General features: G+C 63.2%; 53 protein-coding genes and 1 pseudogene (2 of these 54 only partly in view). 32 read left to right on the top strand and 22 right to left on the bottom strand.

The features are described 5' to 3' along the window. The 6 genes and pseudogenes from V1277_RS06895 to V1277_RS06870 form a co-directional block, all read right to left on the bottom strand. Positions 1-788 (bottom strand): annotated as a pseudogene (locus tag V1277_RS06895) (M48 family metallopeptidase); it reaches 380 nt to the left of the window's first position. A gap of 222 nt (positions 789-1,010) precedes the next feature. After that, a complete protein-coding gene (locus V1277_RS06890) occupies positions 1,011-1,571 on the bottom strand; it encodes a LemA family protein (RefSeq protein WP_334373606.1) in 561 nt (186 codons plus the stop codon). Between the two features lie 271 nt (positions 1,572-1,842). Continuing rightward, the gene (locus tag V1277_RS06885; protein ID WP_334415549.1) at positions 1,843-2,820 is read right to left on the bottom strand and encodes a small ribosomal subunit Rsm22 family protein; all 978 of its coding nucleotides are present in this window, start codon (positions 2,818-2,820) and stop codon (positions 1,843-1,845) included. 108 nt (positions 2,821-2,928) lie between these two features. Next, positions 2,929-6,393: a chromosome segregation protein SMC gene (gene smc / locus V1277_RS06880; protein ID WP_334415548.1), complete on the bottom strand. Its 3,465-nt coding sequence runs from the start codon at positions 6,391-6,393 to the stop codon at positions 2,929-2,931. A gap of 227 nt (positions 6,394-6,620) precedes the next feature. Then, positions 6,621-7,277, bottom strand: a complete 657-nt coding sequence (locus V1277_RS06875; protein WP_334415547.1) for a DsbA family protein — start codon at positions 7,275-7,277, stop codon at positions 6,621-6,623. Between the two features lie 117 nt (positions 7,278-7,394). Next, positions 7,395-7,874, bottom strand: coding sequence for a DUF721 domain-containing protein (locus V1277_RS06870; RefSeq protein WP_334373610.1), 480 nt, complete (start codon positions 7,872-7,874; stop codon positions 7,395-7,397). A gap of 171 nt (positions 7,875-8,045) precedes the next feature. Between V1277_RS06870 and mutY the strand changes: the two genes are divergently transcribed. Continuing rightward, entirely contained in the window at positions 8,046-9,143 is a 1,098-nt protein-coding gene (gene mutY / locus V1277_RS06865; protein ID WP_334415546.1) for an A/G-specific adenine glycosylase, read from the top strand. 16 nt (positions 9,144-9,159) lie between these two features. Here mutY and V1277_RS06860 read toward each other — a convergent pair whose 3' ends face one another. Next, positions 9,160-10,074 carry a sulfite exporter TauE/SafE family protein gene (locus V1277_RS06860; RefSeq protein ID WP_334415545.1) on the bottom strand — a complete coding sequence of 305 codons (915 nt, stop codon included), beginning with the start codon at positions 10,072-10,074 and terminating at the stop codon, positions 9,160-9,162. Positions 10,075-10,381: 307 nt separating this feature from the next. Here V1277_RS06860 and V1277_RS06855 point away from each other — a divergent pair, with 307 nt between their 5' ends. Together V1277_RS06855 and V1277_RS06850 are read left to right on the top strand one after the other, a co-directional pair. Beyond that, positions 10,382-11,854, top strand: a complete 1,473-nt coding sequence (locus V1277_RS06855) for a tetratricopeptide repeat protein (protein WP_334415544.1) — start codon at positions 10,382-10,384, stop codon at positions 11,852-11,854. Positions 11,855-11,976: 122 nt separating this feature from the next. Beyond that, on the top strand, positions 11,977-12,429 hold the full coding sequence (locus V1277_RS06850; protein WP_334415543.1) for a PaaI family thioesterase: 453 nt from the start codon (positions 11,977-11,979) through the stop codon (positions 12,427-12,429). Here the strand turns inward: V1277_RS06850 and V1277_RS06845 are convergent. Together V1277_RS06845 and V1277_RS06840 are read right to left on the bottom strand one after the other, a co-directional pair. Beyond that, positions 12,398-13,684, bottom strand: coding sequence for a flavin-dependent oxidoreductase (locus tag V1277_RS06845; RefSeq protein ID WP_334415542.1), 1,287 nt, complete (start codon positions 13,682-13,684; stop codon positions 12,398-12,400). The genes V1277_RS06850 and V1277_RS06845 overlap by 32 nt on opposite strands. 94 nt (positions 13,685-13,778) lie before the next feature. After that, on the bottom strand, positions 13,779-14,153 hold the full coding sequence (locus V1277_RS06840) for a nuclear transport factor 2 family protein (protein ID WP_334415541.1): 375 nt from the start codon (positions 14,151-14,153) through the stop codon (positions 13,779-13,781). A 114-nt stretch (positions 14,154-14,267) separates the two neighbouring features. Between V1277_RS06840 and V1277_RS06835 the strand changes: the two genes are divergently transcribed. The 4 genes from V1277_RS06835 (at position 14,268) to V1277_RS06820 (ending at position 17,732) form a co-directional block, all read left to right on the top strand. Further along, on the top strand, positions 14,268-15,131 hold the full coding sequence (locus V1277_RS06835; RefSeq protein WP_334415540.1) for a helix-turn-helix domain-containing protein: 864 nt from the start codon (positions 14,268-14,270) through the stop codon (positions 15,129-15,131). After that, entirely contained in the window at positions 15,112-15,588 is a 477-nt protein-coding gene (locus tag V1277_RS06830; protein ID WP_334415539.1) for a nuclear transport factor 2 family protein, read from the top strand. Before V1277_RS06835 ends, V1277_RS06830 begins: the two co-directional genes overlap by 20 nt. A gap of 81 nt (positions 15,589-15,669) precedes the next feature. After that, positions 15,670-16,287 carry a glutathione S-transferase family protein gene (locus V1277_RS06825; protein WP_334415538.1) on the top strand — a complete coding sequence of 206 codons (618 nt, stop codon included), beginning with the start codon at positions 15,670-15,672 and terminating at the stop codon, positions 16,285-16,287. 173 nt (positions 16,288-16,460) lie between these two features. Then, positions 16,461-17,732, top strand: coding sequence for an IS701 family transposase (locus V1277_RS06820; RefSeq protein ID WP_334415441.1), 1,272 nt, complete (start codon positions 16,461-16,463; stop codon positions 17,730-17,732). Positions 17,733-17,885: 153 nt separating this feature from the next. Here V1277_RS06820 and V1277_RS06815 read toward each other — a convergent pair whose 3' ends face one another. Next, complete coding sequence (locus tag V1277_RS06815; RefSeq protein ID WP_334415537.1) at positions 17,886-18,806, bottom strand: LysR family transcriptional regulator; 921 nt, start codon at positions 18,804-18,806, stop codon at positions 17,886-17,888. Positions 18,807-18,895: 89 nt separating this feature from the next. Here V1277_RS06815 and V1277_RS06810 point away from each other — a divergent pair, with 89 nt between their 5' ends. Continuing rightward, positions 18,896-19,330, top strand: coding sequence for a nuclear transport factor 2 family protein (locus V1277_RS06810; RefSeq protein ID WP_334415536.1), 435 nt, complete (start codon positions 18,896-18,898; stop codon positions 19,328-19,330). 190 nt (positions 19,331-19,520) lie between these two features. Here the strand turns inward: V1277_RS06810 and V1277_RS06805 are convergent, their stop codons facing one another. The 3 genes from V1277_RS06805 to V1277_RS06795 form a co-directional block, all read right to left on the bottom strand. Further along, positions 19,521-20,207 (bottom strand): glutathione S-transferase family protein, encoded by a 687-nt coding sequence (locus tag V1277_RS06805; RefSeq protein ID WP_334415535.1) that lies wholly within the window; start codon positions 20,205-20,207, stop codon positions 19,521-19,523. Between the two features lie 136 nt (positions 20,208-20,343). Continuing rightward, positions 20,344-20,670 carry a hypothetical protein gene (locus V1277_RS06800; RefSeq protein WP_334415534.1) on the bottom strand — a complete coding sequence of 109 codons (327 nt, stop codon included), beginning with the start codon at positions 20,668-20,670 and terminating at the stop codon, positions 20,344-20,346. A 244-nt stretch (positions 20,671-20,914) separates the two neighbouring features. Continuing rightward, positions 20,915-22,048, bottom strand: coding sequence for a site-specific DNA-methyltransferase (locus tag V1277_RS06795; RefSeq protein WP_334373623.1), 1,134 nt, complete (start codon positions 22,046-22,048; stop codon positions 20,915-20,917). Positions 22,049-22,326: 278 nt separating this feature from the next. Between V1277_RS06795 and ypfJ the strand changes: the two genes are divergently transcribed. Further along, the gene (gene ypfJ / locus V1277_RS06790) at positions 22,327-23,262 is read left to right on the top strand and encodes a KPN_02809 family neutral zinc metallopeptidase (protein WP_334373624.1); all 936 of its coding nucleotides are present in this window, start codon (positions 22,327-22,329) and stop codon (positions 23,260-23,262) included. A 163-nt stretch (positions 23,263-23,425) separates the two neighbouring features. Beyond that, positions 23,426-23,989, top strand: a complete 564-nt coding sequence (gene moaB, locus V1277_RS06785) for a molybdenum cofactor biosynthesis protein B (RefSeq protein WP_334415533.1) — start codon at positions 23,426-23,428, stop codon at positions 23,987-23,989. Between the two features lie 126 nt (positions 23,990-24,115). Here the strand turns inward: moaB and V1277_RS06780 are convergent, their stop codons facing one another. Next, positions 24,116-25,036, bottom strand: a complete 921-nt coding sequence (locus tag V1277_RS06780; RefSeq protein ID WP_334415532.1) for a bifunctional helix-turn-helix transcriptional regulator/GNAT family N-acetyltransferase — start codon at positions 25,034-25,036, stop codon at positions 24,116-24,118. A 155-nt stretch (positions 25,037-25,191) separates the two neighbouring features. Next, positions 25,192-25,764: a glycosyl transferase gene (locus tag V1277_RS06775; RefSeq protein WP_334415531.1), complete on the bottom strand. Its 573-nt coding sequence runs from the start codon at positions 25,762-25,764 to the stop codon at positions 25,192-25,194. A gap of 190 nt (positions 25,765-25,954) precedes the next feature. Between V1277_RS06775 and V1277_RS06770 the strand changes: the two genes are divergently transcribed. From V1277_RS06770 to V1277_RS06750, 5 genes are all read left to right on the top strand, one after another. Then, positions 25,955-27,115: a PA0069 family radical SAM protein gene (locus tag V1277_RS06770; RefSeq protein WP_334415530.1), complete on the top strand. Its 1,161-nt coding sequence runs from the start codon at positions 25,955-25,957 to the stop codon at positions 27,113-27,115. Between the two features lie 48 nt (positions 27,116-27,163). Then, the gene (locus V1277_RS06765; RefSeq protein WP_334415529.1) at positions 27,164-27,613 is read left to right on the top strand and encodes a VOC family protein; all 450 of its coding nucleotides are present in this window, start codon (positions 27,164-27,166) and stop codon (positions 27,611-27,613) included. Positions 27,614-27,673: 60 nt separating this feature from the next. Then, positions 27,674-28,249: a GNAT family N-acetyltransferase gene (locus V1277_RS06760; RefSeq protein WP_334415528.1), complete on the top strand. Its 576-nt coding sequence runs from the start codon at positions 27,674-27,676 to the stop codon at positions 28,247-28,249. A 60-nt stretch (positions 28,250-28,309) separates the two neighbouring features. Further along, positions 28,310-29,101 carry a ribonuclease HII gene (locus tag V1277_RS06755; RefSeq protein ID WP_334415527.1) on the top strand — a complete coding sequence of 264 codons (792 nt, stop codon included), beginning with the start codon at positions 28,310-28,312 and terminating at the stop codon, positions 29,099-29,101. 77 nt (positions 29,102-29,178) lie between these two features. Continuing rightward, the gene (locus V1277_RS06750) at positions 29,179-30,684 is read left to right on the top strand and encodes a glycosyltransferase family 39 protein (RefSeq protein ID WP_334415526.1); all 1,506 of its coding nucleotides are present in this window, start codon (positions 29,179-29,181) and stop codon (positions 30,682-30,684) included. Positions 30,685-30,812: 128 nt separating this feature from the next. Here the strand turns inward: V1277_RS06750 and V1277_RS06745 are convergent, their stop codons facing one another. Next, complete coding sequence (locus V1277_RS06745) at positions 30,813-31,634, bottom strand: uracil-DNA glycosylase (RefSeq protein ID WP_334420299.1); 822 nt, start codon at positions 31,632-31,634, stop codon at positions 30,813-30,815. Positions 31,635-31,767: 133 nt separating this feature from the next. Between V1277_RS06745 and V1277_RS06740 the strand changes: the two genes are divergently transcribed. The 3 genes from V1277_RS06740 (at position 31,768) to V1277_RS06730 (ending at position 36,384) form a co-directional block, all read left to right on the top strand. After that, positions 31,768-33,426 (top strand): electron transfer flavoprotein-ubiquinone oxidoreductase, encoded by a 1,659-nt coding sequence (locus V1277_RS06740; RefSeq protein ID WP_334415525.1) that lies wholly within the window; start codon positions 31,768-31,770, stop codon positions 33,424-33,426. Between the two features lie 264 nt (positions 33,427-33,690). Then, a complete protein-coding gene (locus V1277_RS06735; RefSeq protein ID WP_334415524.1) occupies positions 33,691-35,472 on the top strand; it encodes a tetratricopeptide repeat protein in 1,782 nt (593 codons plus the stop codon). Positions 35,473-35,499: 27 nt separating this feature from the next. Further along, the gene (locus V1277_RS06730; protein WP_334415523.1) at positions 35,500-36,384 is read left to right on the top strand and encodes a 4-(cytidine 5'-diphospho)-2-C-methyl-D-erythritol kinase; all 885 of its coding nucleotides are present in this window, start codon (positions 35,500-35,502) and stop codon (positions 36,382-36,384) included. Positions 36,385-36,510: 126 nt separating this feature from the next. Here V1277_RS06730 and V1277_RS06725 read toward each other — a convergent pair whose 3' ends face one another. Together V1277_RS06725 and V1277_RS06720 are read right to left on the bottom strand one after the other, a co-directional pair. Next, positions 36,511-37,140, bottom strand: coding sequence for a LysE family translocator (locus V1277_RS06725; protein ID WP_334415522.1), 630 nt, complete (start codon positions 37,138-37,140; stop codon positions 36,511-36,513). 104 nt (positions 37,141-37,244) lie between these two features. Continuing rightward, positions 37,245-38,255 carry a polyprenyl synthetase family protein gene (locus tag V1277_RS06720; RefSeq protein ID WP_334415521.1) on the bottom strand — a complete coding sequence of 337 codons (1,011 nt, stop codon included), beginning with the start codon at positions 38,253-38,255 and terminating at the stop codon, positions 37,245-37,247. A 133-nt stretch (positions 38,256-38,388) separates the two neighbouring features. Here V1277_RS06720 and V1277_RS06715 point away from each other — a divergent pair, with 133 nt between their 5' ends. The 7 genes from V1277_RS06715 to V1277_RS06685 all read left to right on the top strand — a co-directional run bounded on the left by V1277_RS06715 (position 38,389) and on the right by V1277_RS06685 (position 44,777). Next, positions 38,389-38,616 (top strand): putative signal transducing protein, encoded by a 228-nt coding sequence (locus tag V1277_RS06715; protein WP_334373640.1) that lies wholly within the window; start codon positions 38,389-38,391, stop codon positions 38,614-38,616. Continuing rightward, positions 38,609-39,370: a tRNA1(Val) (adenine(37)-N6)-methyltransferase gene (locus tag V1277_RS06710; protein WP_334415520.1), complete on the top strand. Its 762-nt coding sequence runs from the start codon at positions 38,609-38,611 to the stop codon at positions 39,368-39,370. Before V1277_RS06715 ends, V1277_RS06710 begins: the two co-directional genes overlap by 8 nt. 249 nt (positions 39,371-39,619) lie before the next feature. Then, complete coding sequence (locus tag V1277_RS06705) at positions 39,620-40,525, top strand: S49 family peptidase (RefSeq protein ID WP_334415519.1); 906 nt, start codon at positions 39,620-39,622, stop codon at positions 40,523-40,525. A gap of 208 nt (positions 40,526-40,733) precedes the next feature. Beyond that, on the top strand, positions 40,734-40,925 hold the full coding sequence (locus tag V1277_RS06700; RefSeq protein ID WP_028346932.1) for a hypothetical protein: 192 nt from the start codon (positions 40,734-40,736) through the stop codon (positions 40,923-40,925). A gap of 211 nt (positions 40,926-41,136) precedes the next feature. Then, complete coding sequence (locus V1277_RS06695; protein WP_334415518.1) at positions 41,137-42,072, top strand: glycine--tRNA ligase subunit alpha; 936 nt, start codon at positions 41,137-41,139, stop codon at positions 42,070-42,072. Further along, positions 42,072-44,171, top strand: coding sequence for a glycine--tRNA ligase subunit beta (gene glyS, locus V1277_RS06690; protein WP_334415517.1), 2,100 nt, complete (start codon positions 42,072-42,074; stop codon positions 44,169-44,171). Before V1277_RS06695 ends, glyS begins: the two co-directional genes overlap by 1 nt. A 3-nt stretch (positions 44,172-44,174) precedes the next feature. Beyond that, positions 44,175-44,777, top strand: a complete 603-nt coding sequence (locus V1277_RS06685) for a class I SAM-dependent methyltransferase (RefSeq protein WP_028346929.1) — start codon at positions 44,175-44,177, stop codon at positions 44,775-44,777. Between the two features lie 219 nt (positions 44,778-44,996). Here the strand turns inward: V1277_RS06685 and V1277_RS06680 are convergent, their stop codons facing one another. Both V1277_RS06680 and V1277_RS06675 read right to left on the bottom strand, forming a co-directional pair. After that, positions 44,997-46,268 (bottom strand): IS701 family transposase, encoded by a 1,272-nt coding sequence (locus V1277_RS06680; RefSeq protein ID WP_334415441.1) that lies wholly within the window; start codon positions 46,266-46,268, stop codon positions 44,997-44,999. Positions 46,269-46,488: 220 nt separating this feature from the next. Beyond that, entirely contained in the window at positions 46,489-46,845 is a 357-nt protein-coding gene (locus V1277_RS06675) for a DUF1236 domain-containing protein (protein ID WP_334415516.1), read from the bottom strand. Positions 46,846-47,085: 240 nt separating this feature from the next. Between V1277_RS06675 and V1277_RS06670 the strand changes: the two genes are divergently transcribed. Both V1277_RS06670 and ppdK read left to right on the top strand, forming a co-directional pair. Next, complete coding sequence (locus V1277_RS06670; protein WP_082637306.1) at positions 47,086-47,241, top strand: DUF3096 domain-containing protein; 156 nt, start codon at positions 47,086-47,088, stop codon at positions 47,239-47,241. Positions 47,242-47,333: 92 nt separating this feature from the next. Continuing rightward, a complete protein-coding gene (gene ppdK / locus V1277_RS06665) occupies positions 47,334-50,204 on the top strand; it encodes a pyruvate, phosphate dikinase (RefSeq protein ID WP_334415515.1) in 2,871 nt (956 codons plus the stop codon). Here ppdK and V1277_RS06660 read toward each other — a convergent pair. Then, positions 50,195-50,572 (bottom strand): hypothetical protein, encoded by a 378-nt coding sequence (locus tag V1277_RS06660; RefSeq protein ID WP_334415514.1) that lies wholly within the window; start codon positions 50,570-50,572, stop codon positions 50,195-50,197. The two genes, ppdK and V1277_RS06660, sit on opposite strands and share 10 nt — an antisense overlap. A 149-nt stretch (positions 50,573-50,721) precedes the next feature. Between V1277_RS06660 and V1277_RS06655 the strand changes: the two genes are divergently transcribed. The 5 genes from V1277_RS06655 (at position 50,722) to V1277_RS06635 (ending at position 55,854) form a co-directional block, all read left to right on the top strand. Beyond that, the gene (locus V1277_RS06655; protein ID WP_334415513.1) at positions 50,722-52,149 is read left to right on the top strand and encodes a cell wall hydrolase; all 1,428 of its coding nucleotides are present in this window, start codon (positions 50,722-50,724) and stop codon (positions 52,147-52,149) included. A 212-nt stretch (positions 52,150-52,361) separates the two neighbouring features. Then, positions 52,362-53,612, top strand: coding sequence for an MFS transporter (locus V1277_RS06650; RefSeq protein ID WP_334415512.1), 1,251 nt, complete (start codon positions 52,362-52,364; stop codon positions 53,610-53,612). A 44-nt stretch (positions 53,613-53,656) separates the two neighbouring features. Then, a complete protein-coding gene (acuI, locus tag V1277_RS06645) occupies positions 53,657-54,643 on the top strand; it encodes an acrylyl-CoA reductase (NADPH) (RefSeq protein WP_334415511.1) in 987 nt (328 codons plus the stop codon). 110 nt (positions 54,644-54,753) lie between these two features. Continuing rightward, on the top strand, positions 54,754-55,371 hold the full coding sequence (locus tag V1277_RS06640; protein WP_334415510.1) for a hypothetical protein: 618 nt from the start codon (positions 54,754-54,756) through the stop codon (positions 55,369-55,371). Positions 55,372-55,620: 249 nt separating this feature from the next. Beyond that, a complete protein-coding gene (locus tag V1277_RS06635) occupies positions 55,621-55,854 on the top strand; it encodes a DUF6894 family protein (RefSeq protein WP_334377060.1) in 234 nt (77 codons plus the stop codon). An 11-nt stretch (positions 55,855-55,865) separates the two neighbouring features. Here the strand turns inward: V1277_RS06635 and V1277_RS06630 are convergent, their stop codons facing one another. Then, positions 55,866-56,710, bottom strand: the final stretch of a protein-coding gene (locus V1277_RS06630) for a DUF2339 domain-containing protein (RefSeq protein WP_334415509.1). Its footprint extends 1,858 nt past the window's final position; the window shows 845 of its 2,703 coding nt (coding positions 1,859-2,703); its start codon lies off the right edge, out of view; it ends in the stop codon at positions 55,866-55,868.

The following is a 56,710-nucleotide window of genomic DNA, read 5'->3' as shown; positions in this document are numbered from 1 at the left end:
GAGCCGGCGTCGGCCAACAGTTCGCGCGACCGCGACAGCGCCAGCTTGACGACTTGCGACAACAGCCAGGCCAGCAGGATCAGCACGACCGCGATAATGATCGCCATGACGGCGCCGCCGCCGCCCTTGCCGCGGTCGGACGACGATGAAGAGGACGACCAGTCGCTGCCGGTGGAGTTCCACGACAGGTTGGTAAACGTTCGAAAGAACAGTTCGCCGAAAAAGCCCACCACGCCGGCGATGATCATGGCGATCACCATCAACTGCACGTCGCCATTGCGGATATGTGTGAGCTCGTGGCCGAGCACGGCCTCGATCTCCTGGTCGTTGAGCGCCTGCAGAAGGCCCGACGTCACCGTGATGGAATATTGCCGCCGGTTGAGCCCGGTGGCGAAGGCGTTCAGCGCTGGGCTCTCCATTACCTTCAGCTTCGGCATCGTGATGCCGCGCGAGATGCAGAGGTTTTCCAGGAGATTATAGAGCCGCGGCTGCTGCTGCCGCGTCACGCTCTCGCCGCCGGTCACGGCGTCGATCATGTTCTGGTGGAAGAAATAGGCGATCACGATCCACAGCGCGGCGATGATTGTCGCATAGGGGAAGGCTGCGATCAGGTCGCGCGAGGCGCGCGTCAGATAATAGTTGAGTGAAGCACCGCTGTTGAGCACCACTTCCGCAACCAGCGCGCCGGCGAAGACCAGCACGTAGATCAGCAGAAACAGCCCGGCGAGCAGCAGCATCGAACGAAACTTGTTCGATGCGATATGCGTGTAGAGACCGTACGCGGCCATGATAGGGCTATCCCTCGTCATTCCGGGGCACGCCCGCCAAGTCGGCTGTTGCCGATTTGGCCACTGATATTGCCGAACTCGGGTAAACCCGAGTTCGGGTGGCGTGAACCCGGAATCCAGAGGTTTGTGCATCGATCGAGATTCTCAGGTGCGCAATTGCGCACCTTAGTTCACGCCGTTGGCGTGCCCCGGAATGACGGAGAGGGCGAGGCACCATATCGATCAGAACTTCACGGTCGGCGCGACCTCGACTTCGGTGCGGCTGGCGCCGAGATCGAAGAATTCCTTGCGGGTGAAGCCGAACATGCCGGCAAACAGCGCTGCCGGAAGCTGCTGGATGCCGGTGTTGTATTCCTGGACCGCGTTGTTGAAGAAGCGGCGGCTCGCCGCGATCTTGTTTTCGAGGTCGGACAGTTCGCTGGCGAGTTGCTGGAAGTTGGCGTTGGCCTTGAGGTCCGGATAGGCTTCCGACAGCGCGATCAGGCGGCCGAGCGCGCCGGAGAGCTGGTTCTCGGCAGCGGATACCTGCGCCGGTCCTTGCGCCGACATCGCGGAATTGCGCGCCTTGATGACATCGTCGAGCGTGCCGCGCTCATGGGATGCGTAGCCCTTCACGGTCTCGACCAGGTTCGGCACCAGATCGTGGCGCTGCTTGAGCTGGACGTCGATGTCGGCAAAGGCCTGGCCGACGCGCTGGCTGAGCGCGACCAGGCGGTTATACGCAGCGAAGGCAAACAGCACGATAATGACGATGACGCCGAGAACGATCCAGCCGGTCGACATGCAGACAACTCCTGTGGGACGAAAAGACGAGGGAAACTAGACGAAAAACCGGGCGTGCGGCACCCGCGATTTGGGGCATGGCGTTAGTCGGAAGTGGGGCGGGATAAGTTCATTTGCCCGTGTCCCGGACGCGGTGCAGCGTCCCTTGACGATGCACCGCAGAGCCGGGACCTATCGCGCCCGACCGCAAGTTGGGCCCCGGCTCTGCAGCGCATCACGCCGCAAGCGCGGCGCGCTGCGCAGCATCCGGGGCAAGAGACCGATGTCCAGATCAGCTTTCTTCCTTCACCGCATCGCCCCATCGCCAGCGGCGGGCGCTGGCATAGTCCGCCTTGGCGCGGCGAGGTACTTTCGCGAAGCAGAGATCTTCCGGCGTGCAAAGTTTCGCCGTTACCTCGACCTTAGTTACGAGAGGTTGCGCCAGTACCCGCGACGGGCGTTGTTCCACCGCCGCGCGCGTCAACGCGACATAAGAGAATTTCTCATCCTCGTACGGCAGCTCTGCGCCCTTGACCTGCTTGTGCGCGCGTGAGCGTTGCAGGCGCTGGGTGAAATGGCACCAGTCCGGTGCTTGTAGCGGGCATTGACTGTCGTGCGGGCAGGGGGCGGCGACATGTGCGCCCAGCGCGATCAGGTGCGCGCGCAGCGCAATGATCCGGGCATAGCCGGCGGGCGAGCCGGGTTCGACCACGAGCAGCGTGTCGTAGGTCTTCCGCCACAACAGTTCGGCGAGCGCGCGTTGCTCGGCTTCGCCGATTTCGCCGATCATGTAGCTCGCCACGACAAGGTCTGCCGTATCCGCTTTGGCAAGCGCGGCGCGGGCCTCGCCGAGCTGGTAGCCGATGTCGCGCAGCCGCGTGCCGTTGCGCACCAGATCCAGCGCCAGCGCACGCAACGCGGCGTTGGCATCCAGCAGCGTGAATTCCGTCAGCGACGGGAATGCTTCGGCCGCTGCCCATGTGGCCGTGCCCGGCCCGGCGCCGACGTCGAGCAGGGTCTTTGGAGCGAAGTCGGGTCTGTTCTGGACGAGTGCGTTCAGGCTGGCCGTGACCGCGGCATAGGTCGCGGGCATCCGCGCCAGCGCATAGGCGAGGGCATCGGCCTCGGAGCGGATGGCGCCGGAGTTGCCGCCGCAGCGATAGGTCTTCGAGATTGAGGCGGCGCGGCCGGCGGCGTCGCTGCGGGAAAAGCCGCGCAGCTTGCCGTCGAGCGCGGCTTTCAGTTCGGCAGGGAGGTCGGGTGAGGTCATGATCTACCGTCATCCGATGTCATTCCGGGGCGGTCCGCAGGACCGAACCCGGAATCTCGAGATTCCGGGTTCGTCGCTACGCGTCGCCCCGGAATGACCGAACAACAATCACGCCACGTTCTGATCCAGAATCTTGACCGCGTCGTCGAGGCCGACAGAGACCAGTTGCGAGACGCCGCGTTCGGCCATGGTGACGCCGAACAGCCGGTTCATCCGCGCCATCGTGATCGGATTATGCGTGATGATGATGAAGCGGGTTTCCGTCGACGAGGTCATCTCGTGCAGCAGGTTGCAGAACCGCTCCACATTGTGGTCGTCGAGCGGCGCGTCGACTTCGTCCAGCACGCAGATCGGCGACGGGTTGGTGAGGAACACCGCGAAGATCAGCGCCAGCGCCGTCAGCGCCTGCTCGCCACCCGAAAGCAGCGACAGCGTCTGCGGCTTCTTGCCGGGCGGTTTGGCGACGATTTCGAGGCCGGCCTCCAGTGGATCGTCGCTCTCGATCAAATGAAGCGCGGCTTCGCCGCCGCCGAACAATTCGACGAACAGCCGCTTGAAGTGCTCGTTGACGGTCTCGAACGAGGTCAACAGCCGCTCGCGGGCTTCCTTGTTGAGGCTCTGGATGCCCTGGCGCAGCCGCTTGATGGCTTCGACCAGATCGTCGCGTTCGGTGGTCAACGCCGTGTGCTGGGTCTCGACCTCGCGCAATTCCTCCTCGGCGCGCAGATTGACGGCGCCAAGACGCTCGCGGTCGCGGCGCAGCTTTTCGAGGCTTTCCTCGATTTCGGAAAGCGGCGGCAATTCCGCGCCGGGCTCGATCTCGGCGAGCGCCGCGACCGCGTGCGGCTCGACTTCGAGCATGTCGTGGATTTCGCGCTCGATGTCGGAAAGCCGGCGCTTGGTGCCCTCCATGCGTTCCTCGGCGCGGGCGCAGGCCTCGCGGGAAGAGGAGAGCGCTTCGAGCGACGCCTTGGCCGCGCGATCGGTCTCCGCCATCAGGCTTTCGGCGGCGGCCAATGCGTCGGCGGCGACGCGGCGGGCGCCTTCGGCGGATTCGATTTCGTTGATCAGCGCGCGGCGCTTTTCGGCAAACACGGCCGGTGCATTTTCAAGATCGGCGCGCTCGGCCGTCACTTCGGTGATGCGCGCTTCGACGGTGGCGACCTGTGAGGCCGAGCTCTGCTTGCGGTTCTGCCATTCGGTGCGTTCGGCCGTGATCGCCTGCACGCGCTTGTCGGCCAATTCCGCTTCGCGCGCCAGCGCCTGGGCTTCGGCCCGCACCTGCGCGGCAAAGCGGCGGTGTCCGTCGATCTCGGTGCGAACGGCGCCAAGCTTCGCTTCCGTCTCATCCGTCGGCGGCAGTTCGGTCAGCGCGGCAGTGGCGCTCTCATGAGCGGCCTCAGCCTCGCTGCGGTCGGCGGCAAGACGGGTATGGGCCTCGGTCAGCGCGGATTTGCGCGCGGCGTGGCGATTGATCTCGCGCTCGGTCGCGGCATGGCGTTCGCGCGCCGCATCGGCCTCGCGCTGCGCGGCCCGCCAGGCCTCGCGGGCGGCGGTTTCGGCGGCGGATGCCGCCTTCAGTTCCGCCTCGGCGTCTTCCAGGGCCTGCCGCTTGGCAGCAGCATCGGCGCGGGCCTGTTCCAGCTCGTGTTCGATATCGACCAGGCGGGCGCGTTCGGCCAGACGCCGAGCGGCACCGGTCGGTGCATGCGCGGCGGCGACAAAGCCGTCCCAGCGCCAGACGTCGCCTTCCAGCGACACCAGCCGCTGGCCGGTCTTCAATTGCGAAACGAACTCCGCGCCGCGCTCCTTCGGCACGACGCCGATTTGCGCGAGACGGCGCGCCAGTTCGGCCGGCGCCTCGACATGTGCAGCCAACGCCTCCACGCCGTCCGGCAGGGCCGGATCGTCGAAGCTTGCACCGGCATTGGTCCAGCGCATCGGCGCCGAGGGATCGACCGGCGCGTCGAGATCGTCGCCGAGGACGGCGCCAAGCGCTTTCTCATAGCCCTTGGCGACGGTGACACCGTCGATGATCGGCGGCCACAGATTCTTGGTCTCGACATTGACCAGTTTTGAAATCGTGCGCGCTTCCGTCTCGAGCCGCTGCACGCGCTTTTCGGCCTCGGTGAGCGGGGCGCGGGAAGCTTCGAGCTTCTGCCGTGCAGCGATGTGGCCGGTCTCGTTGGCTTGCGCTGCCGCTTCGGATACGGCCAGCGTTTCCTGCGCGGTCTCCATGGCGGCGGCGAGCGCGTCGAGGTCGCCGAGATTGCCGGTCTCGTCGTTGAGCTTTTGCTCATCGGCCGCGACGCTGGCGAGTTCCTGGTCGAGCCGGGCCAGCCGGTCGCGATGGGTGCGCACGCCGGCCTCTAACTGCTTGCGCTTGGCGGTGAGGTCGGCGAGCGCCGTGGTCAGCTCGCCGAACATGCGCTCGGCCGCGGCCAGTGTCGCTTCCGCTTCCGACACGCGCTCGTCGACGCCGGAGCGCTTTTCGACGCGTGACTTGATCTCTTCCTTCAGCTCGGCGTCCTCGGCGTCGAGGCGCTGCAGCGCGATCTCGGCATCGGATGTCTGCTGCTGTTCGCGCGCGATGTCGGCGGCGAACTGATTCAGCCGCCGGTCGAGCTCGGCGACACGCTCCTTGGCGCGCTCTTCCTCGCGGTCGAGTTGTTCGCGGGCGTTGGTGAGGCGCTGCAGTCCCGCCGCGGCGCGGGCTTCGCCTTCGCGCAAGGCCGGCAATTCGGAAGCGCGGATCGCCTGGATACGCGCCGCTTCGGCCTGCTCGCGGGTGCGCTCGGCCATCTCGCGCACATTGACGTCGTGCGTATGCGCGGCTTCCGCGACGTCGGTATTGGCCTCGAGCCAGCGCAGGTGGAACAGCGTGGCCTCAGCCTTGCGCACCTTGGCCGCAACTTCGCGGAACCGGATCGCCTGCCGCGCCTGCTTCTTCAGCCCGTCGATCTGGCCGGAGAGTTGCCCGATGACGTCCTCGACGCGGGTGAGGTTGGTTTCGGCAGCCCTCAGCCGCAGCTCAGCCTCGTGGCGGCGGGCGTGGAGGCCCGCGACGCCGGCGGCGTCTTCCAGCACGCGGCGGCGCTGCTCGGGCTTGGCCTGAATGATCTCGCCGATCTTGCCCTGGTGAACCAGCGCCGGCGACCGCGCGCCGGTGGCGGCGTCGGCAAACAGGATCTGCACGTCGCGGGCGCGGACGTCGCGGCCGTTGATGCGATAGACCGAACCTGCCTCGCGCTCGATGCGGCGGGAGATTTCCAGCACCTGGCTGTCATTGACGGCGGCCGGCGCCGTGCGATCGGCATTGTCGATCGTCATCGTCACTTCGGCGTGGTTGCGCGCCGGACGGTTGCCGGAACCGGCAAAGATCACCGCATCCATGTCGGCGGCGCGCAGCGATTTGTGCGAGGTTTCGCCCATCGCCCAGCGCAAGGCTTCGACCAAATTGGATTTGCCGCAGCCGTTCGGTCCGACCACGCCGGTGAGGCCGGGTTCGATCATGAAATCAGTGGGTTCGACGAACGACTTGAAACCGTGGAGGCGGAGGCGCGTAAGTTTCATGAACACAAATCTCTGTTGGCGGGGCGCGAATCTCCCTGCCGTGACAATACCATAGAAGGCAATGTCAGTGTGGATGAGCCGCCCGTTGCGGCTCTTATCGCCCGCGACAATGGCGAGGCCGGGGCCGGAGAGCAACGCCCCCGCGGGGCTTTTCCCAAGGGATTTGAGGCGCTTGTGTGGCGCCTTTTGCTGGACTCAATCAGCGCGAATGAATCCGATCGCGCGAATCAGCTCTTCAGCATCGCATTGATGCGCTTTGCGAACTCCTCGAAGCTCTGCTCGCCCTTGATCATCTCGCCATTGATGAAGAAGGTCGGCGTCGACTGCACCTTCAGGACCTCGGCGGCATATTTCTGGTCGGCGGCGATCTTGTCGAGCAGCGCCTGATCCTTCAGGCAATCCTCGACCTGCGTTTGCGTAAGGCCGGCCTGCTTGCCGATCCGGGTCAGCGTCTCCGTGGTATTCTTCACCACCCAGTCGTTCTGCTGCTTGAACAGAAGGTCGATGACGGCGAAATATCTCGGCGCGTCGTCCTTGGCGATGCAACGGGCCAGCATCGATCCGGCAGCGGCCTTGATGTCGAGCGGGAATTCGCGGAACACGTAGCGTATCTTGCCGCTGTCGATGAATTCCGACTTGATCTTCGGGAACACTTTTTCGGCGAACGCCGCGCAATGCGGGCAAGTCATCGAGGCGTATTCGGTGATGGTCACGGTTGCGTTAGCGGGCCCGAGCGCCATGTCGGGCAGCGACTGCGGCTTGGCGACGTCAGCGGGGCTCTGCGCCATCGCATCGGTGATCAGCCGCAGCGGCGAGAAGCCGGCGAGCAGGCCAAGCCCGGTCAGCGAGAGAGCGGCGGCGAAGGCGCGGCGCGTGATCATCAAAGTCTGCTCCCGAATGGCGCGTTCACGCCCGAAAGAACTGCGAAAAAGAAGCCTTCGCTAGCTTGAAACGCCAGTTGTGGCAATGGCGGGTTGTGGCGGTCGCGCCGCGCTGCGGGCTCAATTTCGCTTGATCGAGGCGCCGAGCCGGGCCAGCGCGGCGCGCAGTTCCTCATCCTCCACGGCGGACAGGGTTTCGGCCACCTTCGCCACCAATTTCGGGTCGGGCGCGCGGGGCGGCGCGGGGCGATTTCGCCGCGACAGCGGCGCCTGCCGCAGCGCCAGCCGGCCGACCGCGCTCCAGCCGAAAAAGCGGTTGACCCGTTGCAGAATCACATCGGAGGAATGCTGGATCTCCAGCGCCATCGGGCCCTCCACCCGCAGCACCAGGGTTGCCGGTTCCTGCGGCTGCCCCTCCACCGGCCGCGGCCATTGCATCTTGAGCGGCTCGGAATGGGCGGCGATCTCGGGTCCGGCGATCTCAGCCCAGCGCGTCACCAGTTCGCGCGCGGCAAATCCCTGCTTGGCATAGGCGTCGGAAAAGACGTCGCTGAGCAGGACGGAGAGGGGCTTCGCCGAGATCGGGCCGGGTTTGGACATGGGGTTCTATAACACAGCGCCAATTGCGGTAGAAATCACCAGTGCAACCTCGTCATGGCCGGGCTTGACCCGGCCGTCCACGTATCGAATCAACGCAAGAAAGACGTGGATGCCCGGGACAAGCCCGGGCATGACGTGGAGAGATTTGCGTTACGGCACTAAAGTAGGTGGATGACGTCTTCCGCGGCCGCAAAAATCAAACGACAGCCAGTACCTGCCGAAAGCGCCTCCCGCCCCGCGCTGCTGCTCGACTGGTACGACCGTCATCGCCGTCGGTTGCCGTGGCGGGCGGCAGTAGGCGAGCGGGCCGATCCGTATCGGGTCTGGCTGTCGGAAATCATGCTGCAGCAGACCGGCGTCAAAACGGTCGGGCCCTATTTCGAGAAATTTCTGGCGCGCTGGCCCGATGTCGCTGCGCTCGGCCGCGCCTCGCTGGATGACGTGCTGCGGATGTGGGCCGGGCTCGGCTACTATTCGCGCGCGCGCAATCTGCATGCCTGCGCGGTCGTCGTGCTGCGCGACCATGGCGGGATATTTCCCGATACCGAGGAAGGCCTGCGCCAATTGCCCGGGATCGGGCCTTACACGGCAAAGGCGGTCGCAGCAATCGCGTTCGATATCCGAACCATGCCGGTCGACGGCAATATCGAGCGCGTGGTGTCGCGGCTTTACGCGGTCGAGGAGCCATTGCCGCAGGCGAAGCCACGCGTCCAGGAATTGGCATCGACACTATTGGGGGAATCCCGTGCGGGCGACAGCGCGCAGGCGCTGATGGATCTGGGCTCCTCGATCTGCACGCCAAAGAAGCCCGCTTGTGCGCTGTGCCCGCTGAATGATGATTGCGCGGCCCGCCTGCGCGGCGATCAGGAGACGTTTCCGCGCAAGGCGCCGAAGAAGTCGGGAGATCTGCGCCGTGGCGCGGCCTTCGTGGTCACACGTGGCGACGAGCTTCTGGTGCGCACGCGGCCGGAAAAAGGCCTGCTCGGCGGTATGACCGAAGTGCCGGGTTCGGAATGGCTGGCCGCGCAGGATGACAAGGCGGCGCTGAAGCAGGCGCCGGCGATCAAGGCCATCTCGCGATGGCATCGCAAGGCAGGCGTGGTCACCCACGTGTTCACGCATTTTCCGCTCGAACTCGTGATCTACACGGCCATAGTGCCGCCGCACACGCGCGCGCCGGAAGGCATGCGCTGGGTGCCGGTCGCGACCCTTGCCGACGAGGCGTTTCCCAACGTGATGCGTAAGGCCATCGCACACGCCCTGGGCTGAGCCAGCGCGTGCGGACCTATGGACCGGATGCAATTGCCATAAGGATTGTGCGCAGGCTTAAGAGTACTACAACGGAGCCGACCAGAAGCATCAGGACTTTATCCGGGATGTGTTTGGTCGCAAGCGCTGCGAACGGCGCCGCGATGACTCCCCCGATGATGAGACCGGCGATGATAGGCCACAGGCTCAGGCCAACGGTGAGGAAGAAAGTCGTCGATATGGTCAAAGTGACGAAAAACTCGGCCAAGCTGACTGAGCCGATGGCGTAGCGCGGCGTCGCGCCTTGGCCAAGGAGTGTCGAGGTCACGATCGGGCCCCATCCTCCTCCGCCAATGGCGTCGAGGATGCCACCGAACAAACCCAGAGGGCCGACTGCGCGCGGCGTAGGTGCCTCAATGGGGCGAGCCCGTAGCGCCTTCCAGACGATAAACGCGCCAAGCAGAAGAAGGTAAGCGCTGATGAAAGGCTTCAAGGCTTCGCCGGGGAGTTCGGAGAGTGCATAGGCGCCGATTGCCCCACCAATCATTCCCGGAATGGCAATACGCAGGAGCAGTTTGCGGTCAACATTGCCAAAGCGCCAATGGGCGAGACCCGAGGCGCCGGTGGTGAATGTCTCCGCCGCATGCACGCACGCGCTTGCGGTGGCGGGAGGCACGCCCAGGCTGAGGAGCACGGAGGTAGCCGTTACGCCGTAGGCCATGCCGATCGCACCGTCGATCATTTGCGCGACGAAGCCAATGATGACGTAAAGAAGTACGTCGTCCCACATGGGAACCCCCGATCGACTTATCCGCCGGTTACGAACGCCAGCAGCGCGCACGGCGTCCACACTATCGACCTCATATTCCTTAACAAGCCAAGGCGTCCCCAATTTCATCGACAACACACACTGCTGTTCCGCAAGATCGGGCGAATGGATGCCGCGCTTCATTGCACGCCTGTTGTCCTGATAGATTGAGCGGCTTCGAGTCATGCGAAGGGTACGCGGTACGCGTCGGTTAACGTCCGATGATGACCAAAACCAGAAGCTGAAAGGTTTCTTCCGCGCACGCGTTCAGAAGCTCCGAGTGACGCGATAAACAGGTATGCGTTCGAACTCGTCGAGAGACCCTGATCGTCACGTCTGCAGGTCCTCGTAGCTAAATTTTGTGATTTAGATCACAAGACTTGGCTAATCGCCTCGATAATTTGATGCTTAAATGCTGGTTCCGATCAGGGCTCGGTAATGGGGCTTTCGTATGCTTCGCGCACTATTGTTTTGTTTCGCAATCCTTTTCATCGCTGACCCAGCAGCCGCAAACGACGCGAACCGTGCCATTGCCGGCTTCACCGAAGCGATACGGCGAGATCCCAAGCATGCGCATGCGTATTATAACAGGGGCAACGCCCACAGCGAGAAAGGCGACATGGACCGTGCCATTGCCGACTACACCGCGGCGATACGGCTGGATCCCACCTATGCCAACGCGTACTACAACCGGGGCAACGCCTATAGCAACAAGGGCGATACGGACCGTGCCATTGCCGACTACACCGAGGTGATACGGCTGGATCCCAAATATGCGAACGCGCACTACAACCGGGGGAACGCCCACAGTAACAAAGGTGACACGGATCGTGCCATTGCCGACTACACCGAGGTGATACGACTGGATCCCAAATATGCGAACGCGTACTTCAACCGGGGGAACGCCTACGGCAACAAAGGCGATACGAACCGTGCCATTGCCGACTACACTGAGGCGATACGCCTGGACCCCACGTATGCGAATGCGTACCTCAATCGTGGGCTGGCCTATGAGAAGCTCGCAGATTTCGCCAAAGCGCGGTCTGACTTCAATACGACGCTCGGATTGGGACAAAAGGCCTCAAAATGGGCGCAGGACAGGGCGCGAGGGCGGCTTGCCGCGTTGCCTTCAGCGCAACCTGCAACGGCGTTGCCCGAGAAAACCAACGTCGCTACAGCAATTGTTACGTCCACTGCACCGGTGTCGAACAACGATCGTCGCATCGCCCTTGTCATTGGCAACTCCGCCTATGAAAACGTCGCCGCATTACCGAACCCTGTGCGCGACGCAGACCTTGTCGCCGACGTCTTGAAACGCACCGGGTTTGAAACAGTTACTTCGCTAACCGATCTCCGAAAAGATGCCTTGGTCAGCGCCCTGCGCGATTTCGCAGCCCGTGCAGAAACGGCGGACTGGGCAGTCGTGTATTACGCCGGGCATGGCATGGAGGTCGGCGGAATCAACTATCTCATTCCGACCGACGCCAGGATTGCTGCGGATCGCGATATTGGATTTGAAGCCGTACCGCTTGAACAGGTTCTGAATGCAGCAGAGCGCGCCAGGAAACTACGCCTCGTCATTCTCGATGCCTGCCGCGACAATCCATTCGCCAATCAAATGAAGCGTACGCTAACAGTTGCGTCCCGCTCGGTATCGCGAGGTCTGGCCGCTGTGGAGCCGGAGGCGGGAACGTTGGTGGTTTATGCCGCCAAGGATGGCGAGACCGCGCTCGACGGTGACGGGACCAACAGTCCGTTCGCGTCCGCCTTCGTCAAAAATCTTCCAACACCCGGCCTCGAAGTCCGCAGGCTCTTCGATTTCGTTCGCGACGACGTCATGGAAGCGACCGGTCGCAAGCAAAAGCCTTTCAGCTACGGCTCGATTTCCGGAAGGCAGGACTTTTACTTCGTGGCCGGCAAATAACTTCCTTACGAAATGCAACGCGGATCTGATCGCTACCACTCGTGTGGCACCGCGACGCGCGCGACTGCTGACACCATGCTGGCAGCAGGGCTGCGTTAGGAAGGAGCCTCACGGAGGTTCCCATGATCGCGACCGCTCTCGATAATCTCACCGCGCCGCCGTCTTCCAAATTGCTCGGTTGGCATCTGCTCGACGCGCGGCCGAAGGAGGGCTGGATCCGGATCGGCTTCGACGGCAAGCCGGATTTCTGCAATCCGGCCGGCTTCGTGCAGGGCGGCATCCTCTCAGCGATGCTTGACGACACGATGGGACCGGCCGTCTTTGCCATGACCGAGGGCAGGCTCTATACGGCAACCATCACCATGACGGTGAATTTTCTGGCGCCGGCGAGGCCAGGGCCGATCACGGGTGAGGCGAAAGTCACCCAGCTCGGCAAGACCGTCGCCTTTGTCGAGGGACGGCTGACGGCCGAGGACGGCACCGTGCTGGCGACGGCCTCGACCAGCGCTCGGCTGGTCGAGACGGCGAAGGCGATTGCCTCGGCTAGATCGCAGCCCGCGGCGCTTCCCGCATAATCTGAACGATCGGCGGCTTGGCGTTGAGGCCTTCGACCTGGAAGCCGGCGACGCGCTTATAGTTGGCGGCGATGTCTTCCAGCTCTTGCAGCGAGAGCACGTCGGTCACGACGTTGTAGCCATCAGGCGCGCGTTCTTCGACCATCTGCATCACCTGCTCGGGGCCGTTACGGCGGTTGAGCATCACGAGGTCGGTCGTGGCGGGGCGGCGCTCGGCCTCATACGCTGACAACGCGGCATTGGTCGGGCCCTTCGCGAGGATCTCGCGGGCGATGACGCGCGCGTCCAGAATTGCCTGCGACGCACCGTTGGAGCCGATCGGGTACATCGGATGCGCGGCATCGCCCATCAGTGTGACCGGGCCGAATGTCCATTGCGGGATCGGATCGCGATCGACCAGCGGATATTCGTAGGCGTGCGGGCAGTGTTCGATCAGGCCCGGCACGTCGAGCCAGTCGAACTTCCAGTCCTTGAACCAGGGCAGAAACTCTTCGAGTTTTGCGGTGCGGTTGTAGTCCTCGCGCCGCCACTGATAGGTCGGCGGCATGTGCCGCTCGGCCACCCAGTTGATCCGGAACTTGCCGGCGCTGTCGGCCTGCTTCGAAATCGGATAGCAGACGAATTTCAGGATCTCGTGGCCGGCCATGATCATGGTGCGGCCGGACAGAAAGGCGTCGCTGTCGGTGATGCCGCGCCACAGGATGCGTCCATTCCAGATCGGCGGGCCTTCGTTGGGATAGAGCTTTTCCCGAACCGCCGAATGGATGCCGTCGGCCGCGACCAACAGCGCGCCATCGTGAGCGCCCTTCGATTTGCCGGTCGCCTTGTCGATGAATTCAGCGCGGACGCCATTCTCCGTTTCGGACCAGCCGGAGAGATGATGGCTGGTCAGGATGTTCTCTCTTCCCAGCCGCTCGATGGCGGCATCGAGTAAGATCTGCTGCAGCGTGCCGCGATGGATCGAAAACTGCGGCCATTTGTAACCGGCCTCGATGCCGCGCGGCTCGCTCCAGATCGGCTTGCCGTGCTTGGAAAAATACGCAAGCTCCTTGGTGCGGACCGCGGCCGCATCAAGCGCATCATGCAGGCCGAGCTCGATCAGCTCGCGCACCGCATGCGGCAGCACGTTGATGCCGACGCCGAGCGGTCGCAGTTCGGGCACGCTTTCGAAAATTTTGGCTGATACGCCGATCTGATGCAGGCTGAGCGCCAGCGTCAGCCCGCCGATGCCGCCGCCCGCGATGAGAACAGTCATGGTACGCCCCTGTTGCTTTCCGGGCGTCATGGCATGAGGGGCGGCAGGGGGCAACTGCGAAGGCCCGTCGGATGTCCCTCGCAGCCCCTGAGGTTTACGGCAGAGGAGGGGGCGGCCCGAAGAACCCGACGATCTTGACCAGCCGGCCATCGGGGCCAATTTCGCCGAAGTCGATTGAAATATCGCCGCAGGTTCCGTCCGCGCGCACCAGTCGCCAAAGGAAGCGAACCATGTTGTGATGGATATCGATGCCGCTCATGAACTCCAGCCGCGCGCCGGGCCGGCTGGCCAGCGCCTCACCGATCCTCGTCGCCAGCGCGTCACGTCCGGCCAGGGAGACGTTCGGATCGACATAGATGCCACTGTCGTTCCAGCATTGCTCGAGCAAGGCGCCTCTCGCCGTATCGTCCGGCTCGTTCCACGCCGCCATATACTGCGTCAGCACTTTCTCGATTGCGTTCTTGTCCATCGATGCTTCCCTCGAACTTCGGTCTCTAATGGGCTCACTCTGCAAGCAATTGCCGGGCTGGTCACTTACATCCAAGGTAATTGCCGTTCTGAAGCGATGGTCTAGATTGCCAGTATGAGTGCTCCAGAGACTAACGCGCACGAAATCCCGGCTGGGCATTTCAGCAGCCTGTTGAAGCATTGGCGAAGCGTTCGCCGGCTGACCCAGATCGAACTGGCGGCCGATGCAAACGTGTCCGCCCGGCATCTGTGCTTTCTAGAGACCGGCCGCTCGCAGCCGAGCCGCGAGATGGTGCAGTTGCTCGGCAGCGCGCTCGACCTGCCGCTCGAGGAGCGCAATGCCCTGCACGTCGCCGCGGGTTTCGTGCCGCCTTTCGGCGACAAAGGGCTGGCGGCCGAAAATCTGCAGCCGGTGCGGCAGGCGCTGGACTTCATTCTGCGACAGCAGGAGCCCTATCCGGGTATCGTGATCGACGGGCACTGGGACGTTCGCATCCGCAATCAGGCCTCAGCGCGCCTGCTCAAGCCATTTCGCGATTCATACGAGATGGAAAACTCCCTTGCGGACAATGCCATGCACGTCGTTTTTCATCCGAAGGGCCTGCGGCAGTTCATGGTGAACTGGGACGAGTTCGCGCGGCAGTTGATCCAGATCCTGCATCGCGACGTCGCGCAAGGCAGCCGGGCCGCGGCGCAACTGCTTGATGAAATCATGGCCTATCCCGGCCTGTCGGAGGCCGAATGGCGGCTGCCGCGTCATCCGCAGGCGGCATCACCGGTCATGACGATGCAGCTCGCCAAGGGCGAATATCGCCTGGCCTTCTTTTCTACGTTTACGACGCTGGCAATGCCGACGGACGCGGCGCTGCAACAGATCAAGATCGAATGCTTCTTCCCGGCTGATAATGCCACCGCCGAGAAGGCGCGCCAGATGGCCCTTCAAACTCCGGGAGATCGAGATGCAACATGCCCTGCGTGATCATCAATCGACTGCTGTGATGGACGAACTGCGTGCGTTGAACGCCCGCTTCATCCACAACTTCGTCACCTGCGACGTGCCTTCGCACGACGCCATTCTGCATCCCTGCTTCATCAATATCTGGCCGACAGGCCAGCGATGGGATCGTGCGACCTATCTCAAATATTGGGCGACGGCCTTTGACCCCAAGGTCATCGTCTATTGGGACGTCCGCGATGAGCTCATCACGGTGGTCGGAGATGTCGCGCTCGTGCGTTCCACCAACAAGCACACCCGCCGCCGCGATGGCAATGAAGTGACCGGCATGACCACGTACACCGACACATATCTGTTCGAGAATGGCGCGTGGAAATGCATTCAGGCCCAGCTCACGGCGGTGGCGCCCGAGCATTATCCGGCTGACGATACGATCGTCAGCGTTTATGTCGAGGGCAAGCTTCAGGCGCGGGCGAGTTGAACCACAAAGGAAGCTCCACCCACTGGGGATAGACGGCGGACGGACGTGCGGTTAACCTCGGCCAACCTCGTGAGGATCAGCATGTTCAAGCTCTACTACGCCCCCGGTACCTGCGCACTCGCATCGCATATCGCCCTCGAAGAGGCCGGCGCCGCCTACACGGCAGAGCGGCTCGACTTCAAGAACAGCCAGCAGACCACCCCGCAATATCTTGCCATCAACCCGAAGGGCCGCGTGCCCGCGCTGGTGACGGACCGCGGCACCCTGACCGAGACACCCGCGATCCTCGCCTACATTGCGCAGAGCTTTCCGCAGGCGAAGCTGGTGCCCGCTGATCCCTTCGCGTTCGCGGAGGCGCAGTCCTTCAACAGCTATCTCTGCTCCACGCTGCACGTGTCGCATGCCCACAAGATGCGTGGCTATCGCTGGGCGGCCGAGGAGTCCTCGCTTGCCGATATGAAGCGCAAGGTGCCGGAGACCATGGCCGCCGGCTTTGCGCTGATCGAGCGCGACATGGTGAGGGGGCCGTGGGTGATGGGCGAGCAGTACACGATCTGCGACCCCTATCTGTATACCATCGCCGGCTGGCTGGAGGGCGATGGCGTCGATCTATCCAAGCTGCCGAAGGTCGTCGCGCATCGCAAGCGGATGGAAGAGCGGCCAGCGGTGCAGACGGTGCTGGCGGAGGAGAAGGCATGATTTCGTAGGGTGGGCAAAGGCGCTCTTGCGCCGTGCCCACCATGTATCCTCAAATTCCACGTGAATGGTGGGCACGTCGCTGCGCTCCTTTGCCCTACTGAGTCAGAGGGTCGCGGGCGATCGACTAGAAGAATCAGATAATTGCGAGATTCAAGCTCAGCGTGGAGGCTAAGATGAATCTCGATATCCGGTTTGCGTCCTATGTTGAGGAACTTGCGAGCGCGATGGGTCAGGCGGATCGGGCTCGACCGCTGCGCGACTACTGCACCGGGCTGATCCTGCCGGGCGAGCGCAAGAGCGTAGAGCCGATGGCGGCGCGGACCGATCCAGCGCGTGTCTCTGCGCAACACCAGTCGTTGCTGCACTTTGTCGGTGCTGGCGGTTGGTCGGACGAGAAGGTGCTGGCCAAGATCAGCGAACTGGTGGTTCCGGCAATCACGAAGCACGGGCCGATCGAGGCCTGGATCATCGATGACACCGGCATCCCGAAGAAGGGCCGACATTCGGTTGGGGTGAAGCCGCAGTATTGCGGGCAGCTTGGCAAGGAAGCCAATTGCCAAGTGGCAGTGTCGCTGTCGATTGCGAACCACTTTGCCAGCTTGCCGGTCGGGTATCGGCTCTATTTGCCGAAAGAGTGGGCCGAGGATCGCGCGCGTCGGGATCGGGCCGGGGTGCCTGAGGACATCCGCTTCAAGACCAAACAGCAGATTGCGCTCGAGTTGATCCAACGGGCGCACGCGGCAGGCCTTCCGCTGGGAGTGCTGTTGATGGACCTCGACTACGGCCGTGACTCGCGATTGCGCACGAGCGTGTCTGCCCTGGGATTGAGCTATGTGGCGGGCATTCAGCCGAACGTGTTGATGTGGGCGCCTGGCACCGGTCCGAAGCGGCCCGACAAATCGCTCAACAATAACGGCCGACGCAATGAGCCCGATCTGATCTCGGCCCAAGAAGTGGTGCGTGCTCTACCTGAGCACGCCTGGCGCACGATCCGCTGGCGCGAAGGCTCGGCCGATTGGCTGTCCTCGCGCTTTGCACGGGTGCGCGTACGCGTCGGCTACAATGGTGCAATCCCCGGGCAGGTCGCAGAGGAGTGGCTGCTGATCGAGTGGCCGGAGGGCGAAACAAAGCTCAGCAAATACAAATACTGGCTCTCCACACTGCCGGCAGAGATCAGCTTCCGCCAGCTCGTCGATATCACCAAGATGCGCTGGCGGATCGAGCGCGACTATCAGGAACTCAAGCAGGAGGTCGGGCTTGGGCACTACGAAGGGCGCGGATGGCGTGGCTTCCATCATCACGCAACGCTCTGCATCGCGGCCTATGGGTTCCTGGTCTCCGAGCGAGCCGCGATTCCCCCCTCAGGACCTCGTTCCCCCGCGCTGCTCTCGACGCCTGCATTACCCGACGGTTATCGACCCCGCGGATCCGCCCTTGCGGCCTGAACGCCACATTCCAAACTCGATCGCGACCATGCGTGCACGCTTGATCAAAGCGCTTACAAAGTGGCTCCCGCGATGCCCCTGTTGCGGAGCCCGTGCCGCTCGATATGTCAGAAAGCGCTCGTGACGCAGTAGGATTTGCCCGCCCTACGCAGGCTACGCACCCTTTTTCGCGCGCTCCATCTCACGGCCGATGCCGAGCATGATGTTGCGCAGCCAAATTGAGCCGGGGTCCATCTGGGCGCGGGTCGGATAGAACATGTACTGCTCGTCGATCCCGGGATCGAGCGGCGGCGCGACGGCCGAAAGCGACAATTGCTTCGACAGCGCACCGATCAGCCGGCGCGGCACGAAGGCGACGAGATCGGTGCGCGCGGCGACGTGCAGCGCCTCGAGATAGCCGGGCACGACCAGCGCGATCCGCCGCTCGATGCCCTTGGGGCGCAACCACATGTCGATCAGGTCCTCACTCTGGCCGCGGATCACGACCGCGACATGGCGCGCGTCGAGAAAGTTTTCGATCCGCTTCAGCCGCGCGCCGGCGGGATGGCCGCGCCGGACGGCAAGCGCGTCGCTATCGGTGTAGAGCCGTTGCCGATGAAATCCGGTGAAGGCGTTGCCGATCGAGATCACGAGATCGATGGTGCGGGCGAACTCCGCGGTGAAGATTGCCGGTCCCCGCCACGGCACCACGTCGATCCGGACGTTGGGCGCTATCTTCGTGATCTTCTCCATCAAGGGCGGCATCAGAAGCTCGACCGCCAGGTCCGGCATCATCAGGCGAAACTGGCGCTCGCTTCGTGCGGCGTCGAACTCGTCGGCGATGAACAGCGAGCGCACCTGGTCGAGCGCCTGCGCCAGCGGCGCGCGCAGGGCTTGCGCCCGCGGCGTCAATTCCATGCGCGCGCCGGTTCGAACCAGCAGTGGATCGCCGATCAGGTCGCGCAGCCGCTGCAGCGCGTGGCTCGCCGCCGGCTGCGACAGCCCGATCCGCATCGCGGCGCGGCTGACGCTGGTTTCCCTCAAGAGCGCGTCAAGCGCCACCAGTAGATTGAGGTCAAGCGAATTCAAATTCATGGAATGAATATATATCATATTCTCTATTGATTGGAAGAATGCCGCGCGGCGCGCGATGATCTCGACATCGGATCAAAGGAGAAGACGCCATGAGCGCAGCAGCGAACAAGAAACTGGTGCAGCAGGTCTATACGGATTCCGCCAACCGGAGCGGGACGACATTTCTCGATAACCTTGCCGAAGACGCAACCTGGATCGTTACAGGTCAGTATTCGTGGTCGCACGAATTCAGGGGGCGCGATGCGATCAATAACGGCCTGATGGGCCATTTGCGCTCACGCCTCGCTACCGCACGCCCGCGCACGGTGGCCTTCAACTTCATCGCGGAAGGCGATTACGTTGTCGTCGAAGCGCGGGGCGACAACGTCACCAAGGACGGCGTCCGCTACGACAATCAATATTGCATGGTCTGGCGCATCGAGGACGGCAAGATCAAGGAGATCAAGGAATACTGCGACTCCGCGCTGGTCGAGCGTGTGCTCGGGCCGTTCCCGGCAGAGCGGAAGTTGGCGGCCGCGGTTTGAGGCAAAGAGTAGTCTGGCGCGGAGAATGTCTCGGACGCGCCGATAGTTTGTAGGGTGGGCAAAGCGAAGCGTGCCCACCATGTCAGCCCGAGCAAGGATGGTGGGCACGGCGCAAGCGCGCCTTTGCCCACCCTACGAAAGACACAAAAACGGCGCCCGCGAGGGCGCCGTTCCATCTGTTGTGCTACGCTCAAGCGGCCTTCACCGACAGGTGCTTGAACATGTTGCTGCGGGCCTCGTCGTCCATCTCGGCCTTGAACTTGAAATTATCCTTCAGCGCGATCGCCTTGGCCGCTGCCGGACGTGCCGAGATCTCGTCGACCAGCCGTTTGACGTTGGGATACTTTGCGGCCGCTTCTTCGCCGAGAACGAAGGGCATCATGCGTGCCCAGCCCCACACATCCATGTCTACGATGGTGTAGGTGTCGCCGACCATGTAGCGACGCTTGGCCAGATGATCGTTGAGAATGCCGAAATGTCGCTGCGCCTCGAACTGGTAGCGGTTGTGGGCGTAGTCGATCTTCTCCGGCGCAAAATGCTTGAAGTGGACGGCCTGGCCGGAGAACGGCCCGACGCCGGTGGCGACGAACATCAGCCATGACAGCAGTTCACCGCGGTTGGCTGGCGTGTTCGCGGGCAGAAACTTGCCGGTCTTTTCCGCGAGATAGAGCAGGATGGCGTTGCTGTCGAACACGGTGACGCCGTCGTCGTCGATGGCGGGCACCTTGGCATTCGGATTGATGGCGAGATATTCCGGCTTGAACTGGTCGCCCTTGCGGGTGTCGACGGCGACCGGCTCAAAGGCGATGCCGGCTTCCTCCAGGAAGAGAGCGACCTTGGTCGGATTGGGCGATCCGTTGAAATAGTATTTGAGCATTTGGAATTCTCCCCATTGCTTTCTTGCAGCAAGGCTTGTTGCGGACTTTGGCCACGGCGGCAATGCCACCGGGTGGCACGTCCATGCTCAAATTTCTCCGGGATGCGCAAGCGACGAATTCGTGAAAAGCGGACGCTTACGATATGAACAGGCCGACGATACCGGCGACCGCAAGGACAGCGCCGGAAGCAATCATCGTCGTGGCAAAGCGGACTTCCGAATGCAGAGCGGTACGTTGTCCCGCGCGTTCTGATCCTCGTGCATAGCCGTGGACGATGATCTGCTCGCTGAAAGTGCCGCTGGCGTCGAGAATGTCGGTCAGACCTGCGCAGGCGACCAGAATGCCGAGGATGATCAGCCCAGCCGGACCCAGCAGGCTCAGCAGCAGCATCGGGAATAGGCCGATCAGGAAGATCGGCAGCAGCGGCAGCACAATGAAGGACTCGGAGCCTCGTGTGCGCATAGGAGTATCTCTAAATAGGAAAATGAATGCAGCTCGTATACCTTCAAATAAGGGCGAAAAGGCGCAACGCTACCTGCAAGCATGGCACGGCTGCCATGCCGGCCCATCACGCCGGCTGCGCAGGAGGTGGGCAAGCCGAATTTTGAGCCATGTCGGCCCGCAGACCGTACGCACGTTGTGGTGCTTTGGCCCGGCCATGCCATGGGCCGAGCCCCCGGGGGCGCCTCTGTGGTGAGGTGAACCCTTAACCCGCCGCCATTTCGGAGCGGATTTCGGCGCGCAGCTCGTCGATCAGCCTGAGGCCGTTCTTGGTCTCGACATGCCAGAAGGTCCAGCCGTTGCAGGCGCCGGAGCCCTGGGCGACCGCGCCGATGCGGTGGATCGAGCCGACCTTGTCACCGAGCATGATGGCGCCGTCGGCGCGGACCAGCGCGCCGTGGCGCTTCTTGGAGTCGACCAGTTTGGTGCCGGGCGGAATCATGCCGCGCTCGATCAGTTCGGAGAATGCCACGCGCGGGGCGTCGCGCGCCGTCATGAACGGCGCCAGCGTCGCCTCGGGCAGCGGTTCGATCGCTGCGATGCGTTCTTCGGCTGCAGCCGCATAGGTCTTATCGCGCTCGAAGCCGATGTAACGGCGGCCGAGACGTTTTGCCACGGCGCCTGTCGTGCCGGTGCCGTTGAAAGGGTCGATCACGAGATCGCCGGGCTTTGACGACGACAGCAGCACGCGCGCCAGCAAGCCCTCGGGCTTCTGGGTCGGGTGCACCTTCTTGCCGTCGGCGCCCTTGAGGCGCTCCTCGCCGGTGCAAAGCGGGATCAGCCAGTCGGAACGCGCCTGCACGTCCTCGTTGGCGGCCTTCAGTGCCTCATAGTTGAACGTATAGCCCTTGGCCTTCTCGTCACGCGCGGCCCAGATCATGGTCTCATGGGCGTTGGTGAAGCGGCGGCCGCGGAAATTCGGCATCGGGTTGGTCTTGCGCCAGACGATGTCGTTGAGAACCCAGAAGCCGAGGTCCTGCATGATCGCACCGACGCGGAAAATGTTGTGGTAGGAGCCGATCACCCACAGCGTCGCCGACGGTTTCATGACGCGGCGGCAAGCGAGCAGCCAGGCGCGGGTGAAATCATCGTAAGCGGCGAAGGATGAAAACTTGTCCCAGTCGTCGTTGACGGCATCGACATGGGATTCATCGGGGCGTTTCAGATCGCCCTTGAGCTGCAGGTTGTACGGGGGATCTGCGAACACCAGATCGACCGAACCGGCCGGAAGCTTCGACATCTCGGCGACGCAATCGCCGACGACGATACGCACGCTTGAATCAAACTCAAATTTAGTGCGGGGCGCCCTTGCAGACGCCCCGCGACGCGACACAACCATGACTCAACTACTCTGACTCAGGCGACGCTGTCGGCGACGCGGGACTAAACAACCGACTGGCGATACATTGACCCTGCAAAGTAAAAATCGACTTAACCAAGAAAGTTATCGACGCAGAATGCGAAGAGAGATCATCGGCAACATTACCAGCAGAGATTGCGGCGGCTCGCGCACTAGGCAATTTTTGCCGGGCGGGCTATTGATTAACGGAATGGAAATTTTACGTGATTGCCGCGTTGAATATTCGGGCCGACAGCCGGGGATGAGGAAATAGCGCCATGCGTTACGATGATTTCCGCCGCAGCGACGACATCGAAGACCGTCGCGACCAGGGCGGCGGCGGAATGGGTGGCGGCGGCGGCTTTGGCCTGCCGATGGGCGGCGGCGGGCTCGGCATCGGCACCATCATCGTGCTCGGCCTCGTCGGCTACGCCTTCGGCATCGATCCACGCATCCTGATCGGCGGCGCCGAAATCCTGACCGGCGGCGGTCAGGCGCCGACCTACCAGACCGATCGCCGGTCGGGACCGGCCAAGACCGGTGCGCCGAAGGATGAAGTCGGCAGCATGATCGCCGGCATCCTCGGAGAGATCGACGACCGCTGGAGCGAGATATTCCAGTCCAGCGGCCAGAATTACACCGGCCCGCGCATCGTGCTGTTTCGCAATGCCACCAATGGCGGACGCTGCGGCATGGCGCAGTCGGCGATGGGGCCGTTCTACTGCCCGCCGGACAAGCAGATCTTCCTCGACACCAGTTTCTTCCGCGAAGTAGAGACGCGCTTCCGCGGCTGTTCGGGCAGTGCCTGCAAGTTCACGGCCGCCTACATTATCGCGCATGAAGCGGGACACCACATCCAAAACCTGCTCGGCATCCTGCCGCGCGTGCAGCGGTTGCAGCAGCAGGCCGGCAGCAAGGCGGAAGCCAATGCGCTGCAGGTCAAGGTCGAACTGCAGGCGGATTGTCTTTCCGGCGTCTGGGTCAATCGCGAAGAGAAGAAGCGTCCGGGCTTCATCGAGCCCGGCGATATCGATGCGGCTCTGAAGACGGCAACCGCGATCGGCGACGACACGCTGCAGCGGCAGTCGACGGGCAGGGTGGTGCCCGACAGCTTCACCCACGGCTCGGCAGCGCAGCGCAAGCAGTGGTTCATGACCGGCTACCAGAAGGGCACGGTGCAGGCCTGCAACACGTTTGCGGCGGGAGCGTTGTGATGGTCTCGTGCCCCGGATGCTGCGCAGCGCGTCCGGGATCGCGCCTCGCGCGACTCCGGCGGTGCGCTGCTGATCCGGGGCCCATGTCAGTCGGAAAAGAATAGGTCCCGGCTCTGCGGCGCGTCGCTACGCGCCGCAGAGCCGGGACACGGAGAAAGCGCAAATGTCCTCCATCGACGAAACCAAACAATTCGTGCCGCTCAACATCGCGGTGTTGACGATCTCGGATACCCGCTCGCTGGCGGACGATAAATCCGGCACCACGCTGGCCGACCGGCTGACGGCCGCCGGCCATCATCTTGCCGCGCGCGAGATCATCGTCGACGACGTCGACGCGATCCGCGTCGTCATCAAGCGCTGGATCGCCGATCCTGGTGTCGATGCGATCATCACCACCGGCGGCACCGGCTTCACCGGCCGCGACGTGACGCCGGAGGCGGTCGAGCCGCTGTTCGAAAAGCGGATGGATGGTTTTTCCATCGCCTTCCACATGCTGAGCCATGCCAAGATCGGCACGTCGACGGTGCAGAGCCGTGCCACCGCCGGCGTGGCGGGGGCGACTTTCATCTTCTGCCTGCCGGGATCGCCGGGCGCTTGCCGCGATGCATGGGATGGCATCCTCGCCGCCCAGCTCGACTACCGCACGCGCCCGTGCAATTTCGTCGAGATCATGCCGCGGCTGGACGAGCATTTGCGGCGGCCTAAAGCCCAAGGCGCTTCAGCCTGACCAGCAACGCCCATAACGCACGCCACATGTTGTGCCAGGCCTCGACGCGCAATTGACGTGCGCGCTTGACATGGAAGTCGATGAGTTCTGGCGTCACGCGCCGCGGACAATCGCGACGCGCGGGCTTCACAGGTCCAGCTCCCAGGTTTCGCCGACGAGATCGACGCCAAAGCTATGGTGCGGCTCTTCCTTGACGCGACGGAAGCCCGCAGCTTGATAGATGCCTCGCGCGGCAACAAGGATGCTTTGCGTCCACAGCGTCATTTTCTTGTAGCCTTTCTCGCGCGCTGCGCGGACGCATTGCTCGACGAGCGCGCGGCCGACGCCGAGGCCGCGCGCCTTTTTCTCCACTAGCAACAGCCGCAGCTTTGCGACGTCATCACTGCCCTTCACCAGAAAGATCGAGCCGAGCGGCTCGCCGCCTGCTTCCGCAATCCAGCAATGCTCCCGCGAAGCGTCATAGGTCTTGATGAATTGCGCGCAGATCTCGGCGACCAGTGCCTCGTAGCTGATGTCCCAGCCATACTCCTCGGCATAGGCCTTTGCCTGGCTCGAGATCACCCAGCCGATGTCGCCGGGTCGATGGCTGCGCAAGAGAAAAGCGGCTGGCTTCTCCGTGGGCCGTTCCAGTGCCCGCTCGATCGTCGTCATCGCCTGCACGACAGCGGCGCGCTGACTGTCTTCGAGCGAAGCGAGCAGGCTTCCGACCTCCTCGCGCGAGCGGCGCTCGAGCTCGGCAGAGGCGGCGCGGCCTTTGGCGGTCAGCGAGAGTTCATTGACGCGGCCGTCGTCCTTTGACGGCTTTCGCGTCACGATCTGGCGGCGCTGCAGCGCCTGCAAGGTCCGGCTCAGGAAGCCGGGATCGAGCCCGAGGTCGCGGGTGAGGTCGGTGGCGGTGCAGGCCGGGCGATGCGCGATCTCGTAGATGATGCGCGCTTCCTGCAGCGTGAAGGGGCTGTGTAGCAGCTTCGGCTCGATGATCCCGAGCTTGCGCGTATAGAAACGGTTGAAGGCGCGAACGGCCGCGACTTCTTGGTCGGAATTCATCTGGGACCTCGGGCACCTCTCGATATTTGCCATTGTCAAAGAGATATTTGATTTTGGCAAGTATATTTTCATCAGGGAGGCGCCCGGCTCGTGCCGCTTCTACTTTGCATGGGGTTGTTTTCGATATTTTGTGTCCGGGCCTGCGGTGTATCGCTTTAGGCGACGACCGTGATCCGGCTGCGCAACTGGGTGCGCGCGGAGCGGCCGAGTTGGCGCAGCAGCCGCGTCTCGGAGCGGCGGGCGTCCGGCCGGTAGCCGCCAAGCCGCTCATAATGATCGCGGGCGATCAGGAGCCCCTGTTCCGCCGATGGCCCGGCGAGCATGCGGGCGACGAATTTGAAGCCGTCGCGCAGCCGCGTCTCGGCATAGGGCGAGCGGGCATAGCGAAATACTCCGGCACGCGGCCGTCCGCTGTTCGATACGTTCTGGATGAACTGCGTGGTCTCTTCGATCCAGCCGCTGTCGAGCACCGCGCCGGCATGCAGGAACATCAGCCATGGCGAGCGGGCCGCCCGCGCGCCGGCGGCCAATGCCGCGGCGCGTGTCCCTTCAAACCTCAGAAAGCGGCAACCGGCCACGTCTGCCACCCGTTCGATCACGCCATTGCCGGCCCGGTCGACCAGCAGCACCTCGCGGATGACGCCGGCTGCGGCTCCCGGCACCAGCGCCGCTAGCGTGGCGACGGCGGGCTGTTCTATTCCTTCGGTCGGGATGATCACGCTCAACATGAGTGAGGTTTTCGATGGCTCAAACGGTGAAAAACGCTGCACAGTTATCATCTTGTCATAATCAAAACAGCCATTTGCATGCAGATTTTTGCAGCATCGGGCGCTGGCTCCGTCGCCGATGTCTGCGCTTCCTGTGAGTTGTTGCCGAAGATGTTCTTGATTTGTTCCCGGTGCGTGCTATGTTCGCTTCATGAGCCGAGCATCCTCTCATGCCCTCAAGCACCCGCCGGTCACGGCGCCCTCCGAGCCGGCGGGTGCGACACCTTTTCCCGACATCGCGGTCGCCATCGAACGCCAGCGGCGGCGAGGCCGCGGCGCGCAGTCCAACGACAGCGGCCGGTTCGAAGCCGAGGCGCGGGTCGCCTTCGACGATGGCTGGCAGAGTCTGGACGACCTGCCGCCGTTCAAGACCACGGTATCGCTCGATACCTCGCGCAAGGTCATTACCCGCAACGACTCGCCCGACATCGGTTTCGACCGCTCGATCAATCCGTACCGCGGCTGCGAGCACGGTTGCGTCTACTGCTTCGCGCGGCCGACCCACGCCTTTCTCGGCCTGTCGCCCGGGCTCGATTTCGAATCCAAATTGCTCGCCAAGCCGGACGCGCCGGAATTGCTCGAGAAGGAGCTGGCGGCACCCGGCTACGAGCCGCGAATGATCGCGATCGGCACCAACACCGATCCCTATCAGCCGATCGAGCGCGAGCACAAAATCATGCGCGGCATTCTCGAAGTCCTCGATCGGGCCGGTCATCCAGTCGGCATCGTCACCAAATCGGCGCTGGTGACGCGCGACATCGATATTCTGCAGCGAATGGCGAAGCGCAATTTGGCAAAGGTCGCGATTTCCGTGACCACGCTCGATCCCAAGCTCGCCCGCACGATGGAGCCGCGCGCCTCGACGCCGCCGAAGCGGTTGGAAGCGCTGCGGCAATTGTCGCAGGCCGGCATCCCCGCCACCGTGATGGTCGCACCCGTTATTCCCGCGCTGAACGATTCCGAGATCGAACGCATTCTCGATGCCGCGGCTCACGCCGGCGTCAAGGAAGCGAGCTACGTGCTGCTGCGGCTGCCGCTCGAGGTTCGCGACCTCTTTCGCGAATGGCTGATGGCGAATTATCCCGACCGTTACCGTCACGTCTTCACCCTGATCCGCGACATGCGTGGCGGGCGCGACTACGACTCGCAATGGGGTACGCGGATGAAGGGCACCGGCCCGATGGCCTGGATGATCGGGCGGCGGTTCGAAATCGCCTGCGAGAAGCTCGGCCTCAACAAGCGGCGTTCGAAACTGACGACCGATCATTTCGTCAAGCCGAAGCGGAACGGACAGCAGTTGAGTTTGTTCTGATCGTCATTGCGACCGTTGGCTCCTCGCAATGACGGGGAGGAGACTCACATGAGTACAAGCAAGCCAGTCCCCCGGTTCACGGTCATCACGCTCGGCGTCAGCGACATGCGCGCCAGCATCGCCTTTTATGAGGCGCTCGGCTTTGCCCGAAAAATGCACGCAACCGGTGAGGCCGTCGCTTTCTTCGACACCGGCGGCACGGTAATCGCGCTGTTCCCGTGGGATCAACTCGCAGGCGATGCCAAGCTGCCGGATCAGCCGCGGCCGAAATCCTTTCGCGGCACGACGCTCGCCTGGAATTGCAGCTCGACCAAGGAGGTGGACGCTGCGCTCGATTTCGCCGTCTCCTGCGGCGCGTCGCTGTTGAAGCCCGCGCACAAGACCGAATATGGCGGCTATTCCGGCTATTTCGGCGATCCCGACAATCACGTTTGGGAAGTCGTGGTGGCGCCCGGCATCGAGGTCGGCGAGGACCGGCAGGTGCATCTGCCGGATTAAACGCGCGACGTTGCGGCAGCGCCACTTCTCTCTGCCGGTGAATTGCCGTATTGCGGTTTGATGCACCAGCAGCCCGCGCCAGCGTCGGAAGAGCAGCCGCTCGTCATTCTGACAACGCCGCGCCTGATTCTGCGCGCTGCGGCTGAAAAGGACATACCGGTCCTGCAGGATCTGATTCTTGGCGATAGCGATGTGATGCGCTTTGCATTTGCCGGAGCGCCGATGGCAAGGGACGCTGCCGAGGATTTCATTCGGCGATTCTTCACCTTCGGTGGCAGCCCCACGGGGATGGCGGTTCTGGCCGAAAAGCCTGCGGGTGAAATCATCGGCTTTGCCGGCTTGTCCCCATGCGACGCGTTGGGAACTGACGATTTTGAGATTGGCTTCGTCCTTGCGCGCCGGGCATGGGGCAGGGGGATCGCAACCGAAATCGGGAGGGCGCAGCTCGCCTTCGGGTTCGACCACCTCAAATGCAGCAGATTACTTGGACTGGTCGATCCGAAAAATGCGCCATCCATTCATGCCCTCGAGAAGCTCGGAATGCGTCACCGGCAGACGATTGCAGAGCCCAAGCGCGGCAGCCGGAGCGTTTATGTGATTGAGGCCGGGGAGTGGCGACGAGGTCACGCTGAATAATGGGAATTGTGCCGGGTTCCCGGTTGCGCGCCGCCGCGCGCTGGCGCACGAATCCCGGCCATGATTCGGGACAAGTCCACCAAGAAATCTGACGGGAAATCAGCCAGGAAAGCCGGCAAGGAAGAGGCCGAGCTGCTCAAGGGCGTGATCACGCTTGCCCCGCCGAGCTTTCGCCGCGAGCGGGCGCTGATCAAGCGCGGCGTCTGGCCCGTCGCCGGCTGCGACGAGGCCGGGCGCGGTCCGCTGGCGGGTCCGGTGGTAGCGGCCGCGGTCATCCTCGATCCCAAGCGAATCCCCAAAGGCATCGACGATTCCAAGCGGCTGACGCCCGAACGCCGCGAGGAACTGTTCGAGGAGATCTGCGCCACCTCGTCCTTTTCGGTCGCCTTTGCCTCGCCCGCGCGGATCGACCGCGACAATATCTTGCGCGCTTCGCTCTGGGCGCTGGCGCGCTCCGTGCGCGCGCTGCCCGAAATGCCGAAGCATGTGTTCGTCGACGGCCGCGACAGGATCGATGCGCCCTGCGACTGTGACGCCGTGATCGGCGGCGACGGCATCGTCATGTCGATTGCAGCGGCCTCGATCATCGCCAAGGTGACGCGCGACCGCCTGATGAGCGCATTGGCGCTGGATTGCCCGGGCTACGGCTTCGAGACCCACAAGGGCTACGCGGTGCCGGAACACCGCGAGGCGCTGGACCGGCTCGGCCCGAGCATCCATCACCGCCGGTTTTTTGCACCCGTCATTGCCGCGCGGCTGAAACATTTCCCCGAGATAGTTGAAGAGTCGGTCGAACCCGACCTCTTCACCGTGGATGAAGAGATTACTTCCGATATCTCGGTCACGATCTGAGATCGGTTGCCTCGACGGCTCCTGCGCTCTATCAACCGTCGGGGGCAGGGCTGCCCGGCCCGGCATTCGGACGTTTCATGCGCTTCACCTCGCTCGTTGTCGAACTGATCCGCGCCCGGCCGCGGCTGGTGGTCTGGCTCGTTGTGTTGGTCCAGGCCGCAATTTGGCTAATCCTGCCGATGCTGCTGTACCGCAGCCCGCCTGGTGATCTTGCGACCGTGCTGGCCTTCGGCCGGGAATACCAGGTCGGAACATGGCTCGGTCCGCCGTTGGCGCTCTGGCTCGCCGACATCGCGTTTCGCGCCGCCGGCAACCATATGTTCGGCGTCTATCTTTTGGCGCAGGTCTGCGCCGTCGTCACTTTCTGGATCTACTATCAACTGGGCCGCGCGATTGTCGGCGGGCAGCAGGCGGTGCTCGCGGTGCTGCTGTCGATGACGGTGGTGGCCTTCAGCTCGCCCGGCGTCGAGTTCGGCCCGCTGGTGCTGGCGCGCCCGCTATGGGCGCTGCTTTTGCTGCACTCCTGGCAATTGATCGGCCAGAACCGGCGCAACGCCTGGTTCGCCTGGTCGATCGAGGCCGGGCTTTTGCTGCTGACGACGCCGGCCGCGCTCGGATTGCTGCTGCTGCTCGCCGGATTTGCCGTTGCCACCGCGCGGGGGCGGCGCGTGCTGATGTCGCTCGATCCGCTCTATGCGCTGCTCGTGATCGCCGTCCTGGTCTTGCCCTATCTGATCTGGTTGCTCCGCGCCGATGCGCTCGCGATGCCGCCGTGGCCCGCGATCTCCGATCTTGGCGGGCGCATCCTGCAATGGGGCTGGCTGCTCGTTGGCCTCGTGCTCGCAATGTCTGCTATCGTGCTGCTGGCGATCCTCAACTCCGGCCGGTTCGCCCGCCATGCCGGGGAGGCGCCGATCATCTACCGGCCGCCGGTCGATCCGCTGGCGCGCGACTTCGTCTATTTCTTTGCGCTTGCGCCGGCGCTGCTCGGAAGCCTGATCGCGGGCATCTTCAACCTCGATCATGTCGTCGGCGGGGAGGGCGTCACCTTGTTGATGTCGGGGCTCGCCGTAATCGTTGCCAGCGGCGATCTGATCCATCTGCGGCGCCAGCGCCTGTTGCGGACGGCATGGGCGGCGGCGGTCGTCGCGCCTGCCTTGGTGACGATTGCGGCCACGCTGTTTTTGCCGTGGACCGCGAACGAAGTGCCGACCTCGCTGCCGGCAAAGGCGATCGCGCATTTCTTCGGCGACAGCTTCGAGCGCCGGACCAACCAGCGCCTGCGCGCGGTGGCCGGCGATCCGCAATTGGCAAGCTTCATCGCCATGAGCAGCGGACGTCCGCATCTGTTGCTTGATGCCACGCCGGAGCGAACCCCATGGCTGTCGGTCGCGAAATTCAACGAGACCGGCGGCGTTGTGATCTGGCGCGCCTCCGACACCTCGGGCGCGCCACCGCCCGATATCGCGCAACGCTTTCCCGGCCTGGTGCCGGAAGTGCCGCGCGCGTTCGAATGGATGGTGAACGGCCGTCAGCCATTGCTGCGGATCGGCTGGGCGATCGTGCGGCCGAAGGCGCCGTAGCGTTTCTGCGGTGCATCGCCGAGGCGCCGCGCCGGATCTGTAGGGTGGGCAAAAGCGAAGCGTGCCCAACATCACGAGCACGGACAGGATGGTGGGCACGGCGCGTTCGCGCCTTTACCCACCCTGTCCTACGAAGCCTGCAGCGCCTTTGCGATCGCGCGCAGGTCCTGCCAGGACATCCGCTTGTAGGACGGAGAGCGCAACAAATAGGCCGGGTGGAACGTCGCCATGGCGCGGATGGTGCGGGTGCCGGTGTCGTAGTCGAACCATCTGCCGCGGGTCTTCATGATGCCATCGCGGGTCGACAGCAGCGTTTGCGTCGAAGGGTTGCCGAGCGTCACCAGTATGTCGGGGTTCACGAGTTCGATCTGCCGCTGGATGAACGGCAGGCAGATTTGCGTCTCCTGCGGCGTTGGCGTTCGGTTGCCGGGCGGCCGCCAGGGAATCACGTTGGCGATGTAGGCCTTGCTGCGATCTAGTCCGATTGCCGCGATCATCCGGTCCAGCAACTTGCCGGAACGTCCGACGAAGGGCAGGCCCTCGATGTCTTCGTCGCGTCCGGGTGCTTCGCCGACGAACATGATGCGCGCCTGCGGGTTGCCGTCAGCAAACACCAGCCGCGTCGCGGTGTTTCGGAGCGCGCAGCCCTCGAAAGTCTCCAGGAGGGCACGCAGCGCTTCCAGCGTCGGCGCCGTTCGCGCCGCTTCGCGCGCGAGAGCGATGGCGGCTTCCGGCGCGGGCGCTATTTCGCTGCGCGGAACTGCCGGCATCGCGGCGGGCATTTCCCTGACGGGGCTGGGTGGCGCAGTCTCACGGACAGCGATGGAGGCAGCAGGGGTGTCGGCCTCGGTCAGCCGATCGACTGGTTCCTCCATCAACGCGCAATCGACCCCGGCCTCCAGATAAAAAGCCAGCAATTGCCTGACATTAGGTGTGGGTTCGGGGATCAAATCCATGATGCCAATCTAATATGGATCGAGCCGGCGTGAAACGCCTCGCATTGCATTTCCATGGTTGTCCTCCCCGCAAAAATCGGAAACAACGAGCCTTTAGAGCCGTTCTCAATTGGGCTGAGATCAGATCATGAGTGCAGAAGAACTTCCTCCCCGCGAATCCATGGAATTCGACGTCGTGATCGTCGGCGCCGGGCCGTCTGGCCTCGCTGCGGCGATCCGGCTGAAGCAGCTCAATGCCGATCTCAGCATCGTCGTGGTGGAGAAGGGTTCCGAAGTCGGCGCGCACATCCTGTCGGGCGCGGTGATCGATCCGGTGTCGCTCGACAAGCTGATTCCGGATTGGCGTGAGGACGCCGATTGCCCGCTCAAAACCCAGGTCAAGGACGACCGCTTCTACTGGACCACCGCGACCAGCGCGATCCGGCTGCCAAACTTCGCAATGCCGCCGCTGATGAACAATCATCACTGCTATATCGGCTCGCTCGGCAATGTCTGCCGCTGGCTGGCGCCGAGGGCCGAGGCGCTCGGCGTCGAAATCTATCCCGGCTTTGCCGCGGCCGAGGTGCTGTATGACGATAACGGTGCAGTGCGTGGCATCGCCACCGGCGACATGGGCATCGCCAGGGACGGCAGCCACAAGGATTCCTACACCCGCGGCATGGAACTGCTCGGCAAATACACCCTGTTCGCCGAAGGTGCGCGCGGCAGCCTGAGCAAAGAACTGATCGCGAAATTCTCGCTCGACGCGAAAAGCGAGCCGCCGAAATTCGGCATCGGGTTGAAGGAAGTCTGGGAGATCGATCCCGCCAAGCACCAGAAGGGCCTGATCCAGCATTCGTTCGGCTGGCCGCTCAACAATAAAACCGGCGGCGGCTCGTTCCTCTATCATTACGACGACAACAAGGTAGCGGTCGGTTTCGTCGTGCATCTCAATTACGACGATCCGTATCTCTCGCCATTCGACGAATTCCAGCGCTTCAAGACGCATCCCGCCATCCGCCCCGTGTTCGAAGGCGGCAAGCGTATCTCCTACGGCGCGCGCGCCATCACCGAGGGCGGCTATCAGTCGGTGCCGCGGCTGAGTTTCCCGGGCGGCGCGCTGATCGGCTGCGCGGCGGGCTTCGTCAACGTGCCGCGCATCAAGGGCGTGCACAACGCGATGGGTAGCGGCATGCTCGCGGCGGAACACGTTGCGGCGGCGCTCGGCGCCGGCCGCGCCAATGACGAACTGGTGGAGTACGAAAACGCCTGGCGCGATTCCGCCGTAGGTCGAGACCTGCACCGGGTCCGCAACGTCAAGCCGCTATGGTCGAAATTCGGCACCATCATCGGCGTGGCGCTGGGCGGCTTCGACATGTGGTGCAACACGCTGGGCTTCTCGCTGTTCGGAACCCAGTCGCACGCCAAGTCTGACCGCAAGACGCTGGATCCGGCCAAGGCGCATGCGCCGATCGCCTATCCCAAGCCGGATGGCAAGCTCACCTTCGACAAGCTGTCCTCGGTGTTCCTCTCCAACACCAACCATGAGGAGGATCAGCCGGTTCATCTCAAGGTCGCCGACATGAACCTGCAGAAGACGTCCGAGCACGATGTCTATGCCGGTCCGTCGAACCGCTATTGCCCGGCCGGCGTCTATGAATGGGTCGAGGAGGCCTCGGGTCCGCGCTTCCAGATCAACGCCCAGAACTGCGTCCACTGCAAAACCTGTGACGTGAAGGACCCGAACGGCAATATCAACTGGGTTCCGCCGGAAGGCGGCGGCGGGCCCAATTACCAGGGCATGTAAGAGGCCGTATAGACCACGATTGCGTGAGCTGGAGGAGGGTGATACCGCCTCCGGCCACGATACCGCCACAGTAAAAGCGTTTCCGGGTTGGGCTGGCTAAATCGGAGCCCTAAGGGCCTATCTGCCAATCGATTCGCCAACCCGTATCCTTGCGGTTGAAGGCCAAAAGCGGCATTGTTGCTGCCTGAGATGCCGCCGCTTGGGTTTGCATTCGAGACCGATCGTAACGATCCCGCCATACATCCTGGAGCTAGGCGAACTGTGATGCTTTCCACTCGTATGAATCGTTGGACCATCGCCGCAATTACTGTTGCCAGCCTGGCCGCGCCTGGCGTGGCCTGGGCGCAGACGCCCGAACATACGGCCGACAACGCCGCGCAATTCCCCACCAAATCCGATCTGAAGTCGCTGACGACGGCAGGCAGCTATCTCGCCGCGCGCCATGCCAGCGTCGAGCGCGATGCGGCCTCGGCTGCGGCATTCTATCGCTCCGCGCTGCGCACCGATCCGAAGAACAACGAACTCCTGGATCGCGCCTTCATCTCTTCGCTCGCCGATGGCGACATCGATGAAGCGGTCAAGCTCGCCGATCGCATCCTGACGATGGACAAGGCGAACCGCGTCGCGCGGCTGGTGGTCGGCGTCCGCGACCTCAAGCAGAAGAAATATGCGGCCGCGCAGCTCAACATCAACCAGTCGATCCGCGGACCGATCACCGACCTGGTGGCGACGCTGCTGTCGGGATGGGCGAGCTACGGCGCGGGCGATGCCAAGACCGCGGTTGCCAATATCGACAAGCTGACCGGCCCCGAATGGTATCCGATCTTCAAGGATCTCCACACCGGCATGATCCTGGAGATCTCGGGCAAGGACAAGGACGCCGGCACGCGGTTCGAGCGCGCCCACAAACTCGACGATTCGATGCTGCGTGTATCCGACGCCTATGCGCGCTGGCTGTCGCGCAACAAGGATGGCGCGGCGGCGGCCGGCATCTACGAAGCGTTCGACAAGAAATTGCCGCGGCATCCGCTGGTGCAGGAAGGCCTGCGCGAGACCCGGGCCGGCAAGAAGATGTCGGCGCTGGTCGATTCGGCGCAGGCCGGCGCGGCCGAGGCGCTGTACGGCATCGGCGCCACGCTGACCCGCCGCGGCGGCGAGGACCTGGCGCTGGTCTATCTGCAGCTCGCGCTCTATCTGCAGCCCAATCATCCGCTGGCGCTGTTGTCGCTCGCCGATCTCTACGAGTCCGTGAAGAAGCCGCAGATGGCGATCAAGGTCTACGAGCGCATGCCGGCCAGTTCGCCGCTCAAGCGCAACGCGCAGATCCAGCTCGCCACCAATCTCGACGCCGCCGACCGCAGTGAAGAGGCGATCAAGATCCTGAAGGGCGTCACCGCGGAGGCGCCGAAGGACATCGAAGCCATCATGGCGCTCGGCAACATCGAGCGCGGCCGCAAGAAGTTCAACGATTGCGCCAATACCTATACGCTCGCGATCGACGCGATGCCCGGCGTGACGGACAAGAACACCTGGGTCACTTATTACTATCGCGGCATTTGCGAGGAACGTTCCAAGCAGTGGAGCAAGGCCGAGGCCGACATGCGCAAGGCGCTCGAGCTGCAGCCCGAGCAACCGCATGTCCTGAACTATCTCGGCTATTCCTGGATCGACCAGGGCATCAACCTCGACGAAGGCATGAAGATGATCCGGCGCGCCGTCGACCAGCGCCCCGATGACGGCTACATCGTGGATTCGCTGGGCTGGGCGTTTTACCGGATCGGCAATTTTGAAGACGCGGTAAAGCATCTCGAGCGTGCGATCGACCTCAAGCCGGAGGATCCGACCATCAATGACCATCTCGGCGACGCCTATTGGCGCGTCGGGCGGACGCTGGAAGCCAAATTCCAGTGGGCCCATGCCCGCGACCTCAAGCCCGAGGCGGAGGAATTGCCGAAGATCGAAGCCAAGATTGCCAACGGCCTGCCCGAAGACACTTCCTCTGCGGCTTCCGCCGACAAGAAGAAAGAAGACGGCAGGGGTGGCTGAGGCAAGGACTTTGGGGGCTGTTCGGCAATGCCACTGTTGAATGACAAGGCGCGCGCCAAGGTCAACCTGACCTTGCGGGTGAATGGCCGCCGTGCCGACGGCTACCATGATCTCGAAAGCGTGGTGGCGTTCGCCGACTGCGCCGACCGGCTGACGCTGACGCCGGGTTCGGATCTGGATTTGAAGATGTCGGGACCGCTGGCGCAGGCCTGCGGCGAGACCTCGGACAACCTGGTGCTCAAGGCCGCGCGCCTCTTGGCCGAGCGCGTATCGGACATGAAAGCCGGCAGCTTTACGCTCGACAAGGTCTTGCCGGTCGCGGCCGGAATCGGCGGCGGTTCGGCCGATGCCGCGGCGGCGCTGCGGTTGCTTGCGCAGTTGAACGGGCTCGCGCTCGACGATCCCCGCATCGTCGAGGTCGCGCAACTGACCGGCGCTGACGTGCCGGTCTGCGTCAACTCACGCGGCTGCGTCATGACCGGCGTCGGCGAAACGCTGCAGCCGCTCAGTCTGCCGAAGATGCCGTGCGTGATGGTCAACCCCGGCGTTGCCGTCGCGACCCGCGACGTTTTCAATGCGCTTGGCCTGCGCAACGGTGAGCTGCTGGTCGGCGTCACCGACGTCCTGCTGCGGGACCGCTGGCCCGACGAGAAGGCATCGCTGGAAGATTGGGTCGAAGCGCTCGCCGCCAGCTCCAACGATCTGGAAGCGCCCGCCATGCGTGTTCAGCCCGTGATCGGCGAGGTCATCGCAGCGCTCAACGCGACCAACGGCGCCTGGCTGGCACGGATGTCCGGCTCCGGCGCCACCTGCTTTGCGATCTACGAGAACACCGTCGAAGCCGGACGCGCGGCAGAGCAGATCCGGCGCAATCACCCCGGATGGTGGGTGCATGCGGGAACGCTGAGTTAGAGATTCCCTTGTAGGATGGGTGGAGCCAACGGGTCCGGCCTTCGGCCGCCCGATGATAAACTCCGCGATACCCATCAGCCGGCGCGAATGGCATGAATTGATGGGTATCGCTTCGCTCAACCCATCCTACGAATTGGGCCGCCGTGCCAGCGCCAGCGAAATGCCGAGGCCCGCGATGAACAGCCCCGAGCCCTGTCGCAATCGTTGAAGCACATTCGGCCTGTGCGTGAGACTACCGCGCGCCGTCGCGGCCATCATCACCACGATGATATCGACAAGCGTGTTCAGCGCGACCGAGATCAGGCCCAGCGCCATGAACTGGAGCGCCGGATAGCTGCCGGCCGGGTCGAGGAATTGCGGAATGAAGGCCAGGAAAAAGGCCGCGGTCTTCGGGTTCAAGGCTTCGACCAGCACACCTTCCCGAAACGCCCGTTGTGTACCGACCGCGATGGCTTGCTGCGGCAGCAGATCGCGCGCCTCGCGAAATGTCTTGATGCCGAGCCACACGAGATAGATTGCGCCGGCGAATTTGAGCGCGGTGAACAGCTCCGCGCTGGCCAGGATGAGCGCCGAGACGCCAAGCCCGCCCGCGATCACGTGCACGAGCCCGCCGAGCGCAGTCCCGAATGTCGAAGCGATACCGGCGCTCTTGCCGCCCGACAGCGTCCGTGCGGCGACGTAGAAGATGCCGGGACCGGGGGCGGCGGCGATGACGAGTGCGGCCAAGAGGAATAGCGTGAAATTGGTGCTGTTCAATGCGATGTCTCTTGTAGGATGGGTAGAGCGAAGCGAAACCCATCGATTGTCGCCAATGGGGTAAATTGATGGGTATCGCTTCGCTCAACCCATCCTACAGACGGCTAATGCGATCTCGCCAGGCAGAACGCCACGACCTGTTCGAGTGCGGTTTTCATCGGCGAGGCTGGGAATAGCGCGAGCGCGTCGACGGCCATTGCGCCGTAATGCTGGGCGCGGCTGATCGTGTCCTCCAGCGCGCGGTGCTTGGTCATTAAGCCGATGGCGTGATCGAGATCGCTGTGGCCGATCTCGCCACGCTCCAATGCCTTGATCCAGAATTGCCGCTCGCTGTCATTGCCGCGGCGGAACGCCAGCACCACCGGCAGCGTGATCTTGCCTTCGCGGAAATCGTCGCCGATGTTCTTGCCGAGTTTCGCGGCCTTGCCGCCATAGTCCAGCACGTCGTCGACGAGCTGGAATGCGATGCCGAGATTCATGCCGACCGAGCGGCATGCGGTCTGCTCGGCCTTCGGCCGGTTGGCGATCACGGGTCCGACTTCGCAGGCGGCGGCGAACAATTCGGCGGTCTTGCCCCTGATCACGGCGAGGTATTCGTCCTCGGTGGTCGCGGTGTTCTTGGCCGCCGCAAGCTGCATCACTTCGCCTTCGGCGATGGTGGCCGCGGCCGCGGAGAGAATGTCGAGCGCACGCAGCGAACCGACCTCGACCATCATGCGAAAGGCCTGGCCGAGCAGGAAGTCGCCGACCAGCACGCTGGCTTCATTGCCCCACAGCATCCGCGCCGACAGCTTGCCGCGGCGCAGCTCGCTCTCGTCGACCACGTCGTCATGCAAGAGCGTCGCGGTGTGCATGAATTCGACGGACGCTGCGAGCTTGATGTGACCATCGCCGGAATAGCCGGCGAGGCCCGCCATTGCCAGCGTCAGCATCGGGCGCAGACGTTTGCCGCCGGATGAGATCAGGTGGTTGGCGACTTCCGGAATCATGGTGACTTCCGATCCCGTGCGCGACAGGATCGTGGCGTTGACCCGCTCCATGTCGGCGGCGACCAGCCCGACCAGCGCATCTATCGAAGCGTTCGACGGGCTTTCGAAGGGTACAATAACCGCCACACGGGTCTCCAATTTTGGCCAATTCGCACTATCCTTATTCTACAATAGAAAGGGCCGGCAATCGCGGCAAGGGCACGTAACGGTTGACAGACCCCGTGCCGTCGTCGCATCGGGGCAAAAAGGAGAACACCACTTGCGGGAATTGGTCAGGACCAACGATATCGTGCTGGTTTCTGCGATCGGCGCGCTGCTCGACGGCGCCAATATCCATCATCTGGTGCTGGACCAGAACATGAGCGTCATCGAGGGATCGCTCGGCATCCTGCCACGCCGCATCCTGGTTCATGAGGACGACAATCGCGCAGCCCGCCAGTTGCTGGCCGACGCCGGTCTGGCTCACGAATTGCGCCCCGATGACTGACCTCGAACTCACCGAGGATGCGTTTCTCGGCGGGCAATTGCGTTTGAAGCAACTGAAATCGGGACATCGCGCCGGTCACGATGCAGTGCTGCTGGCGGCGGCGACCGCGGCCCGTCCGGGCGACCGCGTGGTCGATCTCGGTGCCGGCGTCGGGGTCGCGGGGCTTTCGGTTGCCAGGCGCGTAGCCGGCGTCGATCTGGTTCTGGTCGAGATCGATGCTGTGCTGGCGGGCCTTGCGCGCGCCAATGCGGAGGCGAATGCGATTCAAGCCAGTGTGATCGTGCTTGACGTGGAGGCCGATGCCACAGCCTTTGCCGCTGCCGGACTCCTTCCTGACAGCGTCGATGCGGTGCTGATGAATCCGCCCTTCAACGACCCGGCGCGGCATCGCGTCTCGCCGGACACGGCACGCGGGACCGCGCATATGGCGACCGCAACGACGCTCTCGAAATGGATCCACGCGGCGCGGCGCATTCTCAAATCGAAGGGAGCGCTGACGCTGATCTGGCGTGCCGATGGAATCGCCGAGGTGTTCTCGGCGCTCGATCACGGTTTCGGGAGCCTGCAGGTGCTGCCGGTTCACGGTGACGCACGGGGGCCTGCCAATCGCATCATGGTTCGCGCCACCAAGGGTGGGCGGGCACCGACGCAAATCCATCCCGCCCTGATGCTCAATGACGAGCAAGGTCAGCCCCATAAAAGGGTGCAGGAGATTCTGGTCGGGAAGGGAACCTTGCCGCTCGCGAACCTGTAAAGTCGGCCCGCAACTCCCAATTACTCGCTACTGCGGAAGCGTCTCTGACTGTTGTTTGGGCGCCGACGTAAAATGAATCGCGGTCAGAAGGCTGCCGATGAGCATTATCAGCAGGTAGATTTTCATGTCAGTCTCCGCTGCGCCATTGCAGTCTCTCGTCTGCAATGCAAAAGGCATTCCTGCCAAAAGGCGTTCCGGCCTTTCCAATGACATTGGCGTGATAAAAAATGGTTAATTCGAGGTAACGGCATGAGTGAACAATTAAGTGATCGCACGGGATTGCCGGGCCTCATTGACGGGATGAAACGATTCATTCCGGCAAAATTCCGGCGCGACGCCGCGGTCGTTCCGGTGGTGCGCCTGTCGGGTGTCATCGGTGCGGTGACGCCATTGCGGCCGGGCCTGACGCTGGCCGGCATCGCCAAAACGCTCGAACGCGCGTTCGCCACCCGACACGCCAAGGCGGTGGCGCTGGTGATCAATTCGCCCGGCGGCTCGCCGGTGCAATCGCGTCAGATCTATTTGCGGATCAGGCAGCTTGCTGCGGAAAAGAAACTGCCGGTACTGGTGTTCGTCGAGGACGTCGCGGCGTCCGGCGGCTACATGATCGCCTGCGCCGGCGACGAGATCTTTTGCGATCCGTCCTCGATCCTCGGCTCGATCGGCGTGGTCGGCGGCAGTTTCGGCTTTCAGGACTTGATCAAGAGGATCGGTGTTGAGCGGCGGCTTTACACGGCAGGCGAGCACAAGGCGATGCTGGACCCCTTCCTGCCGGAAGACCCAGATGACGTCGCCCGCTTGAAGACGCTTCAGCGCGAGATTCACGGCATCTTCATCGCGCTGGTCAAAGGCAGCCGCGGTGCGCGGCTCAAGGAGGCCGATGACGTCCTGTTCACCGGCGAGTACTGGGCGGGCGAGAGATCGGTGTCGCTCGGCCTTGCGGACAAGATCGGCGACCTCCGCTCGACGCTGCGCGAGCGCTATGGCGACAAAGTGCTGACGCCCGTCATCGTGCCGACAAGCGGGATGCTGGCCGGGCTCTTGGGCCGCAGATCGCCGGGCGCGGGCTCGCTGGCCGACGGTATCGGGGGATTGCCGGATGACCTGATTTCGGCGCTGGAGACCCGGGCCATTTGGGCCAAATTCGGGTTCTAGAGCGTTTTCAAGCGAAGTGGACACCGGTTCGCGTCAAGAAAACGCGTCAAAACAAGAAGCTAGAGCCCGGTTCTGATTCAATCAGAACCGGGCTCTAGGCCGGACATACCCGCGCCATTTAGTCCCAAAAGCACAATTGCGGCGCAGGCCGGCTTCGGCGAGAATGCAACCTATTGGGGGCTGACACGTGAACGACAAGGATCGACCGATGCCGCCGCTGATCGCATTCGCGGGTGCCCTGGGAGGGCTCGCCGTGGTCCGCTGGGCCTACAAGACTGCTGTCCGTATCAACAGGGAACTCGAAGAGGCACGGCTGGCGCGCGTCGCCGAGGCCACCCAGACGGCCGATATCCCAACGCTGCGCCGCGACCCCGTCACCGGCGCCTACCGGCCGGGTTGACCTGAAACGCGTCATGCCCGGGCTTGTCCCGGGCATCCACGCCCTTGGCTCACCAATAAGAAAGAACGTGGATGGCCGGGACAAGCCCGGCCATGACGGAGAGAGCACGAACTGTCGCGCTTTGGCATCCCGGCATCGCCTTGATTCCCTGCCCCTACGCCGATACGGTCCCGCGCACTTCAAAACCCCCTTCGCGAGACCGATTCTGCCGATGGACGCTTTGCCTGCCCATATGCGCCCGGAACGTTCGTTCCAGGGCTTCATCCTTGCTCTCCAGCGGTTCTGGGCGGAGCAGGGCTGCGTGATCCTGCAGCCCTACGACATGGAAATGGGCGCAGGCACCTTCCATCCGGCGACGACGCTGCGCGCGCTCGGGCCGAAGCGCTGGAATGCGGCCTATGTGCAGCCCTCGCGCCGGCCGAAGGACGGCCGCTATGGTGAGAACCCCAACCGACTGCAGCACTATTATCAGTTTCAGGTGATCATGAAGCCGTCGCCGCCGAACCTTCAGGACCTCTACCTGAAGTCGCTGGCCGCGATCGGTATCGATTCAGGCATCCACGACATCCGCTTCGTCGAGGACGATTGGGAAAGCCCGACGCTTGGCGCATGGGGGCTGGGCTGGGAGTGCTGGTGCGACGGCATGGAAGTCAGCCAGTTCACTTACTTCCAGCAGGTCGCAGGCGTCGAATGCGCACCCGTTTCCGGTGAGCTCACCTACGGGCTCGAGCGGCTTGCGATGTATGTGCAGGGCGTCGACCGCGTCTACGATCTCAACTTCAACGGCCGCGACGGCGCCGACAAGGTCACCTATGGCGACGTCTTCCTGCAGGCCGAGCAGGAATATTCCCGGCACAATTTCGAGCACGCCGATACGGCGATGCTGTTCGAGCAGTTCAAGATGGCCGAAGACGCCTGCAAGAAATATCTCGCAACCGGATGGAAGGAGGGCGGCAATCAGAAGGAGCATCTGATGGCGCTGCCGGCCTATGACCAGTGCATCAAGGCGAGCCATGTCTTCAATCTGCTCGATGCGCGCGGCGTGATTTCGGTGACGGAGCGGCAGAGCTACATCATGCGCGTGCGCGAATTGGCAAAGGCCTGCGGCGAAGCCTGGGTTCACACCGAAGCGGGCAGAGCGATCTGATGCCTGATCTTCTGCTGGAACTGTTTTCCGAGGAAATCCCCGCGCGCATGCAGGCGAAGGCGGCGGACGATCTGCGCCGCATGGTGACCGACAAGCTCGTCGCCGAGGGCCTGGTCTATGAAGGCGCGAAAGCGTTCGCGACGCCGCGGCGGCTGGCGCTGACCGTGCACGGCATTCCCCAGCGACAGTCCGACCTCAAGGAAGAGCGCCGCGGCCCACGCGTCGGAGGGCCCGATGCCGCGATCCAGGGATTTTTGAAGGCGACCGGTCTGGCCAGGATCGAAGACGCCAAGATACAGACCGACCCGAAGAAGGGCGACTTCTACATCGCCCTGATCGAAAAGCCGGGCCGCGCCACCATCGATGTACTCGCCGAGATTCTGCCGGTCATCATCCGAACCTTCCCGTGGCCGAAGTCGATGCGCTGGGGCACACGTTCGACCAAATCGGGTTCGCTCTCCTGGGTGCGGCCGTTGCACTCGATCATCGCGACCTTCGGTCCGGAGACCGAAGAGCCCGACGTGGTGAAATTTGCCGTCGACGGCATCGAGGCCGGGCAGATCACGTTCGGTCATCGCTTCATGGCGCCGTCGGCGATCTCGGTGCGCCGCTTCGAAGATTACGAAGCCAAGCTGAAGGCGGCCAAGGTCGTGCTCGATCCGCAGGCGCGCAAGGACATCATCCTGGCGGATGCCAAGGAGTTGGCGTTCGCGCAAGGCTTTGAGCTGGTCGAGGACCAGGGGCTCTTGGACGAGGTCGCCGGCCTTGTCGAGTGGCCGGTGGCGTTGATGGGATCGTTCGACGAGGAATATCTCACGATCCCGGACGAGGTGATCCGCGCCACCATCCGCAACAACCAGAAATGCTTTGTGGTGCGCGATCCCAAGACCGGGAAGCTCGCCAACAAGTTCATCCTCACCGCCAATATCGAAGCGACCGATGGCGGCAAGGTGATCGTTGCCGGCAACGAGCGGGTGATCCGCGCGCGGCTGAGCGATGCGAAGTTTTTCTATGAGACGGACCTGAAGACGAAGCTGGAAGACCGGCTGAAGAAGTTCGACCAGATCGTGTTTCACGAGAAGCTGGGCACGCAGGCCGAACGCATCAGGCGGATCGAACGGCTGACGGCCGAGATCGCGCCGCTGGTCGGTGCCGACGTCGCGAAGGCCAAGCGCGCCGCGCATCTGGCAAAAGCCGATCTGTTGACCGAGGTCGTCGGCGAATTCCCCGAGCTGCAGGGCTTGATGGGGAAATATTATGCGCAGGCGCAAGGCGAAGACGCCTCCGTCGCCGCCGCGAGCGAGGACCATTACAAGCCGCAAGGCCCTACCGATCGCGTGCCGAGCGATCCGGTAAGCGCGGCCGTCGCACTGGCCGACAAGCTCGATACCCTGGCGGGTTTCTGGGCGATCGACGAGAAGCCGACCGGCAGCAAGGACCCCTATGCATTGCGGCGAGCAGCGCTGGGTGCCATCAGGCTGATCGTTGATAATACGCTCCGGCTGCCGATCTTGAACGTGGCGAAGTCGGCATTGGCTGGTTTGCCGGAAAAGAGCGACGCCGAGAAGCTTCCGGGCGACCTCCTCGCTTTCTTCGCCGACCGCCTGAAGGTCCAACTCCGCGATCAGGGCGCGCGCCATGATCTCGTCGATGCCGTGTTTTCGCTCGGTGGCCAGGACGACCTGCTGCTCATCGTCCGCCGGGTCGAGGCGCTCGGCAAGTTCCTCGACACTGATGACGGCAAGAACCTGCTTGCAGGGACCAAGCGCGCGGGTAACATCCTTTCGATCGAGGAGAAAAGGGACAAGCGCACGTTCGACGGTGCGCCGGATGCCGGGCTCTACGCGCTTGCCGAAGAAAAGGCGCTCGCCAAGGCGATCGACCAGGTCAAGAGCGAGGCCGGAGCCGCAGTGCAGAAGGAAGATTTCGCAGCCGCGATGAGCGCGATGGCGAAGCTGCGGCCTGCCGTTGATGCGTTCTTCGACAAGGTCAAGGTCAATGACGATGAACCCAAGGTGCGCGAGAATCGACTAAAGCTTCTGAACGAAATCCGTGCGGCGACCCGCGCGGTGGCGGATTTTTCCAAGATCGAAGGCTAGACCATGGATCCTCAGACGCTCGCCGCTTATGACCAGGATGCGGCGGCGTTCGCGAAGGACTGGCTCGGTCAGCCGGCGCCCGTTGACCTGCAGGAAGTCGTCGAACGATTTTTCGTGCGCGGCGGCAATTCGGCCGATATCGGCTGCGGCTGCGGCCGCGAGGTCGCCTGGCTTCACACCCACGGCTTTTCGGCGGTGGGCTTCGATGCCTCGGAGGGCCTGCTCAACGAAGCGCGCCGGCGCTATCCGTCGTGCAAGTTCGCGCATGCCGAATTGCCAGATCTGCGCGGCATCGGCACGTTCGATAACGTGCTGTGCGAAACCGTGATCATGCATCTCGACCGCAAGGAGATCGCGGCATCGGTCCGCCGCCTGCTCGATATCGTCAAGCCCAGCGGCATTCTCTATCTGAGCTGGCGCGTCACCGAAGGCGCCGATCAGCGCGACGCGCAGGGACGGCTTTACGCCGCGTTCGATCCGGCGGTCGTGCAGGCGGAGCTGAAGGCCGCGACCGTATTGCTCGACGAAGAGATCGTCAGCGCCTCATCGGGAAAGAAGATTCACCGGCTGGTGGTGAAGAAGCCTGGATTGGAAATTCGCGAGTAGCTGTAGGGTGGGCAAAGCGAAGCGTGCCCACCATCAAGCAGCGCGGTCGGTGATAGATGGTGGGCACGTCGCTAGCGCTCCTTTGTCCTACTGCGTCACGAGCGCTTTCTGACATATCGAGCGGCACGGGCTCCGCAACAGGGGCATCGCGGGAGCCACTTTGTAAGCGCTTTGATCAAGCGTGCACGCATGGTCGCGATCGAGTTTGGAATGTGGCGTTCAGGCCGCAAGGGCGGATCCGCGGGGTCGATAACCGTCGGGTAATGCAGGCGTCGAGAGCAGCGCGGGGGAACGAGGTCCTGAGGGGGGAATCGCGGCTCGCTCGGAGACCAGGAACCCATAGGCCGCGATGCAGAGCGTTGCGTGATGATGGAAGCCACGCCATCCGCGCCCTTCGTAGTGCCCAAGCCCGACCTCCTGCTTGAGTTCCTGATAGTCGCGCTCGATCCGCCAGCGCATCTTGGTGATATCGACGAGCTGGCGGAAGCTGATCTCTGCCGGCAGTGTGGAGAGCCAGTATTTGTATTTGCTGAGCTTTGTTTCGCCCTCCGGCCACTCGATCAGCAGCCACTCCTCTGCGACCTGCCCGGGGATTGCACCATTGTAGCCGACGCGTACGCGCACCCGTGCAAAGCGCGAGGACAGCCAATCGGCCGAGCCTTCGCGCCAGCGGATCGTGCGCCAGGCGTGCTCAGGTAGAGCACGCACCACTTCTTGGGCCGAGATCAGATCGGGCTCATTGCGTCGGCCGTTATTGTTGAGCGATTTGTCGGGCCGCTTCGGACCGGTGCCAGGCGCCCACATCAACACGTTCGGCTGAATGCCCGCCACATAGCTCAATCCCAGGGCAGACACGCTCGTGCGCAATCGCGAGTCACGGCCGTAGTCGAGGTCCATCAACAGCACTCCCAGCGGAAGGCCTGCCGCGTGCGCCCGTTGGATCAACTCGAGCGCAATCTGCTGTTTGGTCTTGAAGCGGATGTCCTCAGGCACCCCGGCCCGATCCCGACGCGCGCGATCCTCGGCCCACTCTTTCGGCAAATAGAGCCGATACCCGACCGGCAAGCTGGCAAAGTGGTTCGCAATCGACAGCGACACTGCCACTTGGCAATTGGCTTCCTTGCCAAGCTGCCCGCAATACTGCGGCTTCACCCCAACCGAATGTCGGCCCTTCTTCGGGATGCCGGTGTCATCGATGATCCAGGCCTCGATCGGCCCGTGCTTCGTGATTGCCGGAACCACCAGTTCGCTGATCTTGGCCAGCACCTTCTCGTCCGACCAACCGCCAGCACCGACAAAGTGCAGCAACGACTGGTGTTGCGCAGAGACACGCGCTGGATCGGTCCGCGCCGCCATCGGCTCTACGCTCTTGCGCTCGCCCGGCAGGATCAGCCCGGTGCAGTAGTCGCGCAGCGGTCGAGCCCGATCCGCCTGACCCATCGCGCTCGCAAGTTCCTCAACATAGGACGCAAACCGGATATCGAGATTCATCTTAGCCTCCACGCTGAGCTTGAATCTCGCAATTATCTGATTCTTCTAGTCGATCGCCCGCGACCCTCTGACTCAGTAGGGTTTGCCCACCCTACAGAACTGCACCGCGCAAAAAAAAGACCCCGCCCGGAGGGGACGCCGGGCGGGGCTTCTTGTCCGGTCGTATCTCGCGCACATCCGCTTGCGCGGCGCCCGGACCAATCGTTCAGGCTACTGAAGGTCAATCGACCACCTGAACGATGCGACGCGAACGCGGTTCGACCAATATCGTCTGGCCGTTCACCACGGTGTAGCGATAGGGCGTCACCCCGAACGATTGCGGCACGTCGTAGTAGGTCACGCCGGCTTCCGGCAGCACGGTGCCAACCGTCACGCGCTCGGAGATCGTATAATTCGGCACGCGTTCACGCACGATGTATTCGCGGAAGGCCGGACGCACGTCGGGCGCGATGCCTTCATGCTCACCGATGACGACAGTGCTGCCGCCGCCTGTGCCGATCGTGGTCTGCGCCTGAGCTGCGATCGGGACCGCCATCGCGCCCGCGATCGCCGCAATGGCAATTAGTCTGTTCCGCATAGTGAACTCCTTCGCGAGAAGAGGTGCCGGCTTTCGCCAGCACACACAATGCGGGCCAATTCATCCCGTGCGGCATTGTTCCGGAAAAAGCGCGGCCTCATCCGCGGCATTTCTGGGGAATTGTTGCGGAGGTTGGAACCCATTGAAGCGGTTGAGCGTCTTGCTATTCCCGAACCGCGCCAGCGGTTAAGTTGCCGCCCTCGATTCGATTTCCCACCCCCGATCATCCCGGAGATTTCAATGACCATCACCGCCACGCATGTTCCCGCGATCGTTGCTCTGCTCGCCGGGATATTCATCCTGATCATGCCGCGGCTGCTCAACTACATCGTCGCGATCTACCTGATCTTCGTCGGCCTGGTGGGTCTCGGCGTGCTCAAGATGTTCAAGTTCTAGCACTGGAAAGCGGGGTTTCGCGGCTTGCGCGGAACCCCTCAAAATGGTGTAAGGCGCGCAATCTTCTTCCCTTTTTCGGATAGTTGGAATCCATGGCCAAAGCCGTCGCGAAGTCCAAGAAGGCTGCAGTGAAATCTGTAGCGAAATCAAAGCCATCCGCCCGGCCGAAGGCCGCGCCGCAGGCCTCGGCCCGCAAAGCGCTGAAGAAGGCCCCGGCCAAGCCGGTCGCCAAGGTCGCGGCCAAGAAGGCTGCCGTCCGCAAGCCTGCCGCCGAGGCGGTAAAATCCGGCAAGTGGGTCTATACCTTCGGCGACGGCAAGGCCGAGGGCAAAGCGGGCCTGCGCGACCTGCTCGGCGGCAAGGGCGCCAACCTCGCCGAGATGGCCAATTTGGGCCTGCCGGTGCCTCCGGGCTTCACGATTCCGACCTCGGTCTGCACCTATTTCTACGCGCATGACAAAACCTATCCGCCCGCGCTGAAGGCGCAGGTCGAGAAGGCGCTTGAGCATGTCGGCAAGCTGACCGGCAAGGCATTCGGCGATTCCAAGAATCCGCTGCTGGTGTCGGTCCGCTCCGGCGGCCGCGCCTCGATGCCGGGCATGATGGACACCGTGCTCAATCTCGGCCTCAACGACAAAACTGTCGAAGCGCTCGCCGAGCTCTCCGGCGATCGCCGCTTTGCCTATGACAGCTATCGCCGCTTCATCACGATGTATTCGGACGTGGTGCTCGGCTTTGAGCATCATCACTTCGAGGACATTCTCGACACCTTCAAGGACAGCCAGGGCTACACGCTTGACACTGATCTCACCGGCGACGACTGGGTCGAGCTGGTCGGCAAGTACAAGGAAGCGGTGGCGCGCGAGACCGGCAGGGATTTTCCGCAGGACCCGCACGAGCAATTGTGGGGCGCGATCGGCGCGGTGTTCTCATCCTGGATGAACGCGCGCGCAGTGACCTATCGCCGCCTGCACGATATTCCGGAATCCTGGGGCACCGCGGTCAACGTGCAGGCCATGGTGTTCGGCAATATGGGCGAAACGTCTGCGACCGGTGTTGCGTTCACGCGCAATCCCTCGACCGGCGAGAGCAAGCTGTACGGCGAATTCCTGATCAACGCGCAGGGGGAGGACGTGGTGGCGGGCATCCGCACGCCGCAGGACATCACCGAGGAAGCGCGCCAGGAATCCGGTTCCGACAAGCCGTCGATGGAAAGCGCGATGCCGGAGGCCTTCAAGGAACTGACGCGGTTCTACACGCTGCTCGAAAAGCACTATCGCGACATGCAGGACATGGAGTTCACGGTCGAGCAGGGCAAGTTGTGGATGCTGCAGACCCGCGGCGGCAAGCGCACCGCGAAGGCTGCGCTGCGCATCGCGGTCGAGCTCGCCAACGAAGGCCTGATCTCGAAGAAGGACGCGGTGATGCGGATTGATCCGGCTTCGCTGGATCAATTGCTGCATCCGACCATCGATCCACAGGCCAAGCGCGACGTGATTGCGACAGGTCTGCCGGCCTCGCCCGGCGCCGCTTCCGGCGAGATCGTGTTCTCATCCGATGAAGCCGCGAAACTTCAGGCTGATGGCCGCAACGTCATTCTGGTGCGCGTCGAGACCAGTCCGGAAGACATTCACGGCATGCACGCCGCCGAAGGCATTTTGACCACCCGTGGCGGCATGACTTCGCACGCTGCGGTGGTCGCGCGCGGCATGGGCAAGCCCTGCGTCTCCGGCTGCGGCGCCATTCGCGTCGACTATGGCCGCGGCACGATGAGTGTGGGCTCCCGCACCTTCAAGACCGGCGACGTCATCACCATCGACGGCTCGCTCGGCCAGGTGCTGGCCGGCAAGATGCCGATGATCGAGCCGAAACTGTCGGGCGAGTTCGGCACGCTGATGGGCTGGGCCGATGCGGTCCGCAAGCTCGGCGTTCGCGTCAACGGCGACACGCCTGACGATGCTCGCACCGCCGTGAAGTTCGGCGCCGAGGGCATCGGGCTGTGCCGCACCGAGCACATGTTCTTCGAGGAAACCCGCATCCGCACCGTGCGCGAGATGATCCTTTCCGAGGACGAACAGTCGCGCCGCGCGGCGCTGTCAAAACTGTTGCCGATGCAGCGCGCCGATTTCGTCGAGCTGTTCGAGATCATGAAGGGCCTGCCGGTCACGATCCGCCTGCTCGATCCGCCGCTGCATGAATTCCTGCCGCACACCCAGGCCGAGATCGAGGAAGTCGCGCGCGCGATGAACACCGATCCGCGCAAGCTCGCCGATCGCGCCCGCGATCTCGCCGAGTTCAACCCGATGCTGGGCTTCCGCGGCTGCCGTCTTGCGATCGCCTATCCCGAGATCGCCGAAATGCAGGCGCGCGCGATCTTCGAAGCGGCGGTCGAAGCCGAGAAGCGCACCGGCGAGGCCATCGGTCTGGAGGTGATGGTGCCGCTGATCGCGACCAAGGCCGAGTTCGACCTGGTCAAGGCGCGGATCGACGCCACCGCGCAGGCGGTGATGAAGGAGACCGGCAAGAAGCTCGCTTATCAAGTTGGTACGATGATCGAGCTGCCGCGTGCGTGCCTGCTGGCCGGCGATGTCGCCCAGACCGCGGAGTTCTTCTCGTTCGGCACCAACGACCTGACCCAGACTACCTACGGCATCAGCCGCGACGACGCCGCGAGTTTCCTCGGCACTTATGTCAGCAAGGGAATTCTCGAGATCGATCCGTTCATCTCGGTCGATCGCGATGGCGTGGGCGAGCTGGTGAAGATCGGCGTCAGCCGTGGTCGCAAGACACGGCCTAATTTGAAGGTCGGCATTTGCGGTGAGCATGGCGGCGATCCCGCCTCGGTAGCGTTCTGCCACGAGATCGGGCTCGACTACGTTTCGTGCTCGCCCTACCGCGTGCCGATTGCACGGCTTGCCGCCGCCCAGGCCGCGCTCGGCAAGAAGATTGAGAGTCAGGCGTAGGGCTTCTTCGATACGATGACGAACACGACGTGATGCCCGGGCTTTGTCCCGGGCATTTGCGTTTTGCTGCCTAGGTGAGAGTCCTCGTTGCGAGGAGCCACCGGGTCGCGCGAATGCGCGCCCGATGACAGGCTCCGCGACGAAGCAATCCATCTATCCGTTATGCGGTGAAATGGATTGCTTCCGCCTTCGCTAAAGCTACGGCGGACAAGTCGCTTCGCTCGCAATGACGGTTGAAACGCTTCAGCACGATAGAGTGAATTGGAACGGGTGCGCTTCACGCGTACCCGCGCAAGAATTTCTTCACCATCTTCGTTGACGGGATGTTTACCACTTTCATCGCGGGCCTGTTTACCAACACTTCTCATGCAATCCGCGAAATTCGCGCGATGTCTTGCGTGTAGCACGCACGCCACGCCGATTAACTCCCCGGCAACCTAAATTCGATACCAACAAAAAAGGTCGAATTGCACGGATGTACTGACATTCGATCGTGTAAGCGTTGCGTGAGCGTACAATGTTTGTGTTGCGTAACCAGCCGAAGGGCGCGCGGTTCGCGTCCTTCGGTCTCGGTCTCTGCATCTTCGCATTGATGCCGACCGAGATAGGATATCAGGACATCGCCTCGCTGCTGGCGCGCCAGCCGGGCGTCGCCGAGCGCTGGCAAAAGCGCGTATTCTCCACCGCCGGCATCCAGGTCGCGACGTTCTCCTTCGGCCGCCCGATCGGAACGGCGTCGCCGCAGACGGCGACTTACCGTCTCGCAAGCCTCGACACTCAGGGCATCGACATCATGGGTTCGGTGACGCGCAATCCGCTGGTCGCTCCACCGCCGCGCTATCACGCCGCCGATTTCCCCAAGGTCGACCGCACATTGAAGGGCGACCGCCTTATCATCGCGCCGCCGTCGCCGGCAGTGGAGACCACAGGCCCTGCCGATCGAGCGCCGGCGATCGAGGATCCCGCGACATCAAATGCATCGGTCAAGGGCGCCAAGACCGCCGAGACGCCGCCGCCTGTCGAGCGTGCACCGCTCGATCCCGAGCTGCAGGCCGCGCTGAACGCGCCGCCACTGGATATGTCGCTGTCGCTTGAGAGCAAGCCGCAGGACGATCTCAAGGTCGCGCCGCAAGCGGCTACGCCACCGCGCGATGGTTTCTCCTTCAAGACCTCGAGCCTGTTCTTTGGCTCCTCGCTCGGCTCGCCCGAAAGCATCGAACGCTGGCAGCCCGGCGAAGAGCCTGTCATTGTCATGCCACCAGCGCATCCGGATCCCGACATGAAGGTGATGGCCTCGCTGCCGGTCGATGCCGATGGTCCGGTGCGCGCCGGTGAGATGGGCGAGAGCGTCGCGCCGAAGGGCGAGGTCAACGCCGACAACCAGCGCGCCAAGACGCCGGCCGAACGTCTCGGCCTGTTCGACGAGAAGTCGCGCGCCAAGTCGGAAAAGTGCTTGGCTGAAGCGATCTACTTCGAGGCCCGCGGCGAAGCGGTGCGAGGCCAGATCGCGGTGGCGCAGGTGGTTTTGAACCGCGCCTTCTCCGGCAAATATCCCGAAACCGTGTGCGGTGTGGTCTACCAGAACAAGCATCGCCATCTGGCGTGCCAGTTCACCTTCGCCTGCGATAACAACAAGGATGTCATTCGCGAGCCCGACATGTGGGAGCGGGCGAAGAAGATCGCGAAGGCGATGCTCGAGGGCCAGCTCTGGCTGCCGGAAGTCGACAAGTCGACGCACTACCACGCCTATTGGGTGCGGCCGTCCTGGGTCAATGAAATGAAGAAAATGCACAAATTCGGCGTGCATACCTTCTATCGGCCACGCGCCTGGGGCAATGGCAGCGACGCGCCGAGCTGGGGCACCGCCGCCGAGACCGCGGCGATCTCCGCCAAGCTCGCGGAAGCCGCGCAAAGCTCGGCCGAGCAGGCGAGCGCGAAGCGGTAACGGCCGTCGTCCCTGCGTTCCGCAGGGACGACATTTGGCCGAGACGGCAGAGTCCTGCAATTGCACTCATTGCCCTCGACAATTTTGCAGAGCTGCCCTGCAGCGGAAAATTTTTCTCTCCCTCCCTCTTGGGGTTTTCATGCAACTGCATTAACTCACCGTAACGTTTCGCCCGGGCCGTCCCGGGCGCCGATTGGTCCAGGGGGAAGCAAATGGCTGTAACGACCGACCTTCGACCATCCTCCGGCCTTGGCACCTGGCGCACGCCACTGGTGATCATGATCTGCGGCTGCATCATTGCGCTGTTGAGTTTTGGACCGCGCTCCAGCCTCGGCTTCTTCGTTCAACCGATGAGCGCTGAATTTGCCTGGGGCCGCGACGTGTTCGGCCTCGCGCTGGCGCTGCAGAACCTGCTGTGGGGACTGGGGCAGCCGATTGCGGGCGCCATCGCCGATCGCTTCGGCATCCTGCGTGTCATTGTCATCGGCGCGCTTCTTTATGCCGCCGGTCTTCTATTGATGCGCTATTCGTCGACGCCGCTGTCGCTCAATCTTAGCGCCGGTGTCTTGATCGGCTTCGGCTTGTCAGGCTCGTCGTTCAACCTGGTGCTGTCAGCGTTCAGCAAGCTGTTGCCGCCGGAACGGCGCGGTTTCGCGCTCGGCGCCGGCACGGCTGCTGGTTCGTTCGGCCAGTTCCTGTTCGCTCCCTTCGGCGTGGCCGTTATCGATCAGTTCGGCTGGCAAGCAGCGCTCATTGTATTTGCGGCATTGATGCTCCTTATCGTGCCGCTGGCGCTGGCGCTGGCAACGCCACCGGCCGCAACAACGGCCGATGCGCCGCCCGCCGAGCAGCAATCCTTCAAGACCGCGCTGGCGGAAGCGTTCGGTCATCGCTCCTACGTGCTGCTGGTGCTCGGCTTCTTCACTTGCGGCTTCCAGCTCGCCTTCATCACCGTACATCTGCCGGCCTATCTCGTCGATCGCGGTATTCCCGCATCCACCGGCGGCTGGGTGATTGCGGCGATAGGCCTGTTCAACATCATCGGCTCGCTCAGCGTCGGTTGGATACAGAACTATTTTCCGAAGCGCTATATCCTGTCGCTGATCTATTTCACGCGGGCGCTCTCGATCATCGCCTTCATCTCGTTTCCGATCACCACTTTCTCGGCTATTGCGTTCGGCGCCATCAGCGGCCTGACCTGGCTCTCGACGGTGCCGCCGACCTCGGCGCTGGTGGCGCTGATGTTCGGCACAAAGTGGTTCGCAACACTGTACGGCTTTGCCTTCGTCAGCCATCAGGTCGGCGGTTTCCTCGGCGTCTGGCTCGGCGGCATCGTGTTCGAGCAGTTCGGCTCCTACACCCCGATCTGGTGGCTCTCGATCCTGTTCGGCGTGCTGTCGGCGCTGATCAACCTGCCGATCGTCGAGCAGCCGGTCGCGCGCCCGGTTGCACAACCCGCCTGATGCGGTAAACACTCCCGACACAGAAAAGTCCGGGGAGTTTTGCCGTGGGTACGTTCAAGGCCATCAGGATCGACAAGGCCGATAAAGGCACCACCGCCGCGCTGACGCAGTTCGACGAAGCCGAGCTGATGGAAGGCGATGTCACCGTCGCCGTCGAGTGGTCGACGTTGAACTACAAGGATGGTCTAGCCGTCACCGGCAAGGCTCCCGTCGTGCGGCGTTTCCCAATGATCGCCGGCATCGATTTCGCGGGTACCGTTGCACAATCCTCGCATCCGGGTTGGAAGGCCGGCGACAAGGTCGTCTGCAACGGCTGGGGCATGGGCGAGACCCACCTCGGAGCCTATGCCGAGAAGGCGCGCGTCAAGGGCGACTGGCTGGTGCGGCTGCCTGACGGAATGTCGACGCGTGAGGCAATGGCGATCGGCACCGCCGGCTACACCGCGATGCTGTCGGTGTTGGCGCTGGAGAACCATGGCCTGTCGCCCAAAAGCGGTCCGGTCGTGGTGACCGGCGCCGCCGGCGGCGTCGGTTCAGTGGCGATCGCCGTGCTCTCCAAGCTCGGCTATCACGTCATTGCATCCACCGGGCGGATGTCGGAAGCCGACTATCTCAAAGGCCTCGGCGCGGTCGAGGTGATCGACCGGGCCGAACTTGCAGGGGCCGTCAAGCCGCTGGCCAAGGAACGCTGGGCCGGCGGCATCGACAGCGTCGGATCCACCACGCTCGCCAACCTGCTCTCGATGACGAAATATGGCGGCGCCATCGCGGCCTGCGGCCTTGCCGCGGGCATGGACCTGCCGTCCTCGGTCGCGCCGTTCATTTTACGTGGAGTGTGCCTTCTGGGCATCGATTCTGTGATGTGTCCGTTGCCCCGCCGCCAGCTTGCCTGGAACCGCCTTGCCAGCGATTTGGACAAGGCAAAACTAGCTGATATTACTCACGAAATCGGTTTGGACCAGGTGATCGGCGCGGGCGCCGAAATCCTCGCAGGGAAGGTCCGCGGTCGAATCGTGGTAAAAATCCTCTAACGGTGTTCAGACTTTACCAACCAACCTGCTCCAATGTTGCCATGGTGGTTGGTATGGTAAGCAGCGGGTAAAGGCGGGCGCCCGCGCTCTTGTTAAGTTGGAGTAGCTGCATGCTTGCGCGTTTGGTTCTGGGGGCCGTCACGGCCAGTGCGATGATCGTTCCTGCGCTGGCCGGGATGATGAATGCCGACGAGGCGCGCAGGTTCGTGAGCGGCAAGGTTTTCGCCTTTACCTGCTTTGATGGCACCCGCGGCGCTGGGCGCATCCTCGACGATCTCGGTGCAGCCGGTTCTGTCCAATTCAGCGGCTCGGGCCCGATCCGTCATGTGCGCCTGCCCGGCAATACGCTGCAGATTCGCGGCCAGGCCGTCTGCGCTTCGATCAAGGGGCTGCCGTTCGAGCCGTGCTTCAATCTCGACAAGCGTGATGACCGCTCGTTCCGCGGCTCGGTCTCGGGCATGGGCTTTGCCTATTGCGATTTCCGCCATCAGGGCGCCTCGCAGATGCTGATGGCGCGCTCCGTGGCGCGCCCGCGCTCGCTGCATCGTCGGGAGGACCCGTCGCGTGCGGCGGCCGATGCACGGGCCGAAGTAACGGCGCGGGTCGAGACGCCTGCGGTCGAGAGCGCCAAACTCGAGCCGGTGAAATCCGAGCCGAAGGCGGAGCAGGCGAAGCCCGAACCCGCTAAGGCCGAGAGTGCCCCGGAGCTGCGCCGCTCGACCGATTGATCGCGGCAACGGCACCTGCGGCCGCTGCCCACCATCACCGAGTGAGGCGATCACACTGCTTGGGCTCCCTCTCTTGCGATGGACCGGCCGCGCTGCCGGTTCGAGAGCCGGTGTGGTCGTTAATCCCACATTGTCAGCCAACGGGAACCCGTAGTCATACGGGCTGGCGCATTCATGTCCTGGTAGCGAATCTCGTTCCAAGTGACCGGCAGAGAAGGCCGGGAGGCGGCCCAACACATGAGATCAATCATGCCGCTGTATTTTTTTCGGATCAGCCACGGTCGCTACGCAGGCGCGTCCGATCAGGGATCCGAATTCGAAAGCCGTGAAGCCGCCTGGGCCGAGATGACCAAGGTCTGCGGTAACCTTCTTGGCAGCCTTTCGCGCAGCCTGAAACAGAACGCCGAATGGCAGATGGAGCTTTTGGACGAAGCCAAAAAGCCGGTTTTCAGGATTCGTCTGGTCGCCGAATCCATCGGTTAGAGGACCATCGTCTAGCTTCCCCTGGGCGCGGCCGGGGCTGCCGCCTGCCTGCGGAACAGGATCCGCTGGTACAGCCACCCGATCGCCACCAGCACCAGCCCGAGGCACATGAAGGACAGCGCGCGATAGACGCCGGTCAGTGCCTCCATGTCGATCAGGAATGCTTTCAGGATGGTCAGTCCGATGACCACCGCGGACGCCAGCCGCGCGCGCTGCGAGTTGAAGAGAATGCCGATGCCGAGCAAGACGACGCCGAAGGCGAGATATGCGATCGAGTAAGTATATTGCTCGGCACCGCTGGTCGGGCCGGCCGCAATCGCCGGACCGTGATAGATTCGCCTGATCTCGAACGTCACATAGGCAAGCGCGAGAACGAGCGCTGCCGCCGCGATCGTGTTGGCATAGGCGACCGGCCGCCGACCCGCGACGGCATAGGACAACAGCAGCGCGAGCACCGCGGGCAGGGCGTAGCCGAGCAGCAAAAGGTTGATGACAATGCCGCCGACATCGATCCATCGCAGCATCGGGTTTTCCAACAGCAACAGCCCGAACAGTGTCGCGAGGCCGGCAAACGCCGTGAGCAGGATCGCGCCGGCATTGTGAATGACGCTGCCGGTGCGGATGCGCAGCCGCTCCAGTCCGATTGCCATTGCCAGCGTAACGCAGACCTGCAGCGCGACTTCGGTGAGGTCGGCGCTCGCATGGTAGACGTCGCCATCGTTGACGGCATGGCGGATTTCCATGAACGCCAGCAGAACTGTGAACAGGATCGCCGCCGCTTCCACCGTGCGCAGTGGCGCGTCATCGCCGCCGCGGCGCAGGAAGATGCTGCCGGCCCAGAACGATGCCGCCGGAA

It is taken from the genome of Bradyrhizobium sp. AZCC 1588 (genome assembly GCF_036924735.1).
Classification (GTDB): domain Bacteria; phylum Pseudomonadota; class Alphaproteobacteria; order Rhizobiales; family Xanthobacteraceae; genus Bradyrhizobium.
The sequence above is the reverse complement of the archived record's forward strand: the minus strand, read 5'-3'. Positions and strand labels throughout refer to the sequence as shown.

Bases quoted from the DNA above. Each gene is read 5' to 3' on its own strand.
- V1277_RS06890 (WP_334373606.1), bottom strand. From the start codon at position 1,571: ATGTCGACCGGCTGGATCGTTCTCGGCGTCATCGTCATTATCGTGCTG.
- V1277_RS06885 (WP_334415549.1), bottom strand. From the start codon at position 2,820: ATGACCTCACCCGACCTCCCTGCCGAACTGAAAGCCGCGCTCGACGGC.
- smc (WP_334415548.1), bottom strand. From the start codon at position 6,393: ATGAAACTTACGCGCCTCCGCCTCCACGGTTTCAAGTCGTTCGTCGAA.
- V1277_RS06870 (WP_334373610.1), bottom strand. From the start codon at position 7,874: ATGTCCAAACCCGGCCCGATCTCGGCGAAGCCCCTCTCCGTCCTGCTC.
- mutY (WP_334415546.1), top strand. From the start codon at position 8,046: ATGACGTCTTCCGCGGCCGCAAAAATCAAACGACAGCCAGTACCTGCC.
- V1277_RS06860 (WP_334415545.1), bottom strand. From the start codon at position 10,074: ATGAAGCGCGGCATCCATTCGCCCGATCTTGCGGAACAGCAGTGTGTG.
- V1277_RS06855 (WP_334415544.1), top strand. From the start codon at position 10,382: ATGCTTCGCGCACTATTGTTTTGTTTCGCAATCCTTTTCATCGCTGAC.
- V1277_RS06850 (WP_334415543.1), top strand. From the start codon at position 11,977: ATGATCGCGACCGCTCTCGATAATCTCACCGCGCCGCCGTCTTCCAAA.
- V1277_RS06845 (WP_334415542.1), bottom strand. From the start codon at position 13,684: ATGACTGTTCTCATCGCGGGCGGCGGCATCGGCGGGCTGACGCTGGCG.
- V1277_RS06840 (WP_334415541.1), bottom strand. From the start codon at position 14,153: ATGGACAAGAACGCAATCGAGAAAGTGCTGACGCAGTATATGGCGGCG.
- V1277_RS06835 (WP_334415540.1), top strand. From the start codon at position 14,268: ATGAGTGCTCCAGAGACTAACGCGCACGAAATCCCGGCTGGGCATTTC.
- V1277_RS06830 (WP_334415539.1), top strand. From the start codon at position 15,112: ATGCAACATGCCCTGCGTGATCATCAATCGACTGCTGTGATGGACGAA.
- V1277_RS06825 (WP_334415538.1), top strand. From the start codon at position 15,670: ATGTTCAAGCTCTACTACGCCCCCGGTACCTGCGCACTCGCATCGCAT.
- V1277_RS06820 (WP_334415441.1), top strand. From the start codon at position 16,461: ATGAATCTCGATATCCGGTTTGCGTCCTATGTTGAGGAACTTGCGAGC.
- V1277_RS06815 (WP_334415537.1), bottom strand. From the start codon at position 18,806: ATGAATTTGAATTCGCTTGACCTCAATCTACTGGTGGCGCTTGACGCG.
- V1277_RS06810 (WP_334415536.1), top strand. From the start codon at position 18,896: ATGAGCGCAGCAGCGAACAAGAAACTGGTGCAGCAGGTCTATACGGAT.
- V1277_RS06805 (WP_334415535.1), bottom strand. From the start codon at position 20,207: ATGCTCAAATACTATTTCAACGGATCGCCCAATCCGACCAAGGTCGCT.
- V1277_RS06800 (WP_334415534.1), bottom strand. From the start codon at position 20,670: ATGCGCACACGAGGCTCCGAGTCCTTCATTGTGCTGCCGCTGCTGCCG.
- V1277_RS06795 (WP_334373623.1), bottom strand. From the start codon at position 22,048: ATGGTTGTGTCGCGTCGCGGGGCGTCTGCAAGGGCGCCCCGCACTAAA.
- ypfJ (WP_334373624.1), top strand. From the start codon at position 22,327: ATGCGTTACGATGATTTCCGCCGCAGCGACGACATCGAAGACCGTCGC.
- moaB (WP_334415533.1), top strand. From the start codon at position 23,426: ATGTCCTCCATCGACGAAACCAAACAATTCGTGCCGCTCAACATCGCG.
- V1277_RS06780 (WP_334415532.1), bottom strand. From the start codon at position 25,036: ATGAATTCCGACCAAGAAGTCGCGGCCGTTCGCGCCTTCAACCGTTTC.
- V1277_RS06775 (WP_334415531.1), bottom strand. From the start codon at position 25,764: ATGTTGAGCGTGATCATCCCGACCGAAGGAATAGAACAGCCCGCCGTC.
- V1277_RS06770 (WP_334415530.1), top strand. From the start codon at position 25,955: ATGAGCCGAGCATCCTCTCATGCCCTCAAGCACCCGCCGGTCACGGCG.
- V1277_RS06765 (WP_334415529.1), top strand. From the start codon at position 27,164: ATGAGTACAAGCAAGCCAGTCCCCCGGTTCACGGTCATCACGCTCGGC.
- V1277_RS06760 (WP_334415528.1), top strand. From the start codon at position 27,674: ATGCACCAGCAGCCCGCGCCAGCGTCGGAAGAGCAGCCGCTCGTCATT.
- V1277_RS06755 (WP_334415527.1), top strand. From the start codon at position 28,310: ATGATTCGGGACAAGTCCACCAAGAAATCTGACGGGAAATCAGCCAGG.
- V1277_RS06750 (WP_334415526.1), top strand. From the start codon at position 29,179: ATGCGCTTCACCTCGCTCGTTGTCGAACTGATCCGCGCCCGGCCGCGG.
- V1277_RS06740 (WP_334415525.1), top strand. From the start codon at position 31,768: ATGAGTGCAGAAGAACTTCCTCCCCGCGAATCCATGGAATTCGACGTC.
- V1277_RS06735 (WP_334415524.1), top strand. From the start codon at position 33,691: ATGCTTTCCACTCGTATGAATCGTTGGACCATCGCCGCAATTACTGTT.
- V1277_RS06730 (WP_334415523.1), top strand. From the start codon at position 35,500: ATGCCACTGTTGAATGACAAGGCGCGCGCCAAGGTCAACCTGACCTTG.
- V1277_RS06710 (WP_334415520.1), top strand. From the start codon at position 38,609: ATGACTGACCTCGAACTCACCGAGGATGCGTTTCTCGGCGGGCAATTG.
- V1277_RS06705 (WP_334415519.1), top strand. From the start codon at position 39,620: ATGAGTGAACAATTAAGTGATCGCACGGGATTGCCGGGCCTCATTGAC.
- V1277_RS06700 (WP_028346932.1), top strand. From the start codon at position 40,734: ATGCCGCCGCTGATCGCATTCGCGGGTGCCCTGGGAGGGCTCGCCGTG.
- V1277_RS06695 (WP_334415518.1), top strand. From the start codon at position 41,137: ATGGACGCTTTGCCTGCCCATATGCGCCCGGAACGTTCGTTCCAGGGC.
- glyS (WP_334415517.1), top strand. From the start codon at position 42,072: ATGCCTGATCTTCTGCTGGAACTGTTTTCCGAGGAAATCCCCGCGCGC.
- V1277_RS06685 (WP_028346929.1), top strand. From the start codon at position 44,175: ATGGATCCTCAGACGCTCGCCGCTTATGACCAGGATGCGGCGGCGTTC.
- V1277_RS06680 (WP_334415441.1), bottom strand. From the start codon at position 46,268: ATGAATCTCGATATCCGGTTTGCGTCCTATGTTGAGGAACTTGCGAGC.
- V1277_RS06675 (WP_334415516.1), bottom strand. From the start codon at position 46,845: ATGCGGAACAGACTAATTGCCATTGCGGCGATCGCGGGCGCGATGGCG.
- V1277_RS06670 (WP_082637306.1), top strand. From the start codon at position 47,086: ATGACCATCACCGCCACGCATGTTCCCGCGATCGTTGCTCTGCTCGCC.
- ppdK (WP_334415515.1), top strand. From the start codon at position 47,334: ATGGCCAAAGCCGTCGCGAAGTCCAAGAAGGCTGCAGTGAAATCTGTA.
- V1277_RS06660 (WP_334415514.1), bottom strand. From the start codon at position 50,572: ATGAGAAGTGTTGGTAAACAGGCCCGCGATGAAAGTGGTAAACATCCC.
- V1277_RS06655 (WP_334415513.1), top strand. From the start codon at position 50,722: ATGTTTGTGTTGCGTAACCAGCCGAAGGGCGCGCGGTTCGCGTCCTTC.
- V1277_RS06650 (WP_334415512.1), top strand. From the start codon at position 52,362: ATGGCTGTAACGACCGACCTTCGACCATCCTCCGGCCTTGGCACCTGG.
- V1277_RS06640 (WP_334415510.1), top strand. From the start codon at position 54,754: ATGCTTGCGCGTTTGGTTCTGGGGGCCGTCACGGCCAGTGCGATGATC.
- V1277_RS06635 (WP_334377060.1), top strand. From the start codon at position 55,621: ATGCCGCTGTATTTTTTTCGGATCAGCCACGGTCGCTACGCAGGCGCG.